The sequence below is a fragment of the Polaromonas aquatica genome, assembly GCF_050626995.1.
Taxonomy (GTDB): Bacteria; Pseudomonadota; Gammaproteobacteria; order Burkholderiales; family Burkholderiaceae_C; genus Polaromonas; species Polaromonas aquatica_A.
Genome location: NZ_CP192467.1, coordinates 4415783 through 4471722, shown reverse-complemented (window position 1 = coordinate 4471722; position 55940 = coordinate 4415783). Strand labels below are relative to the sequence as shown.

At 61.7% G+C, this 55940-nt stretch carries 55 protein-coding genes (2 of these 55 running past the window's edge); 29 read left to right on the top strand and 26 right to left on the bottom strand.

Features of this window, described 5'->3' with window-relative positions:
- From ACQ4MS_RS21330 to ACQ4MS_RS21285, 10 genes are all read right to left on the bottom strand, one after another.
- On the bottom strand, positions 1 to 278 hold the beginning of the coding sequence (locus tag ACQ4MS_RS21330) for an efflux RND transporter permease subunit (protein ID WP_431096760.1). It extends 3022 nt beyond the left edge of the window; only the first 278 of its 3300 coding nucleotides appear in the window; the start codon lies at positions 276 to 278; its stop codon lies off the left edge, out of view.
- Between the two features lie 679 nt (positions 279 to 957).
- Positions 958 to 4089, bottom strand: a complete 3132-nt coding sequence (locus tag ACQ4MS_RS21325) for an efflux RND transporter permease subunit (RefSeq protein ID WP_431096759.1) — start codon at positions 4087 to 4089, stop codon at positions 958 to 960.
- An 84-nt stretch (positions 4090 to 4173) separates the two neighbouring features.
- The gene (locus ACQ4MS_RS21320) at positions 4174 to 5745 is read right to left on the bottom strand and encodes an efflux RND transporter periplasmic adaptor subunit (protein ID WP_431096758.1); all 1572 of its coding nucleotides are present in this window, start codon (positions 5743 to 5745) and stop codon (positions 4174 to 4176) included.
- Positions 5746 to 6036: 291 nt separating this feature from the next.
- Positions 6037 to 6972, bottom strand: coding sequence for a ribokinase (locus ACQ4MS_RS21315; RefSeq protein ID WP_431096757.1), 936 nt, complete (start codon positions 6970 to 6972; stop codon positions 6037 to 6039).
- A 7-nt stretch (positions 6973 to 6979) separates the two neighbouring features.
- Positions 6980 to 8272 (bottom strand): TRAP transporter large permease, encoded by a 1293-nt coding sequence (locus ACQ4MS_RS21310; RefSeq protein WP_431096755.1) that lies wholly within the window; start codon positions 8270 to 8272, stop codon positions 6980 to 6982.
- A complete protein-coding gene (locus tag ACQ4MS_RS21305) occupies positions 8269 to 8748 on the bottom strand; it encodes a TRAP transporter small permease (protein ID WP_431096754.1) in 480 nt (159 codons plus the stop codon). The genes ACQ4MS_RS21310 and ACQ4MS_RS21305 overlap by 4 nt, the downstream gene beginning before the upstream one ends.
- A gap of 26 nt (positions 8749 to 8774) precedes the next feature.
- Complete coding sequence (locus ACQ4MS_RS21300) at positions 8775 to 9791, bottom strand: sialic acid TRAP transporter substrate-binding protein SiaP (RefSeq protein ID WP_431096753.1); 1017 nt, start codon at positions 9789 to 9791, stop codon at positions 8775 to 8777.
- A 79-nt stretch (positions 9792 to 9870) separates the two neighbouring features.
- A complete protein-coding gene (locus ACQ4MS_RS21295; protein WP_431096752.1) occupies positions 9871 to 10803 on the bottom strand; it encodes a dihydrodipicolinate synthase family protein in 933 nt (310 codons plus the stop codon).
- Positions 10800 to 11516: a GntR family transcriptional regulator gene (locus ACQ4MS_RS21290; RefSeq protein ID WP_431096751.1), complete on the bottom strand. Its 717-nt coding sequence runs from the start codon at positions 11514 to 11516 to the stop codon at positions 10800 to 10802. The genes ACQ4MS_RS21295 and ACQ4MS_RS21290 overlap by 4 nt, the downstream gene beginning before the upstream one ends.
- Positions 11517 to 11519: 3 nt before the next feature.
- Positions 11520 to 11966, bottom strand: a complete 447-nt coding sequence (locus tag ACQ4MS_RS21285) for an RbsD/FucU family protein (protein WP_431096750.1) — start codon at positions 11964 to 11966, stop codon at positions 11520 to 11522.
- Positions 11967 to 12135: 169 nt separating this feature from the next.
- On the opposite strand from ACQ4MS_RS21285, the gene ACQ4MS_RS21280 reads away from it, so the two are divergent.
- The 3 genes from ACQ4MS_RS21280 (at position 12136) to ACQ4MS_RS21270 (ending at position 14567) form a co-directional block, all read left to right on the top strand.
- Positions 12136 to 13140 carry an aldo/keto reductase gene (locus tag ACQ4MS_RS21280; protein WP_431096749.1) on the top strand — a complete coding sequence of 335 codons (1005 nt, stop codon included), beginning with the start codon at positions 12136 to 12138 and terminating at the stop codon, positions 13138 to 13140.
- Positions 13137 to 13973 (top strand): amidohydrolase family protein, encoded by an 837-nt coding sequence (locus tag ACQ4MS_RS21275; RefSeq protein WP_431096748.1) that lies wholly within the window; start codon positions 13137 to 13139, stop codon positions 13971 to 13973. Before ACQ4MS_RS21280 ends, ACQ4MS_RS21275 begins: the two co-directional genes overlap by 4 nt.
- Positions 13974 to 14057: 84 nt before the next feature.
- The gene (locus ACQ4MS_RS21270; protein WP_431096747.1) at positions 14058 to 14567 is read left to right on the top strand and encodes a GNAT family N-acetyltransferase; all 510 of its coding nucleotides are present in this window, start codon (positions 14058 to 14060) and stop codon (positions 14565 to 14567) included.
- Positions 14568 to 15027: 460 nt separating this feature from the next.
- Here the strand turns inward: ACQ4MS_RS21270 and ACQ4MS_RS21265 are convergent, their stop codons facing one another.
- The 6 genes from ACQ4MS_RS21265 to ACQ4MS_RS21240 form a co-directional block, all read right to left on the bottom strand.
- On the bottom strand, positions 15028 to 15462 hold the full coding sequence (locus ACQ4MS_RS21265; RefSeq protein WP_431096746.1) for a hypothetical protein: 435 nt from the start codon (positions 15460 to 15462) through the stop codon (positions 15028 to 15030).
- Positions 15463 to 15520: 58 nt separating this feature from the next.
- Entirely contained in the window at positions 15521 to 16762 is a 1242-nt protein-coding gene (locus ACQ4MS_RS21260; RefSeq protein ID WP_431096745.1) for an MFS transporter, read from the bottom strand.
- A 71-nt stretch (positions 16763 to 16833) separates the two neighbouring features.
- The gene (locus ACQ4MS_RS21255; RefSeq protein WP_431096744.1) at positions 16834 to 17544 is read right to left on the bottom strand and encodes an aquaporin; all 711 of its coding nucleotides are present in this window, start codon (positions 17542 to 17544) and stop codon (positions 16834 to 16836) included.
- Positions 17541 to 18041 carry an arsenate reductase ArsC gene (locus ACQ4MS_RS21250; RefSeq protein WP_431096743.1) on the bottom strand — a complete coding sequence of 167 codons (501 nt, stop codon included), beginning with the start codon at positions 18039 to 18041 and terminating at the stop codon, positions 17541 to 17543. The genes ACQ4MS_RS21255 and ACQ4MS_RS21250 overlap by 4 nt, the downstream gene beginning before the upstream one ends.
- 27 nt (positions 18042 to 18068) lie before the next feature.
- Complete coding sequence (locus ACQ4MS_RS21245; protein WP_431096742.1) at positions 18069 to 18569, bottom strand: ArsI/CadI family heavy metal resistance metalloenzyme; 501 nt, start codon at positions 18567 to 18569, stop codon at positions 18069 to 18071.
- Positions 18570 to 18645: 76 nt separating this feature from the next.
- A complete protein-coding gene (locus ACQ4MS_RS21240; RefSeq protein ID WP_431096741.1) occupies positions 18646 to 19008 on the bottom strand; it encodes an ArsR/SmtB family transcription factor in 363 nt (120 codons plus the stop codon).
- Between the two features lie 60 nt (positions 19009 to 19068).
- On the opposite strand from ACQ4MS_RS21240, the gene arsC reads away from it, so the two are divergent.
- From arsC to ACQ4MS_RS21200, 8 genes are all read left to right on the top strand, one after another.
- Positions 19069 to 19503 (top strand): arsenate reductase (glutaredoxin), encoded by a 435-nt coding sequence (gene arsC, locus ACQ4MS_RS21235; RefSeq protein ID WP_431096740.1) that lies wholly within the window; start codon positions 19069 to 19071, stop codon positions 19501 to 19503.
- A gap of 334 nt (positions 19504 to 19837) precedes the next feature.
- The gene (locus ACQ4MS_RS21230; RefSeq protein WP_431096739.1) at positions 19838 to 20200 is read left to right on the top strand and encodes an RNA recognition motif domain-containing protein; all 363 of its coding nucleotides are present in this window, start codon (positions 19838 to 19840) and stop codon (positions 20198 to 20200) included.
- Positions 20201 to 20649: 449 nt separating this feature from the next.
- Entirely contained in the window at positions 20650 to 21102 is a 453-nt protein-coding gene (locus ACQ4MS_RS21225; RefSeq protein WP_431096737.1) for a DUF4124 domain-containing protein, read from the top strand.
- Between the two features lie 81 nt (positions 21103 to 21183).
- Positions 21184 to 22404: a helix-turn-helix domain-containing protein gene (locus ACQ4MS_RS21220; RefSeq protein WP_431096736.1), complete on the top strand. Its 1221-nt coding sequence runs from the start codon at positions 21184 to 21186 to the stop codon at positions 22402 to 22404.
- Between the two features lie 44 nt (positions 22405 to 22448).
- Entirely contained in the window at positions 22449 to 23126 is a 678-nt protein-coding gene (locus tag ACQ4MS_RS21215; protein ID WP_431096735.1) for a hypothetical protein, read from the top strand.
- A gap of 144 nt (positions 23127 to 23270) precedes the next feature.
- Entirely contained in the window at positions 23271 to 23882 is a 612-nt protein-coding gene (gene gstA / locus ACQ4MS_RS21210) for a glutathione transferase GstA (RefSeq protein WP_431096734.1), read from the top strand.
- A gap of 50 nt (positions 23883 to 23932) precedes the next feature.
- A complete protein-coding gene (locus tag ACQ4MS_RS21205) occupies positions 23933 to 24751 on the top strand; it encodes a DUF899 domain-containing protein (protein WP_431096733.1) in 819 nt (272 codons plus the stop codon).
- Between the two features lie 24 nt (positions 24752 to 24775).
- A complete protein-coding gene (locus ACQ4MS_RS21200; protein WP_431096732.1) occupies positions 24776 to 25363 on the top strand; it encodes a hypothetical protein in 588 nt (195 codons plus the stop codon).
- A gap of 344 nt (positions 25364 to 25707) precedes the next feature.
- Here ACQ4MS_RS21200 and ACQ4MS_RS21195 read toward each other — a convergent pair whose 3' ends face one another.
- Positions 25708 to 26016, bottom strand: a complete 309-nt coding sequence (locus tag ACQ4MS_RS21195) for a plasmid stabilization protein (protein ID WP_431096731.1) — start codon at positions 26014 to 26016, stop codon at positions 25708 to 25710.
- A 219-nt stretch (positions 26017 to 26235) separates the two neighbouring features.
- Between ACQ4MS_RS21195 and ACQ4MS_RS21190 the strand changes: the two genes are divergently transcribed.
- The 9 genes from ACQ4MS_RS21190 to ACQ4MS_RS21150 all read left to right on the top strand — a co-directional run bounded on the left by ACQ4MS_RS21190 (position 26236) and on the right by ACQ4MS_RS21150 (position 34937).
- Entirely contained in the window at positions 26236 to 26490 is a 255-nt protein-coding gene (locus tag ACQ4MS_RS21190) for a hypothetical protein (RefSeq protein WP_431096729.1), read from the top strand.
- 125 nt (positions 26491 to 26615) lie between these two features.
- Positions 26616 to 27482 carry a GNAT family N-acetyltransferase gene (locus ACQ4MS_RS21185; protein ID WP_431096728.1) on the top strand — a complete coding sequence of 289 codons (867 nt, stop codon included), beginning with the start codon at positions 26616 to 26618 and terminating at the stop codon, positions 27480 to 27482.
- Positions 27482 to 28354: a UDP-2,3-diacylglucosamine diphosphatase gene (locus ACQ4MS_RS21180; protein WP_431096727.1), complete on the top strand. Its 873-nt coding sequence runs from the start codon at positions 27482 to 27484 to the stop codon at positions 28352 to 28354. The genes ACQ4MS_RS21185 and ACQ4MS_RS21180 overlap by 1 nt, the downstream gene beginning before the upstream one ends.
- Positions 28351 to 29475: a glycosyltransferase family 4 protein gene (locus ACQ4MS_RS21175; RefSeq protein ID WP_431096726.1), complete on the top strand. Its 1125-nt coding sequence runs from the start codon at positions 28351 to 28353 to the stop codon at positions 29473 to 29475. Before ACQ4MS_RS21180 ends, ACQ4MS_RS21175 begins: the two co-directional genes overlap by 4 nt.
- A 75-nt stretch (positions 29476 to 29550) precedes the next feature.
- A complete protein-coding gene (gene ppk1, locus ACQ4MS_RS21170; protein ID WP_431099640.1) occupies positions 29551 to 31644 on the top strand; it encodes a polyphosphate kinase 1 in 2094 nt (697 codons plus the stop codon).
- A 1-nt stretch (position 31645) separates the two neighbouring features.
- The gene (locus tag ACQ4MS_RS21165; protein WP_431096724.1) at positions 31646 to 32119 is read left to right on the top strand and encodes a SixA phosphatase family protein; all 474 of its coding nucleotides are present in this window, start codon (positions 31646 to 31648) and stop codon (positions 32117 to 32119) included.
- A 374-nt stretch (positions 32120 to 32493) separates the two neighbouring features.
- The gene (locus ACQ4MS_RS21160; protein WP_431096723.1) at positions 32494 to 32712 is read left to right on the top strand and encodes a hypothetical protein; all 219 of its coding nucleotides are present in this window, start codon (positions 32494 to 32496) and stop codon (positions 32710 to 32712) included.
- A gap of 507 nt (positions 32713 to 33219) precedes the next feature.
- Complete coding sequence (locus tag ACQ4MS_RS21155; protein WP_431096721.1) at positions 33220 to 34317, top strand: hypothetical protein; 1098 nt, start codon at positions 33220 to 33222, stop codon at positions 34315 to 34317.
- 41 nt (positions 34318 to 34358) lie between these two features.
- The gene (locus ACQ4MS_RS21150; RefSeq protein WP_431096720.1) at positions 34359 to 34937 is read left to right on the top strand and encodes a hypothetical protein; all 579 of its coding nucleotides are present in this window, start codon (positions 34359 to 34361) and stop codon (positions 34935 to 34937) included.
- Positions 34938 to 35024: 87 nt separating this feature from the next.
- On the opposite strand, the gene ACQ4MS_RS21145 is transcribed toward ACQ4MS_RS21150, so the two are convergent.
- The 4 genes from ACQ4MS_RS21145 to ACQ4MS_RS21130 all read right to left on the bottom strand — a co-directional run bounded on the left by ACQ4MS_RS21145 (position 35025) and on the right by ACQ4MS_RS21130 (position 38989).
- Positions 35025 to 35483, bottom strand: coding sequence for a hypothetical protein (locus tag ACQ4MS_RS21145; RefSeq protein WP_431096719.1), 459 nt, complete (start codon positions 35481 to 35483; stop codon positions 35025 to 35027).
- Between the two features lie 126 nt (positions 35484 to 35609).
- On the bottom strand, positions 35610 to 37109 hold the full coding sequence (gene ppx, locus ACQ4MS_RS21140; RefSeq protein WP_431096718.1) for an exopolyphosphatase: 1500 nt from the start codon (positions 37107 to 37109) through the stop codon (positions 35610 to 35612).
- An 87-nt stretch (positions 37110 to 37196) separates the two neighbouring features.
- On the bottom strand, positions 37197 to 38336 hold the full coding sequence (locus ACQ4MS_RS21135; RefSeq protein WP_431096717.1) for an ABC transporter substrate-binding protein: 1140 nt from the start codon (positions 38334 to 38336) through the stop codon (positions 37197 to 37199).
- A 173-nt stretch (positions 38337 to 38509) separates the two neighbouring features.
- Positions 38510 to 38989: a fasciclin domain-containing protein gene (locus ACQ4MS_RS21130; RefSeq protein ID WP_431096715.1), complete on the bottom strand. Its 480-nt coding sequence runs from the start codon at positions 38987 to 38989 to the stop codon at positions 38510 to 38512.
- Positions 38990 to 39215: 226 nt separating this feature from the next.
- Between ACQ4MS_RS21130 and pstS the strand changes: the two genes are divergently transcribed.
- The 7 genes from pstS (at position 39216) to phoR (ending at position 46401) form a co-directional block, all read left to right on the top strand.
- Positions 39216 to 40259 (top strand): phosphate ABC transporter substrate-binding protein PstS, encoded by a 1044-nt coding sequence (gene pstS, locus ACQ4MS_RS21125; RefSeq protein WP_431096714.1) that lies wholly within the window; start codon positions 39216 to 39218, stop codon positions 40257 to 40259.
- A 132-nt stretch (positions 40260 to 40391) separates the two neighbouring features.
- Positions 40392 to 41357 (top strand): phosphate ABC transporter permease subunit PstC, encoded by a 966-nt coding sequence (gene pstC, locus ACQ4MS_RS21120; RefSeq protein WP_431096713.1) that lies wholly within the window; start codon positions 40392 to 40394, stop codon positions 41355 to 41357.
- The gene (gene pstA, locus ACQ4MS_RS21115; protein ID WP_431096711.1) at positions 41354 to 42214 is read left to right on the top strand and encodes a phosphate ABC transporter permease PstA; all 861 of its coding nucleotides are present in this window, start codon (positions 41354 to 41356) and stop codon (positions 42212 to 42214) included. The genes pstC and pstA overlap by 4 nt, the downstream gene beginning before the upstream one ends.
- A gap of 53 nt (positions 42215 to 42267) precedes the next feature.
- Positions 42268 to 43047, top strand: a complete 780-nt coding sequence (pstB, locus tag ACQ4MS_RS21110; RefSeq protein ID WP_431096710.1) for a phosphate ABC transporter ATP-binding protein PstB — start codon at positions 42268 to 42270, stop codon at positions 43045 to 43047.
- 167 nt (positions 43048 to 43214) lie between these two features.
- Entirely contained in the window at positions 43215 to 43916 is a 702-nt protein-coding gene (phoU, locus tag ACQ4MS_RS21105) for a phosphate signaling complex protein PhoU (protein WP_431096708.1), read from the top strand.
- Between the two features lie 169 nt (positions 43917 to 44085).
- Positions 44086 to 44811 carry a phosphate regulon transcriptional regulator PhoB gene (gene phoB / locus ACQ4MS_RS21100; RefSeq protein WP_431096707.1) on the top strand — a complete coding sequence of 242 codons (726 nt, stop codon included), beginning with the start codon at positions 44086 to 44088 and terminating at the stop codon, positions 44809 to 44811.
- Positions 44812 to 45045: 234 nt separating this feature from the next.
- A complete protein-coding gene (gene phoR, locus ACQ4MS_RS21095; protein WP_431096706.1) occupies positions 45046 to 46401 on the top strand; it encodes a phosphate regulon sensor histidine kinase PhoR in 1356 nt (451 codons plus the stop codon).
- Here phoR and ACQ4MS_RS21090 read toward each other — a convergent pair.
- The 5 genes from ACQ4MS_RS21090 to trxA form a co-directional block, all read right to left on the bottom strand.
- Complete coding sequence (locus ACQ4MS_RS21090) at positions 46389 to 47744, bottom strand: MATE family efflux transporter (RefSeq protein WP_431096705.1); 1356 nt, start codon at positions 47742 to 47744, stop codon at positions 46389 to 46391. The genes phoR and ACQ4MS_RS21090 overlap by 13 nt on opposite strands.
- A complete protein-coding gene (locus ACQ4MS_RS21085) occupies positions 47741 to 49492 on the bottom strand; it encodes a hypothetical protein (protein ID WP_431096703.1) in 1752 nt (583 codons plus the stop codon). Before ACQ4MS_RS21085 ends, ACQ4MS_RS21090 begins: the two co-directional genes overlap by 4 nt.
- A gap of 202 nt (positions 49493 to 49694) precedes the next feature.
- Positions 49695 to 49964 carry a type B 50S ribosomal protein L31 gene (locus ACQ4MS_RS21080; RefSeq protein ID WP_431096702.1) on the bottom strand — a complete coding sequence of 90 codons (270 nt, stop codon included), beginning with the start codon at positions 49962 to 49964 and terminating at the stop codon, positions 49695 to 49697.
- Between the two features lie 357 nt (positions 49965 to 50321).
- Entirely contained in the window at positions 50322 to 51584 is a 1263-nt protein-coding gene (gene rho, locus ACQ4MS_RS21075; protein WP_007875125.1) for a transcription termination factor Rho, read from the bottom strand.
- A gap of 245 nt (positions 51585 to 51829) precedes the next feature.
- The gene (gene trxA, locus ACQ4MS_RS21070) at positions 51830 to 52162 is read right to left on the bottom strand and encodes a thioredoxin TrxA (RefSeq protein WP_077594529.1); all 333 of its coding nucleotides are present in this window, start codon (positions 52160 to 52162) and stop codon (positions 51830 to 51832) included.
- 181 nt (positions 52163 to 52343) lie between these two features.
- Between trxA and ACQ4MS_RS21065 the strand changes: the two genes are divergently transcribed.
- The gene (locus tag ACQ4MS_RS21065) at positions 52344 to 54926 is read left to right on the top strand and encodes a PD-(D/E)XK nuclease family protein (RefSeq protein ID WP_431096701.1); all 2583 of its coding nucleotides are present in this window, start codon (positions 52344 to 52346) and stop codon (positions 54924 to 54926) included.
- Between the two features lie 129 nt (positions 54927 to 55055).
- Positions 55056 to 55940: the 5' end (the start) of a UvrD-helicase domain-containing protein gene (locus tag ACQ4MS_RS21060; protein ID WP_431096700.1), read on the top strand. Its footprint extends 2400 nt past the window's final position; the window shows 885 of its 3285 coding nt (coding positions 1–885); its start codon is at positions 55056 to 55058; its stop codon lies off the right edge, out of view.

The following is a 55940-nucleotide window of genomic DNA, read 5'->3' as shown; positions in this document are numbered from 1 at the left end:
AGGCTGACGCGGGTAGAACCGTTGCTGCTGTTCGACGTCATCTCGTTGACGCCCGCGATCACACCGAGGCGGCGCTCCAGCGGCGTAGCGACGCTGCTGGCCATGGTGGAGGGGCTGGCCCCCGGCAGAGACGCGCTGACCGAGATTACCGGGAAGTCGACCTGTGGTAGCGGCGATACCGGCAGCACGAAGAATGCGCCTATGCCGGCGAGGGCCAGGCCTATGGTGAGGAGGACTGTGGCTACCGGGCGGCGGACGAAGGGTTCGGAGAGGTTCATGGCGTGGCTCTCCTGAGTCCGTTCGGGCTGAACGTTCTCCTCCCCGTTCGGGCTGAGCTTGTCGAAGTCTCCTGGCTGTTTTGGAAGCTGAGGTGTTTTGAGTTCCGGGGCCGGGATTGCCGGCGGCAAGTAACTTTCTTTTGCTTCGCCAAAAGAAAGTCACCAAAGAAAAGGCGACCCGCAGTCTGGGTCCCTACGCTTCGCTTCGGGCAACCTGCGCTGCTCGACTCCGGCTGCAGTCCGCAGAACTCGCTACGTTGCACTTCGCTCAAACAACTGCGGCCCGACCTTCCGCCTCCGTCTGCGCTGCTCGGCCCAGCCAGGACGGGGCAGTCCGAATGCGGGAACCAAATCCAATACCGACAAGGACACGCCATGGCGTGTCCTTGTTTCTTCAGGTATTCGGTATTCCTCCCCCACCCCCTTCTGTATGCGCCGAGGAGCGGAGGTCCAGACGGATCAGGGCAAAAACTTGTCTGAGCCGCAGGCGAGTTGTTTTTGACCCCGGCTGGACCGAGCACCGCAGGTTGCCCGTAGCGAAGCGAAGGGACGCAGACAGCAGGGTCGCCTTTCTTTTGCTTACTTTTCTTTGGCGAAGCAAAGAAAAGTGAGTTGCATGCCGGGCAACCCCCGGCCCCGGAATGCAGATCAATCCGAAATGACGAAAAGGAAACAGGCTTCACGCAGAAACCTCCTTCCCCTTCTTCCCAAACCTCCGCCCCAACCGGTCAAACGCCAGATAAATCACCGGCGTCGTAAACAGCGTCAGCACCTGACTCACAATCAACCCACCAAAAATCGCCAGCCCCAGGGGCCGCCGCAACTCGGCCCCTTCACCCCAACCCAGCATTAGCGGCACAGCGGCAAACAATGCCGCCAGCGTCGTCATCAGGATGGGCCGGAAGCGCAACAGCGCGGCCTGGTGAATGGCTTCCTGCGGCGACTTGCCCTGGTTGCGCTCGGCGTCGATCGCGAAGTCGATCATCATGATGGCGTTCTTCTTCACGATGCCGATCAGCAAAATGATGCCGATGATGCCGATCACCCCTAGGCCCGATCCGCTGATCATCAGTGCCAGCAGCGCGCCCACGCCGGCGGAGGGCAGGGTGGAGAGAATCGTCAGCGGGTGGATGTAGCTTTCATACAGCACACCCAGCACGATGTAGACGCAGATCACGGCCGCCAGAATCAGCCAGAGCTGGTTGGATAGCGAGGCCTGGTAGGCGCCTGCCGCGCCGAGGAAGGTCATGGTCACGCTGGCCGGCATGGCGATGTCTTTTGCGGCTTGCCGGATGTCGTCAACGGCCCTTCCCAGCGAAACCCCGGGTGCCGTGTCAAAACCGAGCGTCGTGGCCGGGTACTGGGCCACGCGGGTGACCTGCAGCGGCGCTGCCTGCTCCGTGATGGTGGCGATGGCCGACAGCGGTGTCGGTGTGCCCGAGCCGGTTTTAAGCTGCAGGCTGCCCAGCGATGCCGGTGTGCGCAGGGGGTCGGGCATGGCTTCGAGGATCACACGGTACTGGTTGGTCTCGGTGAAGATGGTTGAGACAATGCGCTGGCCGAACGCGCTGTAAAGCGCATCGTCAATGGATGACGTCGTGATGGCCAGGCGTGAAGCGGTGTCGCGGTCGACCGTGATGTAAGCCCCTGAGCCGCTGGAACCTGCATCGGACGAGATATTGCGCAGGCTTTCGAGCTGGCGCATGCGCTGCGTGAGTTTGTTGGCCCATTCCACTACCGTCGCATTGCTTGAGCCTTCAAGGGACACGCGGAACTGCGTGGGCCCGGTCTCGGCGTCAATGGTCAGGTCTTGCGTGGGCTGCAGGTACAGCGTTACGCCGGCCACTGATGCAGCCCGGCGCTGCAGTCTGTCCATGGTTTCCTGCTGGCTGCCGGTGCGGTCTTTTTTCAGGTTGATCAGCATGCGGCCTGTGTGCAGCATGGTGTTGTTGGCCGCGTCCACGCCGATGAAGGAGCTCAGTGTTTCGACGTCCGGGTCTTCGAGGATGGCTTTGGCCGTGGCCTGCTGCAGCGCGGCCATGCGGTCGTAGGATACTGACTGTGCGGTTTCCACGCGGGCCTGCAACTGGCCGGTGTCCTGTGTCGGAAACAAGCCCTTGGGGATCAGCACATACAGCAACACGGTGAGGAGCAAGGTAGCCAGTGCCACCAGCAGGGTCAACCCCTGGCGCTTGAGCACCCAGCCCAGCCACACGTCATAACGTGCAATCACGTCGTCAAAGAAATCGCCCCCACGTTCGCCCGCTGCGTGTGGCTCTCTGCCCCCCGAGGGGGTTGCCCCGCCTTGGGGCGGACCGGCGGCGTGGCGTTGCTGCGGACGCAACCATCGTGCGGACATCATGGGCACGAGGGTGAGGGACACCACGGCCGAGATCAGGATGGTGATGGCCAGCGTGACGGCGAACTCCCGGAAGAGCCGGCCAACCACGTCACCCATGAAGAGCAGGGGAATCAGCACCGCGATCAGCGACACGGTCAGCGAAATGATGGTGAACCCGATTTGCGTCGCGCCTTTCAGGGCAGCGGCCATCGGCTCTTCACCTTCCTCGATGTAGCGCGAGATGTTTTCGATCATCACGATCGCGTCGTCCACCACAAAACCGGTGGCAATCGTCAGCGCCATCAGGCTCAGGTTGTTGAGGCTGTAGCCCAGCATGTACATCAGGCCGCATGTGCCGATCAGTGAAATCGGCACGGCCAGGCTGGCGATCACGGTGGCGCGCAGGCTGTGCAGGAAGGCAAAGATCACCAGCACGACCAGCAGTACCGCCAGCAGCAATTCAATTTCGACGTGCATCACGGAGGCACGTATGCCCGTGGTGCGATCGCTCAGTATGTCCACCTTCAGGGCTGTTGGAAGGCCTGCTTGCAGCTCGGGAAGGCGTGCCTTGATGGCGTCGACCGTGGCGATGACGTTGGCGCCGGGTTGGCGCTGCACGTTGAGAATAATCGCTGGCTTCAGTCCGCTCCAGGCGCCCAGTTTGATGTTCTCGGCACTGTCGACCACCTGCGCAACATCGGAAACGCGTACCGCCGCACCGTTTCGAAAGGCAATGATGAGGTTTTTGTAGTCGGCGGCTGCAACCAGCTGGTCGTTGGAGTTGATCGAATAAGACCGCGTAGGCCCGTCGATGTTGCCCTTGGCGCCATTGGCATTGGCCGCCGAGATGGCGGTGCGCAGTGAATCCAGCCCCAGGCCGTAAGAGGCCAGCGCCCGCGTATCGGCCTGGATGCGCACCGCAGGACGTTGCCCGCCGCTGAGCGACACCAGGCCCACGCCATTGACCTGGCTGATCTTCAGGGCCAGTCGGGTATTGACGATGTTCTGCACTTCCGTCAGCGGCATGGTGTCGGAGGTGATGGCCAAGGTCAACACCGGTGCATCGGCCGGGTTGACCTTGGCATAGACGGGCGGGGCGGGCAGGTCGGCCGGCAGCAGCGAGCCGCCGGCATTGATGGCGGCCTGCACCTGCTGTTCGGCGACGTCCAGTGCCAGCCCGAGGCCGAATTGCAGCGTGACGATTGAGACGCCGGCGGCGCTGGTGGAACTCATGCGCGAGAGCCCGGCCATCTGGCCGAACTGGCGCTCCAGCGGCGCCGTCACGGTTTGCGCCATGACTTCGGGGCTGGCTCCCGGATACAAGGTCTGCACCTGGATGGTCGGGTAGTCGACTTGCGGCAGCGCCGACAACGGCAAAAACCTGAACCCCACCAGGCCGGCCAGCACGATGGCCACCATGAGCAGCGAAGTCGCCACCGGGCGCAGGATAAAGGGGCGCGAGGGGCTCATTCGGTAACCTTCGTGCTGCGCACTGCGGTGCTATTCGTCTTGGGAACGGCCTGGTGGCTCATGCGAAGCAATCCTGCCGTGCCGTCATTGCGCCGGCCGTTGGCTTTGGGCGCGGTTGTCCTTCATGCCCTGCCAGCGCGCCAGGGCGGCGGGGTCACCTTTGTCAATTTGTTCCAGGAAGCGCTTGCGGCGCTCCAGCGCGGCCGGATCGTCTTTGACCTGGTCGAGCATGCGCTGGCGTTGCTCGGTCGTGGGGCCGGCAATGGAAGGCGGCGCGGCGTCGGGCTGCAATGCCGCCGCTGCGGGCGCGGAAGCTGGCGATGTCGACATGGATGCAGGCGGGCCCCCGGCCGCATCGGATGCAGGACGCTGGCGCCCGGCTGCAGAAGGGCCACCGCCCGGAGCGCTGGCGCCCCGGCGCCTGCCACTCATGCCAGCGCCTGGCGCATCGCCGGGCAATACCACACTGGCGCCGTCCTTCAAACGGTCGGCGCCTTCGGTGATGACACGCTCGCCGGCCTTTAGCCCGGATGTGATCGCGATTTTTTCCACTGTGGCCTGGCCGCGCTGCACCGGACGCAGGGAAACGGTACGGTCGGCGTTCAGCACATAGACATAGTCTCCGGTGCTACCCAGGCGTACGGCGGTGACGGGCACCACCACGGCATCTTCCAGTGTTTTGACCTGCAGTTGCACATTCACAAACTGGCTGGGAAACAGCGTGAGCTTGCTGTTGGCAAAGCGCGCCTTGGCCCTGACGGTGCCGGTGGTGGTGTCGACCTGGTTGTCGAGTGAGGCAAAGACGCCTGTGTCGAGCGTGGCGGTGCGCGTGCGGTCCAGTGCGACGACCTTCATGGCGGTGTTGCCGCCGGCGTTCTGCTGCAGCTCGCCCGCCCGGTCCTGCGGGATGGAAAAGACCACATCAATCGGGCTGACCTGGGTGATCAGGGCAATGCCATTGGCGTCGCTGCTGTTCACCACATTGCCGACGTCCACGGTGCGCAGGCCTACACGCCCGCTGACAGGCGCCACGACCCGGGTATAGCCCAGGTTGAGCCGTGCTGTGCCTTCGTTGGCCTTGTCGATGACGACCGTGCCTTCCAGCTGTTTGACCAGCGCGGCCTGCGTGTCGACTTCCTGCCGCGCAATCGAATCCTGCTCGAGCAGGGTCTTGAAGCGTTGCAAGGTGACGCGGGCGCTGTCGAGTTGGGCTTCGTCACGCTGGCGCTGGCCGACTGCCTGCATGAGCGCCATTTCAAATTGGCGCGGGTCGATGGTGGCCAGAAGTTCTCCGGCCTTGACCATCTGGCCCTCCTTGAACAGAACTTTTTCCATCACGCCGGAAACCTGCGGGCGCACGCGGACGGTGGCTTGGGGAGTGACGGTGCCGAGGGCCTCCAGAACGATCGGAATGCTGGTTTTTTCGGCGGTGGCCACACCGACTGTGGTGGCTGGCGCCCCGCGCCTGAAGGCGCCGCCTGGCCCGCCAGCCGTTTTTGTGTCCGCGGCGGGATGCGTAAGGTGCCAGGCCAGCCAGCCGGTGCCGGCCAGTGCCAGCACGGCGATCACGCTGCCGATGATGGACGCGCGACGGCTCAATCGTCTCCGGGATGAGGTAGGGGCGCCGTTTTCCGGCGTCTCGGCTTTCGGGTCCATCAGCTGTCCTTGGTGCCCGCTGCACCAGACCGGCCGGGGCAGCTTTTTTTGTGTTTGATGGTGGTTCATGCGCCGGCAGCAAAGGCCCTGGGGTCCACCTGACGGCGCTCAATAATTATCACTGCAAGCCTTGTGGGCGCAGATAAACCGCCGGAAAGAGGCGCGTAAATATCCGGTAAAGCGGCAATCAACCTGCACGGCCGCAGGCGATGGCAGGAAGGTTGCCTGACTTTTAGAGTGCTATTGTTTTAATAGCTGCTTGCGCCCGTTATTATTGGGCTGGTGCCGTTTTTAGCTGAACTTGCTGCCCAGCAGCGCTGCAGTTTCAGCGGAGGATGGCATGCCGTCGATGGCGCCATCCCGTGTGACCGACAAAGCGGCTGCCGCGTTAGCCCACTGCATGGCGACGGCCAGCAACTCTCCGCGCGCCAGCGCGGCGGCCAGCGCGCCGGTGAAGGTGTCGCCCGCACCAATGGTGTCGCGCACGGCCATGGACCGGCCCGGCAGCGAAACCGGCGGCTTGCCCGCCTGGAAGAGCCGGCAGCCGGCGGCGCCCAGTGTGACCAGCACGGCGCGCGTGCCACGGCTGAGCAACTGCAGGGCAGCGTCATCCACCGAGCCGGTATGTGCCGCGCCAGCCAGCAGGTAAAGCTCGCTTTCATTGGGCGTCAGCACATCGACCAGCGTCAGCAGCTCGTTGGGCAGCGGCCGCGCGGGTGCTGGATTCAAAATGGTGATGGCGCCCGCATCGCGCGCCAGGCGAAAGGCTTCCAGGGTGGCTTCTGCAGGCACCTCGCACGAGGCCATCACGACGCGGCAACTTCCCAGCACCTGCTGCGCCGCCTGCGCGTGACGTGCGGCGAGGCCTGTTCCGGCGCCGGGATACACCGCAATGCTGTTGTCGCCGTCCTTATAAACAAGGATCTGCGCAACGCCGCTGCGCTCGCCGGCCACCTGCTCGACGTGCGTGGTGTCTATGCCTTCATCGTGCCAGAGCTTCATGCCCATGCGCCCGAAGTCGTCGTCACCTATGCGGGCAATGAGCGCCACGCGAGCGCCCTGGCGGGCCGCGGCCACCGCCGCATTGCTGCCTTTGCCGCCCGGGCTGATGCTGAAATCGCTGGCCATCAGTGTTTCCCCGCGCGCGATGGGCCGCTCCACGCGGGAAATCAAATCGGCGTTCCAGCTGGCAACGCAAACGACATCGGCATTCACGGCGTCATTCATACGGGAGTCACTTGTATCCCATCGTCTGTGGAAGCCACAGCACAATCTGAGGGAAACACGTCATGGCCAGCAACAACAGCAGGAGCATGACGAGGAAAGGCCAGCCCTCCTTCATCATCTCGCCAATGGGGATGCCTGTGAGGGCCTTGGTCACGAACAGCAGCATGCCGAAGGGCGGATGGATCAGCCCGATCATCATGTTGAGGACGACCAGCACGCCGAAGTGCACCAAGTCAACGCCCAACAGCTTGGCTGCGGGCAGCAGCATGGGCACAAACACCAGCAACAGCACCGATACGTCAAGGAAGCAGCCCAGCACCAGGAACATCACGTTCACCATCAGCAAAAAGCCGATCTGCGAGAAGTGCATGCTGTCGACCCATGTGGCCATGGCCTGCGGCACGCCCTCGGCCGTGAAGGCGTAGTTGAGCATGAAGGAGCCGGCCAGGATCATGGTGATCACTGCACTGGCGCGCGTGGATTCCATCACCACGCCCCAGAAGCTACGCCACGTCAATGCGCGAAACACCAGCGCAGCCAGGATCAGCGCATGCAGCGCTGCCACCGCCGCGGCCTCCGTCGGCGTAAAGACGCCGGAGTAAATGCCGCCCAGCAGTACGATGGGCATGGACAGCGGCAGCGCGCCGCGGAAGATCAGGCCCGGCCATTCCGAGCGGGGTACGGGCTCGTCGCGCGGCATGTTGCGTTTCTTTGCGATGATCGCGACAACGCCCATCATCAGCCCGGCCATCAGGAAGCCCGGCACCACACCGCCCAGGAAGAGCGCGCCGACCGAAGCGCCTGACACCAGCGCATAAATCACCATCGGGATTGACGGCGGAATGATGGGGCCCAGCGTAGCGCTGGCTACCACCACGGCGCCGGCAAAGCCGCGTGTGTATTCCGGTTTTTTCAGCATCTGGCGGATCGTGACCAGGCCGGGGCCGGCCGCGTCGGCAATCGCGCTGCCGCTCATGCCCGAGAAAATCACGCTCACCAGGATGTCCACCTGCGCCAGGCCACCGCGAAAGCGCCCCACCAGGATACGGCAGAAGTCAAAAATCCGTTCACTGACCGTACCTGCATTCATGATGTTGGCGGCGAACACAAAAAGTGGCACGGCCAGCAGCACATAGCTGTTGTAGAGGCCATTGCCGATCTGCTCGGCCACCAGGCCAACGTCCTGGCCTTTCACCACGAGGTATCCGATGCCGGCCGCGACCATCGAAAAGCCGATCGGCATGCGCAGCAGCATGCCGCCCGCCAGCACCAGAACCAGAATCCAAAGACCGCTCGTCATATCCGCAGCTCCGCTTCCAGACCCACCCCGCGGATCGCGTTCCAGATCGCCCAGGCCGAGCGCACCGCCAGGGCGGCGAGCAACAGTACAAATGGCATGAAGACCCATTCGAAGGACACGCCCAGCACCGGCGTTCCTTCACGGGCCATGAAGTGCACGTAATCCCAGCAGCCCGGAATGCCCCAGGCAGCAAGGCCGCCCACCAGCAGGTTGCCGATGATGGCCATGGCCTGCCGGCCGCGGTAGGGCATGTTGTTCCACACCAGGTCGAACACCACATGCTCGCGCTCGGGGACCACCACCGCAGCCGCCCACAGGATGACCCAGACATAAAGGATCACGGCTGCTTCATCCGTCCAGGCCAGGGGCTTGTGGAAGAGAAAACGCGCTGTGATCTGGATCACGAACACGATGAACAGGGTCAGGAAGAGTCCACCGCCAACCAGATTGGCGGTTTTCTGGAGCCAGCTTTTCATGGGCGTTGTGCTGCTTGGCGTACTACTTATTTGGTCGCGTTGATGCGCTCAAGCAGGCCCTTGGGCCAGGCCTTGGCGTATTCCGAGTTCTGGTAAGTCGTCTGCACTGTCTTGCGGAAAGCATCCACATCCGGCGTGGTGACGGTCAGGCCTTCCTTCTTGAAGAACTCGACCAGCTGGCCTTCTTCCTTCAGGCGGTTTTCGTTGTTGTAGGCGGAAGCGGCCTGCGCGGCGGCTTTGACTTTGGTCTTTTGCGCCGCATTCATGGCGTTGTAGGCCTTGTTGGAAATTGCGATGAAGATGCCGTCCACCAGGTGGCTGGTCAACACGATCTGCTTGGTCACTTCATAGAACTTCGCAGCGCGCACGGAGGGCAGGGGATTGTCCTGGCCGTCGATGGTGCCGGTCTTCAGGCCCAGGTAGACCTCGCCAAAAGCCAGTGGCGTGGGGGTGGCGCCCAGCGCCTCGCCCAGGAACAGCCATTCCTTGGAGCCGGGCATGCGCAGTTTCACACCTTTGAGGTCAGCCGGCACCTTGACGTTGCGGGCCTCACGCAGGTTGACCTGGCGCGTGCCGAGGTAAATGGTGGACAGCGGTGTCACCTCCATTTTGTCGGAGACCAGCTTGAACATTTCTGTGCCGATGGGACCGTTGAACACCTTTTGCTGGTGGTCCGGGTCACGCATGATGTAGCCGGCTGTGAAGATCGAAAATTCGGGCACCAGCTTGGCGATGTCAAAAGCGGAAATCGACGACAGCTCAAGGTTACCGCGCGCCATTGCGGCGGGCTCGGTGCCCTGCTTGAAGAGCGACGCGTTCAGGTTGATCTGGACATCGAACTCGCCCGGTGCGCTTTTTTCCAGGTTCTCCTTGAAGACAGTCCACATCTTGGCGTGCCAGTCGTCCGGCACAGCCGGTGTGGAGACGCGCAGCACGACCTTGTTCTGTGCCTGTGCGGCGGGCAGCAGAGCGCCCATCAGCAAAACGGCGGAAGCGGTGGCCAGCAGGCTGCGGCGGAAAATACCATTGAGGGAAGCTGTCATGTTGTCTCCTTTGTCGTTACTTTGTCGTGAAGTCGCTTGAAATCATTGAATCCGTCCCGGAACAAGGCCCGGTGCGGCGTCATTCGGATTTTGTATCAATCCCGAAGGTACTGATGGTTTTTTCCAGTGCCTTGTATTCGTCGGGCGTCAAAGCCACCAGCGGTGCGCGTACGCGCAGCCAGGTTTTGTCGCCACTCAGCATGGCCATGATCCCCTTGAGTGCGGGCATCAGTGAATAGGGGCCCAGCATGCCGATGAGCTGCACGACACGTTCGCGTTCGGCGGGCGTTGCCGGAGCGTCGGGTTCTGTGACCAGCCGTTTGACCAGTCGCGGCATGAAGTTGGCGAGGCCGCTGATGGCGCCGGTGCTGCCGCGACGGCCCATTTCCGGCAGGTCGGGCTCGAACCCGACATACACCGTCATTTCCTTCATGAATGCGCCGGCTAGGCCGACTGAATGCGCAGTGGTGCAGGCGCTGTCCTTGATGCCCACGATGGTCTCGGGGTACAGGTCCTTGAGCGTCCGGATCACATGATGCGACAGTGGCACGCCGGTGACCTGGGGGATGTGGTACAGGTACAGCTTGAAGGGCGTGCCGGCCATGGCGTCGATCACGTAGCGGTAGCTGTCGATGATGCCCTGGTCGGACACGCCCTTGAGGAAAAACGGCGGCAGCATCAGGCAGCCGTGCACGCCGGCCTTGACCGCATGGCGCGTGAGCTCCAGTGTTTCGGGCAGTGCGGCGCAACTGGTGGAGACCATGATCTGCGCAGCCGGAATGCCGTTCTTGATGAGCTGGTCAATGGCTTCCCTGCGTTCGGCCAGGGAGAACGACGGCCCTTCGCCGGTGGTGCCGAAGGCAGTCACGCCGGGGCAGCCGCTGGCGATCAGCGCCTTGCAGTGGGCTGCGAATTTTGCGTGGTCAATGTCCAGGCTGGCCGTGAGCGGCGTCAGCAGGGCGGGCCAGATACCGCGAAAAGATTTTTCAGCGGCGGGAAAAGCACTCGTCATTCAGGGGTCTCCAAAGACCACGGCATATCGGGCCGCGGCAGTCCTAGCACACGTCGGTGCGCGCTTTCAATGTGGTGGCTCAGGCGTTCGATCACGGCTGGCGCGTCGCGCCGCTTGAGGGCTTCAATAAACCAGAGGTGTTCTTCCATGGCGGGAACCAGCACATCGGGCGAAAGGGTCGAGCCTTCGAGCTTGATCAGGCGCACACGCAGGCTGTTGATGCGGTACACCTCGGAGATCAGCTCGTTGCCCAGTGCATCGATCATCAGGTCGTGCAGGCCCCAGTCGACCACGGTCGCGTCCTTGAGCAGGTCGTGGTCGATGGCCTTCTTACGGGCGCGCTTGACGATATTCAGGTGGGCCTGCTCGATGGCTGCAAGGTCGGCGTCGGACACCGTGGTCACAAAGCGGCTGGCGGCCTCACGCTCCAGCAGGCGGCGCAGCTGAAAAGCGTTGTTGATCAGCTTCAGGTCGACATGGGCCACTTGCAGGCCGCGCTGCGGCACGGTCTTGAGCAAACCCTCGGCTTCCAGCCGGGGAATCAGCTCGCGTACGGCACCCAGCGGCATGCCCAGCAACTGCATCAATTCCCGCTGAGAGATGAACTGCCCGGGCCGGATGTTGGCGTCAACGATCTGCTGCTGAAAGCTCTCGTAGGCCTGCGCGCGCAAGCTGATCGGCGGGCTGTGTGGCATTGGCGTGGCGCTGCTCATGCGTCAGCTCGCGTCGCTGGAAATGACGCCTTTGCGCAGCAGGATGTTGCCGTACTTGCGCTGTTCGCCAGTCTGCAGGATCAGGAAAGCAGCCTGGGTGCGGGCATAGAACTCAAAACGTTCCAGCGTGGCGGCAGGCCGCTCACCGGCCTCGGCCAGCAGCGCAGAAAATTCGGCAACAGGAGCGGGCACGGCACCGGCATCACCGACCACCTGCATGGTCCAGGCCGCGTCCGGCACATAGCTGTCCATGGGAAAAAGCTGCAGCACAGCCTGCAGTGCCTGCGGCGACGTGATGCCTGCCAGCTGCACCAGCCGGGCGCCGCTCCGGTGTGCCACAGCGGTGGCCGGAAAGTTGGCATCCACGATGGCGACGTCATCCCCATGACCCATGCTGGCAAGCCCATATAGCGCTTCGGGAGTCAGCAGTGAAGGGATATTCTTGAGCATGAAGAAGGTGAACGGGCGGTGGGAACAGGTTCAGTTTTCGTTCGAACTTCGGGATTTCCCTTGTCGATGACTGACATGTTAGTCGTAACATGGCTAAACGTTTATCAGGATTAACCCTGAATGGCGTTTTTTTAAACTCGATGACTACCGGGATTGTGGAGACCTTGATATGGAGCCTGTTTTTGTGAACCGCGAAGAAGTGCGCCTGCGGCTGGGCCTGGGCGGCGCACCGCTCGGTAATTTGTTCTCACCCGTCAGCGACGAGGAGGCGCGGGCGCTGGTGGATGCCTCTTGGGCCGGCGGCTGCCGCAGTTTCGACACCGCACCGCATTACGGCCATGGCCTGTCGGAGCGGCGACTGGGCGATGCGCTGCGCGGACGGCCGCGCGACAGCTTCACGCTTTCCAGCAAGGTGGGCCGCATCCTCACGCCCGATGGGCGTGCCGCGACGGCCCAGCACGGCTATGTCGACATCCTGCCCTTTAACCAGCATTGGGACTTCAGCGTCGCGGGCACCCGCCGCAGCGTGGAAGACAGCCTTCAGCGGCTGGGGCTGTCCCGGCTCGACAGCGTGTACATCCATGACCCGGACGCAGAGACCCAGGGTGCCAACGCGGGGGCTGTGTTGCGCCAGCTGATCGACGAAACACTGCCTGCACTGCAACAATTAAAGCGTGAGGGCCTGGTGCGCGCCATCGGGCTGGGTACCAACGACGTCGGCATCGTCCTGGACGTGCTGCGCGAAGCCGAGCTGGACGTACTGATGCTGGCCGGCCGCTACAGCCTGATTGACCACAGCGCGCTGCCTGCGCTGTTGCCGCAGTGCCTGGCACGCGGTGTGAGCATCGCATTGGGCGGTGTTTTTAACTCGGGCATTCTGGCCACTGGTGCAAAGGGTGGAGCCGCAACCTTCAATTACGCGCCGGCCGCGCGCGAGTGGCTGGAGCGGACTGCGAAGATAGAAGTGGTGTGTGAAGCGCACGGCGTTCCGCTGCGCGCCGCTGCACTGCAGTTTCCGCTGGCCCATCCGGCCGTGCACAGCGTGATGCTGGGTGCGCGCAAAGTCAGCGAATGGACGGACGCCGTGGCCATGATGAGCCATCCCATCCCGCCGGAGTTCTGGAATGCATTGCGCTCTCAGGGCCTGTTGCCGGCGGAGGCGCTGACGCCATGACATCGTTTCCCCCGGTCGACGCGCACTTTCATTGCTGGCAGCTGGCGCGCGATGACTACGGCTGGCTGACACCGGCGCTGGCGCCTATCTACCGCGACGTGGCGGTGAAGGACTGGCAGGTGCAGTCCGCGCCGCATGGCGTGCAGGGTGGTGTGCTGGTGCAGGCTGCGGCCACCGAAGCGGAAACACATTTTTTGCTGGCCCAGGCGGATGCGAATCCGCGCGTGCTAGGCGTGGTCGGCTGGGTGGACATGCTGGCGCCCGATGCGCCTGCGCGCATAGAGGCGCTGGCCCGCCATCCGCGCCTTAAAGGCCTGCGCCCGATGTTGCAGGACATTGCCGACGCGCAGTGGATATTGCAGCCTGCACTGGCGCCGGCCCTGCACGCGATGGTGGAATGCGGCCTGGTGTTCGATGCGCTGGTGAAGCCCGTGCACCTGCCGCATATCGTGACGCTGGCGCAGCGGCACGCGGATTTACGCATGGTGATAGACCATGCCGCCAAACCCGACATCGCCGCAGGCCAGTGGCAGCCTTGGGCCGACGACATGCTGCGCGTTGCCGGTGAAACACAGGCCTACTGCAAGCTGTCGGGCCTGATGACAGAAGCCGGGCCCAAGCCGGAAGCCGGCGCCGTCACGCGATGGGGCAAGCGTGTGCTCAAAAGCTTTGGTGCACGGCGTGTGGTCTGGGGCAGCGACTGGCCGGTGCTGGAGCTGGCCGGCAGCTACGCGCAGTGGTGGAGCGAAACGCAAGAAATCCTTGCCACACTCGATGTGGTGGATAGGGCGGCGGTCATGGGCGGCAACGCCAGGGATTTGTACTGGCTTTAAACGATCTGAAGGATCCGCTTTTTACGCACCGTTTTGCCTGCCGTCTTTAGAATCACCCGATTGTTTGCACCGAAAGCACATCGCGTGACTGAACCTTCCAACCCTCAAAGTCCTCTGCAGGTCTGCCGGGCCGACTATGGCAATCCCGTGCATGCAGCCGCCATCGTGCAGTTGCTCGATGCCTATGCGCAAGACCCGGCCGGCGGCGGCAAGCCGCTCAGTGATTTTGCAAAGACTCATCTCGTCAGGGAACTTGCCGCACGCCCGCATGCCTTCAGTGTGCTGGCTTTTAGCGGTGACAAGGCTGTCGGCCTCGTCAATTGCATCGAAGGTTTTTCCACCTTCGCCTGCCGCCCGCTCGTCAATATCCACGACGTAGCCGTGCTGCCGGGGCACCGCGGCCAGCGGGTCGGCGAAAAGATGCTCGCGCTGGTGGACGAGATCTCACGCGAACGCGGCGCCTGCAAGCTGACGCTGGAAGTGCTGCAGGGCAACCGCAGCGCCATCAAGCTTTATGAACGCATCGGCTTTGCCGGCTACCAGCTGGACCCGGCCATGGGTCAGGCGCAGTTTTTCCAGAAGTGGCTGGATTGAGCGCGCCTCAAACCCGATCACGATCTCTTGGGCCAATTAAGTGTCCTCTATCGGCTACAAGCGGGCATAAGCATGAATCTTCTAATTGCGTTTTTGGCCTTCTTCTAGTTCCAGTTCTTATTTATACGCTGCGGGCGCACAAAGCTTGTGTCGAAGCGAACTACTAATGTGCTCGTCGGTTGGTGCTTGATTGCAGCCGGATTGCTCTTTCTCGTTGTCGGAATGGTTGTGCTCATGGAGTCCAGGCATCTGCTGAATCCGTCCAGGCGTGGATCGGTCACTGTGGCAGTCGATGACACCGACTGGCTCGGGCTGTTGGTGGCGCTCGTGATGTCTGTGTTCTGCGCCGGGGCAGCCTTTTTGGAGCGGCTTGTCACTAGTTCGCGAAAGACAACGTCTTGATCAATTGACCGGCGGCGATGCATGTTTTCGGCCCAGAGCGGACATTCGCGAATAAGCGTTAATGCCGGTCTCGCTTAAGAATACCTCGCCTTAAGATCAGCCCGGAATCGCCTTCGGGTTCACCAGGCTTCACTTGTTCCGTGACTTTCCATCGCAGAAAGCTTCCAACGCGAGTCGCCCTACCGCGCACGACCTCTCCGTTTCTGCCACTCGTCACGGTGAGTTCGGCACTGTTACCGCGTGCGATGCCTTCAACAGTATCCTCGCCGCCCTCATTCACCCTGCCGCAACCGGCGGTAGCCATCTGATGGTCGCCAGTCACTCGTTTTCCGTCTTGCTTCAGCACAAACGCCGCAATACCGCATTCGGCCTTCGAGCTCTTCTCTGCTGGGGAACGCAGATCAATCGTCCATGTACCGTCGAACGGTGCGGCATGAACCATGCCAAACGTCGAAGCCATGATGCCAAAGGCGATGAAATTGAGGAGCTTCATTGAGAACTGATATGACTTGCTTCGATGTCTGCTTCTGGCCGATAACGGACATCCTAGCTCAATCCCTGTGCAGGGCTGCCGCAGAGGGAGGATCACGCAGCAGCATCAACGCCGCAAAAGCCACCAGCCCCAGCGCCGCCGAGAACCACAGCGCGCCACTTCCAAACCGGTCAATCGCCAAACCAAACAGCCACGGCGCTGTGGCTTGCGCAAAACGCGCCGGCACCATCAACAATCCCTGGCGCGCACCGTAATCCCGAACGCCGAACAGCACCAGCGGAAGCGTGCCCTTGGCAATTGTCAGTACGCCGTTGCCCGCGCCGTGCAGCACGGTGAACACCGCGCCTGCCGGGACGCCAAAAAAAAGGAACACCATTGCACCCAGCGTGTGCAGGCTGCCGGCCACCCGCGCCGACACCAGCGGATGGATGTTGCGCAACAGGCCGTACTCCAGCAACCGGCCTGCAACTTGCGCAGGGCCGACCAGCCCGGCAAAGACCAGTGCCGTGGCCAGCGGCACGCCGTGGGCTTGCAACAGCCGCGGCAGGTGCGCGGCCATCGCGGTGCTGATGAACCATGTGACGGCAAACAGGAGCGCCAGCAGGAAGGCAGTGCGGGTAGTGCTTGAGCTGGCCAGGGCGGAAGAGGTGGAGGCTGACGGAGTGGATGCAGCAGGCGGCGCAGGTACTTCAGACTGGCTTGCGTCGGCGTAAACCTTGGCGGCAATGCCAGTTGTGGACGATCTCGGAAGCCACCAGTTCAGCGGCAGCCCGACCCCCAAATGCAATGCGGCCCAGGCCAGGCATGCCCCGCGCCAGCCCCATTCAAGCTCCAGCCAGGTCGACAGGGGCCAGCCCACCGTACTCGCAAAACCCGCAAACAAGGTGATGCCGGTGATAGCGCCGCGTGCGTCCTTGCCATACAGGTATACCAGCGCGGCAAAGGCTGCTTCATACAGGCCTGCGGCCATGGCTACGCCCAGAATCACCCAGCCGGCAAATAGGCCTACCGGCCCCTGTGCCAAGGCCAGCACCACGAGCCCTGCGGCAAAAACCAGGCTGTTCGCGGCCAGCACCGGCCTTCCGCCGTGCTGGTCGATGGCTTTGCCCGCGGCCGGTCCCAGCAGTGCGGAAACCACCAGCGCAGCGGAAAAAGCGGCAAAGACCGTTGGGGTGCTGACACCAAGATCGCGCGCCATGGGCACCGCCAGAATCGCCGGCAGGTAGTAGCCGGAGGCCCAGGCCAGTGTCTGGGCGATCCCCAGTTTGACGACGGTACCGGTGCTGGTTTTCTGGGTCACGTTGCCAAGGTTACCAAGTAAAAGCCGAACGGCCCGAAAGCACGGACGGCCTCGAGTGCTCTGCCCGGACTTCAGGCCTGAGCTGTTGCCTGCGGCGCTCCCAGCCACCGGTGCAGGCATGCACCCGCCAGCGCGCCGGCCGCTTGGCCCGCTAGAAAGCCCGCCGCGCTGGCGGGCGCAATGCCGGCAAAGGTGTCCGTGAGCATGCGGCCCAGCACGGCAGCCGGGTTGGCAAACGAAGTGCTCGCGGTGAACCAGTAAGCCGCGCCTATGTAGCAGGCCACCAGCGCCGGCGCTTTGGCCGCAGGGGCACGCAAAACGACAAGAATCAGTCCACCCGTGGCCACAGCTTCGGCTAGCCATTGGCCCCAACCGCTGCGCAGCTTGGTGCTGAACTGCAGCACGTTCATGTCAAACATGGCATGGGCCAGCCAGGCGCCGGCCACTGCGCCCAGCAACTGGGATGCTATGAAAAGAATAGCTTTATGCGCCCGTATTTCCTGGGCTGAACGGCTTTTTGACCATAAAACAAGCGTCACCAGGGGGTTGAAGTGGGCGCCGCTCACGGGGCCCAGCACCTCAATCAATACGTAAAGCGCGAACACAGTGGCCAGGGTGTTGGCCAGCAGGGCGACGCCCATGTTGCCGGCCGAGAGGCGCTCGGCCATGACGCCCGAGCCGATGACGGCGCAGAGCAGGGCGGCAGTGCCGGCGAATTCCGCGAGGAGCTGGGGCGGTAAAGGCTTGGGTGCTTCTGCAAGCGCAAGGTCCGGACCGCTCATGACCGGCCCAGACCGCGCGCGCTGGTCTGCAGCATCAGCTTGTCGACGCTGGCCGGTGGCAGGTTGACCAGCAAATCAAGGCGGCGGCGGATCGCGTGCAGGGTCTGGCGGAAGGCTTCGAGCTTTTGCGCCTCCGTGCCGTCGCCTTCAGACGGATCTGCATAACCCCAATGCGCGGTGGCGGGCTGGCCTGGCCAGAAGGGACAGACCTCGCCGGCGGCGTTGTCGCATACCGTGATGACAAGGTCCATGTGGGGTGCATCCGGCAGGGCAAACTTGTCCCAGCTTTTGCTGCGCAGGCCCTCAGTCGGAATGCCGGCGGTGCGCAGAACCTGCAGTCCTAACGGATTCGGCTGCTGGTTTTCGCGGGGGCTGCTCCCGGCTGAATAGGCTTTGAACCTGTCCTTGCCAATGTGGTTCAACACGGCTTCGGCCAGGATGCTGCGGGCCGAATTGTGGGTACACAGAAAAAGAACATTGATGGGTTTCGGGTTCATGGTGAAGGATCTTCTCTTGGCCGCTGTTCAGCAGCAGGCCTTGGCGCCCTGGGCCGGTCTGGGTACTTTGGAAAATTGCACCATTGCTACAGTATTTGTAGCGGGTTGCGCACAGCAGGCTTGGGGTTCAACCTCATTTGATGTGGATGCTGCCTCGCTGAAAACAGGAATGCTGTCCAGCGTGTGAAACTGCTCCCAGGCGATGCCCTGCGGGTCGGTCACCCAGTATTTGTCACTGCGGGCGTAGCAGCAGGTCGTGGTGCCTTCATCGAGCAAGGCCATGTCGGCGCGTGTTGCGCTGGCTTTGAGGGCAGCCAGTTCTTCGGCCTGGTCGACCTGAATTCCCAGATGGTCCACACCGGGTGCGTTCCCCCGCGTCGAAATGGCAAAGTTGACCGGTGGGTCGCTCAGCATCCACTTGGCGTAGTCGGCTTCAGTGCGCGCCGGCTGCTGCTCAAACATGGCCGAGTAGAAGGCGATGTTTTTTTCGAGATCTTTCACATGGACGTGGACATGGAAGCGTTTCATGGCGTTTTCCTGGTGAGTAGGGGTGGATGGACAGAAGGAAGGAAGAAAGAAGATGTAGCGGTAGCAAGGTGGCGTGTCAGCAGGCGGCGCATCCACCGGGCGCACTTGCTTCGCAACTCGCGCCTTGGCAGCAGTGCTCTGTCAGGTAGCCCAGCAGCGCATTCATTTGCCCGAAGTTGGCGCGGTAAATCAGGTTGCGCCCGCGTGCTTCACTGCTGACAAGGCCCGCATGCGAGAGTTCTTTGAGGTGAAAAGACAGCGCACTGGGCGCCACGCCCAGTTGCTCGGCCATCGTCCCGGGCGTCAGCCCGTCAGGCCCGGCGACGACGAGGGCACGGAAGGCGCGCAGCCGTTGGGCTTGCGCCAAGGCTGCCAGTGCTTTCACCGCAGAGCCTTCCTCCAGCGGCGGAAAATCGAGGTTTGGAGTTAATGTTTCCATGATTCAAATATAATTGAATTATTGAATCGATGCAACCAACCTCATTTCAGGAGTGAAAACATGCCTTCCGCTGTCACGATTTACCACAACCCCCAATGCGGCACGTCGCGCAATGTGTTGGCGCTGATCCGCAATGCCGGCATGGAGCCCGAGGTCATCGAATACCTGAAAACGCCGCCCAGCCGGGAGACGTTGCGGGAACTGGTCGCGCAGATGGCGATTCCGGTGCGTGAAGTGATCCGGCAAAAGGAAGCTGTTTATTCAGAGCTGGGCCTGGGCGGCACAGCATTGACCGACGAAGCACTGATTGACGCCATGCTCGCGCATCCGGTCCTGATCAACCGGCCTATCGTGGTCACGCCCCTGGGCACTCGCCTGTGCCGGCCTTCGGAGGCCGTGCTGGATATCCTGCCCGCGCCGCAGCAAGGCGCTTTCAGCAAGGAAGACGGCGAGCGTGTGGTCGATGAGAAAGGGAATCGTGTTGCAGGCCGTTGAGCTTTCCGGCCTCGGCGCAACGCCTTTGGACTGTCCAACCGCTCTGCTGGTGCATCGTATCTTCTTGGTCATGCATCCGGTGGCGATGTCGTCTTTTCGGCTATTTCCGCTGTTTAACCGCTGGAATCGGCGCAAGATTTGACAAATGCTTCGCTCCCGGCGCAAGAATGCTGGTGCCCTTGCACTTCCTCGCGCATAATCGTGAGGTTCGGGTGCCAAGGCATTCGTACAGGTTAGTGATCGGTCAGTTTCGCGCGCTACGGCGGTACTTTTTTGGTTTGTTGTGCTTTCGGGACCCCATCGCTTTTGTTTTATGTATTTTTGAGGAGTCCCCATGGGCAATAAACTTTACGTCGGCAACCTGCCTTACACGGTGCGTGATGACGACCTGCAACAATCTTTCGGCCAGTACGGCTCCGTCACCAGCGCCAAAGTCATGATGGAACGTGACACCGGCCGCTCCAAAGGTTTCGGTTTTGTCGAAATGGGCAACGACGCAGAAGCGCAAGCAGCTATTTCCGGCATGAACGGCCAGTCGCTCGGCGGCCGCAGCATTACCGTGAATGAAGCCCGTCCGATGGAAGCACGTCCTCCACGTAGCGGCGGTTTCGGCGGCGGTGGTGGCGGCTACGGTGGCGGCGATCGTTCCGGCGGTGGCGGCTACGGCGGCGGCGGTGGTGGTCGCGGCGGCTACTAAGCCCTGCAACCCCGTCAACGGCAGCAATGCCGTTGCAAACCCGCTATCCCGGCTTCACGCTGTGAAAAGCTTAAAAGGCTTCGAAACTTCGGTTTTGAGGCCTTTTTTCTTTCCGAATGCTCAGATACGGGCAACTGCAGTTTTGATGAAGGACGACTTGTTTGACCGGCGTACCCTGCCTTCCACATTCAGGCTGACCTGATGAACGTGAGACACCGCGCATCGCTGTTCCCCCACGCGATATGTGTTGTTTACACTCGCCTTCACCTTGGGCGGCTAACCATGAGCGCACCTACCCTGGGTGGTTAGCGATTTCAGCAGATCGTCATCCTCCGCTAGCTTCGGCCACCAGTACCCGCATCCTTACCCGCATCCTTACCCGCATCCTTACCCATATCCTTGCCGCACCCAGATCAGCAAAATTGATGACACCCTCACCGATCCAAAACATGCAAACCCTCATTGCCACACTGCGGATATTCGGTGCCTTCCTGCTGTCTTTGTTGCTCCTGCCGGCCAGTCATGCGCAAGTCTATAAATGGGTAGATGCCAAGGGTCAGACGCACTATTCCACGCGCAAGGAGGATGCTGGAGGAGCCAGGACAAACGAAGTGAAGTTGCCGCCCCAGCCCGCACAGCCGCCGGCCGCCAAAAATCCAGCGGAATACTCCCGCGGACAAAACAACATTCCGCCGCCTCTGGCTGAAAAAGAGGCCGAAAGCCCACCGAAACCGAAGCCGCCAAGATCGCTCTCCGGAGGACGGGAAGACGGCACCGATGCATCACGATGCGCCCTGGCCCGCGACGTTCTAAGCGGCGCGGTAAGACACTCCAACGGAAAGCCGACGGACAAATACGATATTGATGTTGCCCAAAGCGATATTCGTGCGTTCTGCCGATAGTGCTCCGCTGATTGCTTAACGGTCGTGCGGACCCGACGCTCCAGCCGCGAATACTGATCAGCGCACTGCCACACTGTTCCCATGGACTCTCTGATTACCGCCTCCGCGCGCGCACTCGCTGCCGGTGACGCGCTTGGTGCCCTGAAGCGGGTGGCTTTGCGCGATGACCCGCCGGCACTGGCCCTGCGCGGCATCGCAATGGCGCAGTTGGGTGAGCATTCGCGCGCCCGAGAACTCCTCAAGCGTGCTGCCCGAGGCTTCGGCGCCCATGAAGAGCTGGCGCGCGCACGTTGCGTGGTGGCAGAAGCCGAGGTGGCGATGGCCATGCGCGACTTCGCCGGCTCGCCGCGTGCGCTGGCGGCAGCGGCGGCCACATTGGAGGCGCATGCCGACACCGCCAATGCATTACAGGCATGGCTCATCACTGCGCGGCGGTTGCTGTTGCTGGGCCGCTTGAGCGAAGCGGCGGCAGCGCTGGCGCAACTGGATGCGCGCGGCCTGCCGCCGTCGCTGAGGGCCGTGGCCGAACTGACTGCTGCAGAACTGGCCTTGCGCTCCTTGCATGTGGGCGAGGCGCGGATGGCGCTGGCGCGTGCGCATGCGGCGGCCGAGCGCGCACAGGTTCCCGCGCTCATGGCCGAAGTCGCGGAGGCGCGCGCTGGACTCGACAGGCCCGCGGCCCGGCGCCTGGCTGACAACGGCGAGCAGGCGCTGCGCCTTGATGAGGTTTCAGCGCTGCTGGCCTCGGAAGCGCTGGTGGTCGACGCCTGCCGCCGTGGGTTGGGTGCAGGCCACGAGTGGCGGCCATTGGCACGCCGGCCTGTGTTGTTCTCGCTGGCATGTTCACTCGCCGAAGCATGGCCGGGTGATGTGAGCCGCGAAGCCTTGATCGAGTCCGCCTTTCGCACCAGGCGCCCAGACGAAACGCACCGGGCGCGCCTGAGGGTGGAAATCGGGCGCCTGCGTGCACTGGTCAAAACGCTCGCCACTATCGAAGCCACCGAGCGCGGCTTTATCCTGAAGCCTCTGGCCGGCCGAGATGTCGCTGTGCTGGCGCCACCCATTGACGGTGACCAGGCTTCGCTGGTGGCCTTGCTGTCGGACGGCGCGGCGTGGTCGACCTCCGCCCTGGCGCTGGCTGTGGGCGCAAGCCAGCGCACCGTGCAGCGTGCATTGGCTGACCTGGAGACCGATGGACGCGTGCGTTCCATCGGGCGGGCACGGGCACAGCGCTGGCTGGCGCCGCCGCTGGTGGGATTCACGACGATCTTGTTACTCCCCGCTTCGCTTCCGATTGGATAGAGTTGACTCCATGGTGCCGATGAACGGTGCATGAAGGAGCAACGATGAGCAGCAAGACCCTCAATAGCAAAGCCGAACCCAAGGCGCGTCCCGCCGAAATCGTGCGCGAATACAGCTTCCCCGGCGTCAATGACGTTGCCGGCGTCACCCATGACGGCCGGCACGTCTGGGCCGCCACCGGCGCCAGCATCATCGCCTTTGACCCCGCCAGCGGCGAGAAGACACGCACGCTGGAGTGCGCGGGCGATGCCGGCACCGCCTTCGACGGCAAACACATTTACCAGATCGCCGAGACGCGCATCGACAAGATAGACCCCGCCACCGGGAAGGTGGTGGCCACCATCCCCGCGCCGGGCAGCGGAAGCGACTCAGGCCTCACCTGGGCCGAAGGCAGCCTGTGGGTAGGCCAGTACCGCGACCGCAGGATTCACCAGGTCGACCCGAAGACGGGCGCCATCCAGCGCACGATTGAGTCGAACCGCTTCGTCACCGGTGTGACCTGGGTGGACGGTGAGCTGTGGCACGGCACCTGGGAGGGCGACGACAGCGAGATCCGCCGCATCGACCCGAAGAGCGGCGCCGTGATCGAGCGCTTGCAAATGCCGCACGGCACCGGCGTTAGCGGTCTGGAGTCCGACGGCGCGGACCTCTTTTATGCGGGCGGCGGCAAGAGCGGAACAGTCCGCGCCGTCCGGCGGCCAAAGGCCGCAAAGGCTGCATAGCCCTCACGCATAACCCCCCAATTCGGTCATTGGACCGATCACGAGCGCACCCGTTACCAGCACGGGTCGGGCCGTGCATTGCCCGCGAAACGCAAGCCCAAACCTAAACCCAACAAACGGCTCTTCGAGCCAAGGAGAAACACCATGAAGCTTTACTACAGTCCATCCGCCTGTTCGCTGTCGCCACACATTGTGGCCATTGAGCTGGGCCTGTCCCTTGAACTCGTGAAGGTCGACCTGGTCGCCAAACGCACCGAGCACGGCGAGGACTTTCTCGCCGTCAACCCCAAAGGCCTGGTGCCTGTCCTCCAGCTGGACGATGGCACCGTCCTCACGGAAGGACCTGCCGTCGTGCAATACCTTTCCGACCTGAAGCCCGACGCGCAGCTGGCGCCGGCCAACGGAAGCATGGCGCGCTATCGCCTCCAGGAGATGCTGGGGTACATCAATTCAGAGTTGCACCAGGCTTACCTGCCCCTGTTCAATCCAGCCTGCAGTGACGAGGTCCGCAGCACACGCACGGCACATCTGCACAAACACTACCGGCTGATAGACGCCGCGCTGGGCCGCAAGCCATTCCTGCTGGACGACCGCTTCACGGTGACCGACGCTTACCTGTTTGTGATCACTCGCTGGGCAGACATCGTCAAGCTGGACCTGTCGGCCTTCGGCAACCTGCTGGCATTCCAGGCGCGCGTCGCATCGCGGCCCGCTGTGCAGGCCGCGATGCGCCAGGAACAACTGGCAAGCGCCTGACCCCTACACCTGCTGTTTACCCGCCGCTTTCGCTTACCCAGGAGAACACCATGAACACCACCACAAGCATCCCTGTGTCCGAAACTCCCACCACGAGCCACCCGGTCGTGCCCAGAGACAAATGGCTGACCGAGCGCAAGACGCTGCTGGCGCAGGAAAAAGAACTGACGCGCCTGCGCGACCGCATTGCCCGCGAGCGCCGGGCGCTGCCCTGGGTCCACGTCGATAAAAACTATGTCTTCGACACCCCTGAAGGCCAACGCTCGCTCGCCGACCTGTTTGAAGGGCGCCGCCAGCTGATGGTGCAGCACTTCATGTTCGGCCCAGGTTGGGAGCAGGGTTGCCCGAGCTGCTCTTTCATGGCCGACCATACGGACGGCATGAAGATTCACCTGGAGCACCGCGACATCACCTTCGTAGCCGTTTCGCGCGCCACGCTTCCCGAGATCGAACGCTTTCGCCAGCGCATGGGCTGGCAGTTCAAGTGGGTGTCAGCTAACAGCAGCGACTTCAACTACGACTTCCACGTGAGCTTCACACCGGAAGAACGCGCCAAAGGCGATGTGCCGTACAACTACACCCTGCAGCATTTCCCGGCCGACGAAGCGCCTGGCATCAGCCTGTTCTACAAGGACAGCGAAGGCCAGGTCTTTCACACCTATTCAACCTACGGGCGCGGTGTGGAGGTGATGATCGGGACATACCACATGCTCGACCTCGCCCCCAAGGGCCGCGATGAGCGGGACGTGTTTTACAAGATGGAGTGGATGCGCCACCACGACCGCTACGAGTCACAGGCTGCATTTACGCCAGCGCCTGTATCCGCCGCCGCGGCTGTAGCCAGCACGTGCTGCAGCGGGAAAGCCTGACCGGCCGGACGGGGCGCGTCCATCATGTCGAGTTTGTGGCCATGGCTGGCGGTGGCGGGAATGGGAGCCCTTCATGGCTTGAGCCCCGCCAGCGGATGGATCTGGGCCGCCGCCTGGGGCGTGCGCTCGGGTGGCCGAGGGCAGGCGCTACGGGCCCTGGCGCCGATTGCCGTGGGGCACCTTGCGTCAGTTGCGCTGGTGGCCGGCGCAGCGGTGTGGGGCGGGGGGCTGGACCGCTCTTGGATGCAGGTGTTGTCGGGCGGACTGTTCGTCGCTGCCGCGCTTGTCTACCTGTCGGGCCGCCTGCCCAAGGCCACTTGCGCACCGGCAGGGCATGCCGGGCTGGCGCTTTGGTCTTTCATGATGTCGACCGCGCACGGTGCCGGCTTGATGCTGGTGCCGGCTTTTGTTCCCCTATGTGCCGGGGAGGCTTCGGCTGCGGATTTCACCGGATCGGGACCTCTGGCGCTGGCACTGGCGGCGGTGGCAATCCACACTGCGGCCATGCTCGTCACTACCGGTGTGGTGGCGGCCGGAGTTTGCTGGGGGTTTGGCGCAGGCATCCATTGGGTCGGGGGCCGAAAGCGTACGCAGCCTTCAGTGCTGCGCTGACGGGGTCACACTTCGCTGTTTGCTACGTTTTTGATAGCTGTCAGAGCTCGTATCTATTGGGGCCGAAGGCCATTTGTGCCTGAAGGTGAGCTAAAAGGCGGGTTTTGGGGCGCGACGGCGGCTTCTCCGGAGTCTGCTTTCAGTTGCCGGAGGGGCCGTTTTGGTGGTTTTTGATGGTCATTTGAGTCGATAGCCCAAGAAGGATGGGCGCAAGATGCTATCAAAAATATAGCAAATGGCTGCCCGCCCGCATCCTGCAGGCACCGTTGCGGCGGGCCGCTGCAATATTGCTGGACCCCGACGTACTGCACCGGTGTGCGGTCGCTTCGCCAGCGTTGCCGGCGCTATTTTCTGGCGGCGTTCCGCTTGCGGGTGGCGGCGGCTTTTTTGGCGGAGGCTGAGCGCTCTTCCGCGGTGCGGGAGGCTGCAGCTGCGCCGCCCAGCCGTCCGCCCTTGCGGGAGGGGGCGTGGTTTTCAGCCTTGCCCCGGCCCGAGCCGGACTTCTTTCCGCCACCGGTTTCCTTGTTGACGGTGGCCCAGGCCCGGCGCTCGGCTTCTTCCTTTCCGACGCCGCGGTCTTCGTAGCCTTCTTCAATGTGTTCAGCCTTGCGCTTTTGCTTGTCGCTGTAGGAGGATTTGTCGCCTCTTGGCATGTCGTTCTCCTTGTCTGGATTTACGGGATGACGATGGTTTGAAAATACTGCGGCGGGGCAGGGCGCTTCGCGCGCAACATTCCCGAAAAAAGGTCGGCGATCTCCTACGCCGCCAGCTGTTGCCGCTACCCCGGCGCCACGCGTTGCACGTCTCTCGGTGTCACACAACTGCCACTGAATTGACATGAACGCGTCACCCCCGCCTTCCAGAATTACGCCATGACCAGCACGACGGAGCACCCGATGGGAGCGAATTCATACCACGCCAACCTGGCCCATGGAGGGCAGGGGCAGGGCGCAGGCCATACGCTGAGCGCCGGCATCCAGGATTTCAACAAGCAGTGCCTGCGCATCCTGCGCTGCACCGCGCAGGCCCTGGCCAACAGTCCGGGCGGTTTGCGTTTCAAGGCGGGCACGCGGCCCTGGCTGGAAGGCCTTTCAAATGCGCGCCCCCCGATGCTGGCCCGCCGGTGATTGAGAGTCAAAGCCCCTTTTTTGGGGCTTTTTTACAGCGCGACTGAAGTCGCCTGGTTGTTGTGTTGAGAGCTGAGTTGATGAGTTGCCGAGTTGTCGAGACACAAGGAAACAAGGAGTTAGCCATGAAAGAACTGCCCAATCCCACCTTTGCATTGTCGCCAGTCGCAATGCCACGGGGGTCACTTCATCAAAGCGGTCATGCTGTCATTCCCGCCGCTGTTCAAAGGCCTGCCGTGGGGAAAATCACGGTCAGCTGGGCCCGGCACCAGGACGAGGTCCGGCAGGCGCAGCGCCTGAGGTACCAGGTTTTCGCGCTGGAAATGGGCGCGAACCTGGCCAAAACCTTGCCCGGCCACGACGTGGACCTGTTCGACGATTACTGCGAGCACCTGCTGGTTCGCGATGCCGACAGCCTGGACGTTATCGGCACCTACCGTGTGCTGACGCCGACCCAGGCTAAACGCGTGGGCAGCACCTACAGCGACACCGAATTTGACCTGACCCGCCTGCGTTCCCTGCGCGAGCGCATGGTGGAGCTGGGCCGCAGCTGCGTGCATGCCGACCATCGCCACGGCGGCGTGATTCTGGCGTTGTGGGGCGCGCTGGCTGAATTCATGTCACGCAACCAGCTCGACACCATGATTGGCTGCGCCAGCATCCCGATGCAGCACAACGGCGTCTCAAGCGGGCATGCGGCCGCCAGCATCTGGCGCCAGGTGCGCGAGACCCATCTCGCCCCGATCGAATACCGCGTGACACCGCGACTGCCGCTGCCAGTGGAGCAACTGGACGGCACGCTGGATGTGGAGCCGCCCGCGTTGATCAAGGGCTATCTGCGCCTGGGCGCCAAGGTGCTCGGTGCACCGGCATGGGATCCGGACTTCAACTCGGCCGACCTGCCCATGATGATGCGCATCGCCGACCTGCCGCCGCGCTACCTCAAGCATTTTTCCGGCAAGCCCGTATCGGGCAGCCCTTCGGAGGCCTGATGCGCAGCATGTTCGACGCCATGGGCGCGCTGGCTTCGTCTGGGACTGGCTTCAGCGGGAACAGCGACGACCACGACGATGACGACTCGCTGCGCAAGCGCTACCGCACCATCTTCATTTCCGACATCCATCTGGGTACGCCAGGCTGCCAGGCAGCGGCGCTGCTGGATTTCCTGAAAGCCCACCCGAGCGACAACCTGTACCTGGTGGGCGACATTGTCGACGGCTGGCAGCTGCGCCGGCGATGGTATTGGCCGCAGTCGCACAACGATGTGGTGCAAAAGCTGCTGCGGCGCGCCCGCAAAGGCTGCCGGGTGGTCTATGTGCCGGGCAACCATGATGAGTTTGCGCGTGAATTTATTGGCAACCAGTTCGGCGGCATCGAGGTGATCGATGAAGCCGTGCACACCACCGCAGACGGCCGCCAGTTGTGGATCATCCACGGCGACTACTTTGACGCGGTGGTGCAATGCGCCAAATGGCTCGCCTACGTGGGCGACAACCTCTATGAATTCACACTCAAACTCAACCGCCACCTCAACAGCCTGCGCGCCCGCATGGGCCTGCCGTACTGGTCGCTCTCTAGCTACCTGAAGCAAAAGGTCAAGAGCGCGCTCAATTACGTCACCGACTTTGAAGAGGCCGTGGCCAATGAAGCGCGCCGCCGCGGCCATCAGGGTGTGGTCTGCGGGCATATACACCGCGCCGAGATGCGCACCATCAACGGCGTGCTGTACTGCAACGACGGCGACTGGGTGGAAAGCCGGACCGCGCTGGTCGAAAACTTCGACGGGACGCTCGAGCTGGTGCACTGGGCGCCCGCGCACGAGACGCAGGGCCGCGGGCATGTGGCTTCCACGGTGGTTGCATGAGGGTCGCCCTTGTCACGGACGCCTGGCTGCCGCAGGTCAATGGCGTTGTCACCACCATGGTGGAACTGGTGCGGGAACTGCAGGAACTGGGCCACCAGGTGGAAGTGATCCAGCCGGGTCTTTTCAAGACGCGGCCGTGCCCGGGTTATGCCGGTATTGACCTGGCGGTACGCCCCAAGCGCGGCCTGACCGAAAAGCTTGATGCCTTTTCGCCGGAAGCCATTCACATCGCTACCGAAGGCCCGCTGGGCTGGGCGGCGCGCAGCTACTGCCTCAAGCGTGGCCTGAAGTTCACCACCGCGTTTCACACCAAGTTTCCTGAAATCCTTCATGCGGCACTGAAGATTCCGCTGTCGTGGGGCTACGCACTCTTTCGCCATTTCCACAGGCCGTCGTCCGGCGTGATGGTGCCTACGCATGGCGTGTTGCGCATGCTGGAGCAGCGGGGTTTTCAGAACCTGCGCAGCTGGACGCACGGTGTAGACACGGAGCTTTTCGCTTTCGAGCCGCAAGCGCGGCTGTACCCGCCCATGGGAACGGTGGTGCGGCCGGTGTCCCTGTTTGTGGGCCGGGTCTCGTATGAAAAAAACATCGAGGCCTTTCTCAAACTGGACATTCCAGGCACCAAGGTGGTCTGCGGGGTAGGTCCGCTGGAGGCAACGCTCAAGGAGCGCTATCCGCAGGTCCGCTGGATGGGTGTTCTGCCCCGGGATGAGCTGGCCAGGGTTTACGCGGCCGCCGATGTGTTTGCTTTCCCCAGTCGGTCAGAAACCTTTGGCCTGGTGATGCTGGAGTCCATGGCTGTTGGCACGCCCGTGGCCGCATACCCAGTCGATGGTCCGCTGGAAGTGCTTGGAAAACCTGATGGAAGTTGTCACGGCGGTGTCATGAATGAAGATCTGCAACAGGCTTGTTACAGCGCGCTGGCGGTGCCGCGGCATGAAGCCCGCCTGCGTGCACTGCACTTCAGTTGGGGCCACGCCGCGCAGCTTTTCGCGTCTTATCTCGTTAACACCACGCAAAATGCCGGGCAAAGCACCGGGCAGACTAACCCCAACGGCGCCAAGGGCAGCCAGGGCGTGCACTTGCCAGCGGCTACGGGTGGGGGCAATATCAGCTGAAAGTACTGTCACGACTTTGTCATGAAACGCGTCAACACTTGGGATACGTTTGATGACAAAGACCTTACCTTGCTGATGCCCACTTCTCCCGACCTGGTGGCAACCGCTGCGCCACCCATCCAGTTTCTGGATCGCGACCACAGCATTCTTGCCTTCAATGAGCGGGTGCTGGACTGGGCCAAGCGGCCGGATGTGCCGCTGCTGGAGCGTCTGAGGTATTTATGCATTGTTTCGTCCAACCTGGACGAATTCTTCGAGGTTCGCACCGCACCGCATCTAACCGCGGCCCAAGCCAACGATGCGAAGGGCCTTTATTCGGTTCAGTCCTTCCAGGCCCTGTCGGCCGCCGCCCACGACATGGTGGCACGCCAATACTCACTCTATAACGACGACCTTCTGCCGGCTTTCGAACGGCAGGGCATACGCATCGTCTCACACGGCGAACGAAATGCGGCCCAGCGCCGTTGGGTGAAGGAGTATTTTGAAAGGGAAGTGCGGCCGCTGTTGATCCCGGTCGGGCTGGACCCTTCGCATCCCTTCCCGCAGGTGGCGAACAAGTCGCTCAACTTCATCGTGCGCCTGGGCGGACACGACGCCTTCGGCCGCGAGAACGACATTGCCATCGTCAAAGTACCGCGGGTGCTGCCGCGTTTCATTCACATGCCTGCCCATGGCAAGGACAAGAGCCGGCTGTTCGTGTCGCTCTCCAGCGTAATTCGGGCGCACCTCGCAGAGCTGTTTCCAGGCCGTGAGGTGGGGCAGTTTTCGCAGTTTCGGGTGACCCGGCACTCTGACCTGGCCGTGGACGAAGACGACGTGAAAAACCTGCGAACGGCTTTGCGTCAGGGCCTGGAGCAGCGCCACTACGGACAGGCGGTGCGCCTGGAGGTTTCTGCGGGCTGTTCCGAATACCTGGCCAGTTTCCTGCTGACGCAGTTCAATTTGCCGACGCCGTCCCTCTATCGCGTGCACGGCCCCGTCAATCTGGTACGCCTGACGCAGCTGGTCGATCTGGTCAACGACCCGAAACTGCTGTTTCCCGGTTACACCGCCTGCTACCCCACCCAGTTGCAACCCGGCCAGTCATTTTTTGAGCGGCTCAAAGAAGGTGACGTGTCCATTCACCAGCCCTTTGAAAGTTTTGACGGCGTCCTTGCCTTCTTGCGAGAGGCTGTTAATGACCCGCAGGTGTTGGCGATCAAACAGACCATCTACCGCACCGGCACCGACTCAGAGCTGATGGTGCTGTTGCGTGAAGCTGTCCGCCGCGGCAAGGAAGTCACCGTGGTGGTGGAGCTTAAAGCGCGCTTTGACGAAGAAGCCAATATCAACTGGGCGGAAATGCTGGAGTCAATAGGCGCCCAGGTGGTGTACGGCGTGGTGGGCCTGAAGACCCATGCCAAGATGCTGCTGGTAACCCGGCGCGAAGGCCGGCACCTGGTGCGGTATGCGCATCTTTCCACCGGCAACTACAACCCACGGACGGCGCGCCTTTATACCGACCTGAGCTACCTGACGGCTGACCCGTTGATGACGGCCGACATCGACAACGTCTTTGTGCACCTGGCCAGCCAGAGCCGCCTGCCCAAGCTGCACCACCTGCTGCTGGCGCCGTTCCAGCTGCATCACAAGCTGATCGCAAGAATTGACGCACTCGGCGAAGCCGCTTTGCAGGGCAAGGATACGCGCCTGGTCGCCAAGATGAACGCGCTGACCGACGAGGACCTGATGCTGGCGCTGGTGAGGGCAGGGCAGCGCGGCGTGAAGATCGACCTGATTGTGCGCGGCGCCTGCATGCTGCCGGCGCAAGTGCCGGGTGTGACCGACAACATCCGCGTGCGTTCCATCATCGGCCGCTTTCTTGAGCATTCGCGCGTGTTTTATTTCCGCTGCGCTGAAGAGGAAACCCTGTTGCTTTCCAGTGCTGACTGGATGAACCGCAATATGCTGCGCCGGGTGGAGCTGGCCTGGCCGGTGACCGACCCGGTGCTGCGCCGGCGCATCATCGACGAATGCCTGGTGGCCTACCTGCATGACGGGCGCGACGCCTGGGACCTGCAGCCTGACGGCACTTACCTGCGCGTGAACCCGCACGGCGATGCCACGCGCCATGGCGCCCAGGCGGCGCTGATGGACCGTTATTCGGCTCCCCAACACCAGGACAAATAACATGGATCTCATCCTGTGGCGTCATGCAGAGGCAGAAGACTGGCCCGAGGGTGATCCGGAGGGCGGCCGCGACCTGGAGCGGTCGTTGACGGCAAGGGGAGAGAAGCAGGCCGCCCGCATGGCTAACTGGCTGGACCGCCAGCTGCCCGAAGGTGCGCGCATTTTCGTCAGCCCTGCGCGGCGCTGCGAACAGACTGCGCTGGCCCTGGGACGCAAATACAAAATCCGCAGTGAGTTGGCACCTGACGCCACCGTTGATCAACTGCTGGAACTGGTTCAGTGGCCGGCAGCCAAGTCTCCGATTCTGGTAGTGGGCCATCAACCCATACTGGGGCAGACCATTGCACAGTTGCTCGGCTTGCAGGAAAGCGAATGCCCGGTCAAAAAGGGTGCACTCTGGTGGCTTCGCAACCGCGACCGCGAGGGACAAAGCCAGACGGTTGTGGTGACCGTGCAATCGCCTGAAGTACTCTGAGCTGGTATATCGGCCGGTATGTGCCGCGATGATGGATCATCGCCGTACAAACAGAAGCCCGTACAAGCCTGCGTGTGGGCAGTGCTTGAATTCTTGGGTTGCGGACCAGCATCGCGGGGAAGCGTCTACCTTGCCGTGCCCTTGTTGGGCGGATGCGCCATGTACCGTTGCGTTTCGTGCCATTGGATAAAAAACAGACCCGGTTCAGCCAGATTTTCTGGATGCCAAGGCTATAGTGCACGTACCGGATCCGCTCCCCCGGCCTGGTTCAACAAGCGGGGAGACCATAAAGGGATTTGCGGGTTTCACGGAATTTTTATCATCGTGTGAATTGACGGTGCGTTGTTCTGCGGCGCACATCACGTTAGGGTCTCATGGCGCTGCTCTTAAAAATTGTCCTCCTGCTGTTCGGCCTTGCCTTCATCGCCTCGGGTGTGAAGAGTGTCCTGCGCCGGGAAGCCAAATTCACATGGCATGAAGACAGCAGTAAACATCGTATCGTTGAAGGGCTTCCTGCAATCCTCGTTGGCCTTGGGGAGGTCGCATTCGGCTTGTGTTTCCTCTTCGCCATGCGCTTTCCCTCTTCAAGCTGAGGATTCACATCGGATCGTTTTGCTCGCTAATGCCGCAGCACTTTCAGCAACCCACTCAGACGACCGTCAGGCCTGCCTTTCGAATATTAGGTGGACTTGTACTTTGCGTCCTGGCTTTGGTGATGGCTGCCACCACGTATCACCTGCTAAATGCAGAAACGCCCGTGTTCCGTCTCGACAGCTGTTCCGGAAAGGGGCGGTTGCTGTGTGAGTTCGGAAACTGGTTAAGCACTGCAATCCCTGATCCCCTGCAAATCTGGCTGGAGCTTGCTTCAGGAATCTTTCTGACAATGTTGGCGCTGTACGGTGCCGTGCGCCTTATGTGGCCGCGTCGTGCGAATGTTTCATCGGGGAACTCGAAGTAGTGTTGTAGACGGCCTGACATGCCAATCAGTTCGGAGGGCTTGTCGTGGGAATTCTTTCACCTGCCATCCGCTGGCCAATTCCATCGGGATGAGGTTTCCACCTGCTGCCTTTCGTTCCAACGTCAGGTCGTAAACTCGCCACATGATCGCTTCTTACCGAAAACCCCAAGTCTGTGTACTCGGCAGCGCCGATCCCGGTTCTCGCGCTTATGAGCTTGCCGGGGAAGCGGGTGAAGCGCTGGCGAAATTCGGCGTTACCGTTGTGAGCGGGTGCGGCAGCCCCGCCACCAGAGTCGCCGCCGAGCGGGCGATTCAGGCCAACGGTCTGGTGCTCAGCATCGTTCCTCCGGACCATATGCCTGCGCCGGACTGGCCCGCGACGGTGGTGCTGCCCTGTGGTATGGGGGATGCCCGTAATCTCCTGATGGCCCTTGCCGGCGATGCTTGCATCGTCATTGGCGGCCGTGCAGGTACCAAATCCGAGGTTCACCTGGCCTGGCTGCACAAACGGCCGCTGCTTCCACTGGTCGGCTGCGGCGGGTGGTCCGATGAACTGCCGTCCAACCCACCCGACGAGCGGGCGAACTCCCCGATTCTGCCGTGGAGCACCATTGCTGAGTTGCAGGAAAACCTGCGCAGTCTTGGGTTGGTTCAGAGTGCGGCTTGGCTTGTTTCTCAAGGCTCGCAAACTGGACTCGCACCTTGCTTGGGACGGGGAAGTCCCTTTCATTCCTCAGGCCTCCTGATCACTATGACCAGAAAAGTTATTGCAAGCATCAAAAATTCGCGGATGGCGTCAGCCGTCGCTCTTTTGATTTCGTTCACAGTTCCATTCACGCGGGTACTTTCAACAAATCTTGTATGGGAAGCCGGAAAAAATATCCCGGGTAGCGTGTCAGACACATCTATTTCCGCCTCAAACGGACTTCCACTGGTACTGATTATTTTCGCGTCATGGACGGCTTGTTTTTCTATTTCTCGCCGCATCATCAAATCAAAGTTGGTTGTCACGCTGGCTTCGAACCTTGCCGCCGTTCTGGTTTTCTGCGTCTGCGCGACCTTCCAGTTTGGTGTTGCGGTCTGGAATCCAGTTCCAGATGCTGGACTGACGAATCTCTTCCCCATCAGGTTCGCCCTGGCCGTTCTGATGGCGTTCGCCTGTAGTGCGTCTGCCGCCTTCTTTTTGGCGCCACGGCCTGACAAGTCATCGATGGGCTCGTTCTCAAACGCAAGAAGCTGATCGATAGATGGGCTGGAAGAGATGCTGGATTCCCTAAACCCATGAACACCTCATCCTTATTCTCAGCGAAAGAACTTGACCAATTGTTGGCGCAAGAATGCATTTCTTTCGAGCATCCCTGGAGCACCCGCGACGAGTCGCAGATCGATAGCTACCTCAAGACAGTGTGTGAAGAGATCTCTTCGGCAACGGATACCTTGTCGCGTATCGAATGGGGGCATTACGGTTCAGGGTATGCATCGTTCGTCGACGCCTGGTTCTATAGGCCAACTCCAGCATTTGATGTGCCATCTCCCTTGCGCCAAGGCGAAGAGCATGTCGGCCTGGTGGTCCTGCTCTCACGCCTCTCGCCCTATTTCGTATTCATGGAAGGGGAAAAGCGTTGGCACGCCAAAGGAGGCAGTAGTTATCTACCCGCCTTCCAGGGCGTCGATTCGCTGTCCTTTCCAGGAGTGCTTGATCTGGCGGCGCAGGTCCAGAAGGTCCTGGAGAGCTGTGGTTTGCGGCGATTGTCCAAGAGGGAACTGTCCAGTCCCCTGCACCCTGACATACAAGTTCCAACCATCCTCGGCGATCCGCCCTATACGGAGTTCGATGCGCTATTCCATTGGGAAGACTAGGCGGCCAGGCATGGCGCCCAGGTTTTTTTTCGCTCCATGAGCAACCCAGCACTCTTGCGGGTGCTGGAAGCTGCCGTTGTGTAGCGCTTAGGTGCCGAGCGTAGGGCGGCCGGTCTTGATGGCGGGAACCTGCTCCAGCGCCGTCAGGAAGGCAGCGTCGGACAGGCTGGCCAGCAGCTTGATGCCTGCGCGCAGCAGTTCGCTTTTCTTGGCGGGGCGGGTCAGCTTGGCAGCGCGTTGTTTGAGCTCCTCCAGTACCACGTATTCGGCTTTCGGGATGGTGAAACTGTCGCGGACCAGCTTGGGCTTTTTGGTTTTCTCGGGCTTGGCAGCTTTCACGGGCTTGGCGTTCGCCTGGGGTTTGACGGCCGGCTTTTTGACGCCCGCTTTTTTCACGATGGCGTTCTTGACGGTGCCTTTGCCGGCCGGAGCCTTGGCGGGGGACGTTTTTTTTGTGGCCGGTTTGGCGGCAGTCTTCACCTGGGTCTTGGGGGTGGTGGGTGCCTGTGCAGTGGTTTTTGCAGTTGCTTTGTTGCGGGTAGCCATGGATTGATCCTTTTGAGTGAGCGGTCGAATAACCGTATATACAGTTTATACGGTTTATTCGAAAGAGATCAACTCGCCGGATTTGCGCTGACTGCTCGTGCGCTCAGCCGAAAAGAAGGAGCGGGATCAGCCGCCGGGAACGACCAGCGTCCACGGCGTTTTCTGCCACGCCAGAACTTCTTCCTGCAGCAGGTGGGCCGATTGGGGAAAGGCTTGCGCCCAGCCGGCGCGGCAGTTCAGCACAAAAATCTTGCTGGGCTCGGCGCTGCTTTCGAGTTGAAGGCCTTTGAGATCCGGGTCACGCCTGGCATGGCACAGAATGACGGCCAGCCGCAGGCACAGCAGTTGCTGGATGAACACGCGGTCGTCAAAGTTGACCTCGAGCTTGCGAAGCTTGCCGCGATGGCCCAGCACCAGCAGGCTCAGGCGGTGCAACTCGGGCAGGGCAAAGCCGGGCGCGTCGGCGTTGTCCAGGATGTAGGCGCCGTGTTTGTGATAGTCGCTGTGGGAAATCTGAGCGCCAATTTCATGCAGGTGGGCCGCCCATTCCAGCTTGCGCTGGAATCGCTCCGTGTCGGCGCGGGGCATACCGGCACTGGCCATGGCGAACAGGTGTTTGGCGATTTTGCTGACCCGCTGTGCCTGCGCAGCATCGGCGCCGAATTTGCTGGCAAGCCGCTGCACGGTGGTGGACCGCAGGTCGGTCAAGTCCTGCTCCCGGTCGACGAGGTCATAGAGTACGCCATGGCGCAGGGCTCCCTGGGCGGCGTCCATTTGCGTGATGTTCAGCAGGTCGAAGACCGCACGCAGAACACTGACACCGCCACCTATGACGGCACGGCGGTCGTCTTTCATGCCGTCAAGCTTCAGCCGGTCGGCGCTTTGCGCCTTGAGCAGGCGGTCCAGCAGCCAGTCGAGGCCTTCCTGCGTGACCATGCCCGCGGGCCAGCCCGAAGCGGTCAGCACGTCGCTGACAGCGCCAATCGTGCCGGAGGATCCATAGGCCGTGTCCCAGGTGCCGGCGCGGTATGTGTTGACGGCTTCGTCAAGCACCGCCTTGGCGGCGACCTCCGCCGTCTGGAAAGCGCGTGGGGTGAACTGCCCGTCGGGAAAGTACTTCATCGACCACGCCACGCTGCCGACGCGATAGGACTCCATGGTGTGCGCGTCCAGGCCTTTGCCGAGAATCATCTCGGTGGATCGCCCACCGATATCCACCACGAGCCGGCGTTCATCGGACTGGGGCAAGAGGTGGGCCACGCCCTGGTAAATCAGGCGGGCTTCTTCGCGGCCCGGGATGACGTCAATGGCAAAGCCGAGGATTTTGTGGGCACGTTCCAGGAACTCCTCACGGTTGCGCGCCTCGCGCAAGGTCTGGGTAGCGACAGCGCGGACCTGGTACTTCTTGAAGCCGGCCAGGCGTTCGCCAAAGCGCGCCAGGCAGTCCCAGCCGCGCTGCATGGCTTCAGGGGTCAGGTTGCGGTCGGCATCCAGCCCGTTGCCCTGGCGAACGGTCTCCTTGAGATATTCGGTGCGGTGGATCTGGCCGGCGTCAAAGCGGCCGATTTCAAGTCGAAAGCTGTTGGACCCGAGGTCTACAGCGGCGAGTAGCGTTCCGTTTTGCATACCTGAGTTTAAGGGCTTGCCATAGCATTCGCGCGGGACTCGCATCAGCATTTCTGGTCAGTCGACACAGTGTTTACAAGCCCTTGCTTAGCCGACCAGTCGGCCGTCGATCGTCATCATGCTTTGTGTGACGTAGTTGCCGCTCCTTCGCTGGGCATCGAAGCTGATGCTGAATCCGCCGACATCCAGCTTTGCACGGCGCTGAAAAGCGGCGAGAACACTCTGGCGGTTCAGTGGACCGTCAACATCGTTGAGTACCTCGTAGGTGTAGCGTGCAGCGATGTACCCCGCCAGGCTCAGGGGTGTGGGGGGTTCGTCAAAGAGGCGTGAAAGCGTTTCGCGGTAGCTCCTGACCACCGGAAGGCTGGCATTGACCAGCGGCACTGGCTGGGTGGCGATGACCGGTGTGTTTCGTGCCGCACCCATCTGCAGCATGGTTTGCAGGTTCACGTCGGCCAATGCGACGATGTAGCGTTGGCGCGACTGCTTTTCCAGGCCCTGGGTGAACTCGGCCAGTTCAGGCGTGCCACCCACAAACAGCAATACGGCAGGTGTCTGCGGCGTGAGTTTCTGGCTCAAGGCGCGCAGGTCGCCCGCCGCCTTGAAGAGTTGCAGCTTGAGCTGCATGCGCGCCGCGATGCGTTCGACGTCTGCGTGGTAGGCGGTGTAGTCCTGCGCAGTGGCGTAAATGGCGCCCAGCTCTTTCAGACCCATGGTGGTGAGGCTTTTGAGTGCATAGGTGATTTGTTCCTGACGGCCGGCGAAGATGGGGAAAGTCTTGTCGTCAATGTCGAGACTGGAGTTTTGCAGCCACGGTGCGGCGTGGGGGATGCCCAGACCCAGCTGGTGGGAAAGCGCCACGATCTGGCTGGCGACATGGTCGCCGACACTGCCCGAGAGGACTACGCAGGAAGGGTTGTCCTTGACCGAGTCCAGTGCCGTGCGCAAGCTCGCCGGCGTGCCGTCTGATTCCAGCGTCAGGTGCTGGACCTGCCGGCCGCGCACGCCGCCGCGCAGGTTAATGTCCTGCCAGGCGGCGCGTGAGCCGATCAGGAAATCCTTGGAGACGTCCTGTTGCGCCTGGGAGAAGTCGACCGGTTGGGCCACGACAATGCTGCGCGATGAGGCTCCTTTGCCGGGTTGGGCCCAGGCCGGGCTTGCAGTTGCTGCGGCGGCCAGTCCGGCGCGCTGCAGCAACTGGCGGCGATTGACTGAGACTAAGGGCATTTGAGATGGCATGGATGCTCCTTGGTGCACGAGGCAGCTCGCCGTGCGTGGATTGCTATTAAAACGATAGCTGCCTGCGCCCGCCTTGCAACGGGGTAACGCGCGAAATCTCATAAATTCAATAAAAAACGGGCCAAACCCTGAGGCTTGACCCGTTGATGCACTGACAGGCTTTACTTGGCGGGCGGAATCAGCACGCTGTCCACAATATGTACAACGCCATTGGTTGCCGGTATATCGGCGGTCTGGACCAGGGCGTCCTCGATGGTGACGAATTCGCCAGCCTTGGAGAGCGCCACATTGGCGCCATGGACGGTTTTGGTGTTGCCGTTCTTGACGTTTGCTGCCATTACCTTGCCGGGAACCACGTGGTAGGCCAGAACCGCTTTGAGTCTGGCCGGGTCCTTGGCGAGGTCGTCCATGGTTTTGGCGGGCACTTTGGCGAAAGCCGCGTTGGTGGGCGCGAATACGGTGTAAGGGCCAGTGCCCTTGAGCGTGTCGGCTAGGCCGGCTTTGGTGACCAGGCCGTTGAGGGTGCTGAGCTGTGACTGGGTAGCAATCGTGTCCGCCACTGACACAGGGGTGGAGGTGGTAGCGCAACCAGAAAGGGCTGCAACAGTGGCGGCGAGGAACAGAAAGCGGCGGTTCAACATGGGGTTCTCCTGATTAAGACAGGGCCAAGCGTAGGAGAACTCAATGACAAATCCGTGACGGGTATTTGAAGGTTTTGTGACGATTTACAGGGGAGGCAACGGTCTGAAGGACTGTCATATTTGTCACATTCTTGTCACACAAGATTTCTACAGTCGACGCATGTCACCGCATGGCTCCCGCCAATCCCGACTCATTTCCCCTATTTCCAACCCAAGAGGTGTTCTGATGAATCTGACTTTCAAAGCTACCCTGACTACCGTAATGGGCGTTGCCCTCGCGTCATTCGCCACGCTGGCCGCTGCCCAGGACGTGACCGGCGCCGGTGCGAGCTTCCCGGCTCCCCTGTATTCCAAGTGGGCGGCTGATTACAACAAGGCCACCAACGTCAAGATCAACTACCAGTCGGTCGGTTCCGGCGCCGGTTTGCGTCAGATTGAAGCGAAAACCGTCGATTTCGGCGCTTCCGATGCCCCGCTGAAGGACGAAGAGCTGGCCAAGAAAGGCCTGATGCAGTTCCCCACCGTGATCGGCGGCGTGATTCCTGTGGTCAACATCAAGGGCATCGCCCCAGGCCAGCTCAAGCTGAGCGGCCAGGTACTGGGTGATATCTACCTGGGCAAGATCACCAACTGGACCGATCCGGCCATCAAGGCACTGAACCCCACACTGGCCCTGCCTGATGCGGCCATCGCCCCGGTTCGCCGCGCTGACGGCTCCGGCACCAGCTTCATTTTCACAAACTACCTGAGCAAAGTGAATCCCGAGTGGAAGTCCAAAGTAGGTGAGGGCACCGCGGTGAACTGGCCAGTAGGCGCCGGCGGCAAGGGAAATGAAGGCGTGGCGGCATTCGTCGGCCGTCTGCCCAATTCGATCGGCTATGTGGAATACGCCTACGTCAAGCAAAACAAAATGACCTTTGCCCAACTGAAGAACGCCGCCGGCAATTTTGTGTCGCCTGAAGATGGCGCATTCAAGGCAGCCGCAGCCGGTGCCGACTGGTCCAAGAGCTTCTACCAGATCCTGACCGAGCAGCCAGGCAAGGATTCGTGGCCCATCACCGGCGCTACTTTCATCCTGATGCAAAAAGTCCAGGACAAGCCAGCCCAGGCCACCGCATCGCTCAAGTTCTTTGAATGGGCTTACAAAAATGGCGACAAGACCGCCGACGACCTGGACTACGTGCCCATGCCTGCCAACGTGAAGACCATCATCGAAAAATCCTGGGCTGACATCAAGGATGCATCCGGCAAAGCCGTTGCTTACAAGTAAGCCTTAAGAAATAAGCCTTGAAACATCGGTTTTCCGTTGTTGTCACAAACCATAGGGGTTTCCCACGTGTCCTCTACACTTCCTGCTAGCCGGGCCGCTTTTGACCACCCGGCCAAAGCGACCGGACGCGATATGACCAATCCTCCCCCTGGCGGCGCTGTGCGCAGAAGCCCCCTGGCCGACCGGCTCTTCGGTTGGGCTGCGCAAGGCGCGGCCTGGCTGACCTTGAGCCTGCTGGCCGGCATCCTTGTTTCGCTGGTGATTGGGGCTTGGCCCGCTATCAGCAAATACGGCCTGGGCTTCCTGGCCAGCAGCGTCTGGGACCCTGTCAAGGGTGAGTACGGCGGCCTGGTCATGATCTACGGCACCATTGCCACGTCATTGATCGCCCTGGTTATTGCCGTGCCAGTCAGTTTTGGCATTGCGCTGTTCCTGACCGAACTTTCGCCAGCCTGGCTCAAGAGGCCACTGGGCACCGCCATTGAATTGCTCGCCGCAGTTCCCTCCATCGTGTATGGCATGTGGGGTTTGCTGGTGTTCGGACCCATCCTGGCAACCTATGTGCAGCAGCCGCTGCAAAGTCTTTTCAGCGGCGTTCCATACCTCGGCGCCTTGGTATCGGGGCCGCCGGTTGGCATTGGCATCCTGTCTGCTGGCATTATTCTGGCCATCATGATCATCCCTTTTATCGCCTCGGTGATGCGGGATGTATTTGAAGTGACGCCGGTGCTGCTCAAGGAGTCGGCTTATGGCCTGGGTTCGACCACCTGGGAAGTCGTTTCCAAAGTGGTGTTGCCTTATACCAAGGCCGGTGTCATTGGCGGCATCATGCTGGGTCTTGGGCGCGCGCTCGGTGAAACCATGGCTGTGACCTTTGTCATCGGCAACTTCAACCAGCTTGACTCGCTGAGCCTGTTCCAGGCTGCCAACAGCATTACGTCGGCGCTGGCCAACGAGTTTGCCGAAGCAGGGGAGGGTCTGCATCAGGCTGCCTTGATTTATCTGGGTTTGGTGCTGTTCTTCATCACGTTCGTCGTGCTGTCCCTGTCGAAGCTGCTGCTGGCTCAATTGCGGAAAAGTGAAGGAGCCAAAACATGAGCGCCGTGATGCCTGATGCTCGTCTGGAAAAGTTTGCCCGCCGCAAACTGGTGAACAAGGTTGCGCTTGTTCTTTCTCTTGCCGCCATGTCGTTTGGCCTTTTCTGGCTTGCGTGGATTCTTTGGGAAACCATACGCCTGGGAATCGGTGGCCTCTCGATGGCTACTCTTACGCAGATGACGCCGGCGCCCAATGAAGAGGGCGGTATTGCCAATGCGCTCTACGGATCCTTCCTGATGGTGTTGCTTGCCACGTTTGTCGGTACCCCCATCGGAATCATGGCCGGAATTTACCTGGCCGAGTACAACACCAAGGGCTGGCTTGCGTCGGTCACGCGATTCGTCAACGACATTCTGCTGTCGGCTCCGTCCATCGTGATTGGCCTGTTTGTGTACACCGTTGTTGTGTCGCAGTTCAAGTCGTATTCGGGCTGGGCGGGTGTGCTGGCGTTGGCGCTGATCGTGATTCCGGTGGTCATACGTACGACCGAGAACATGCTTCAGCTGGTCCCGCCAGGCCTGCGTGAGGCAGCCTATGCGCTCGGCGCACCGAAGTGGAAAGTCATCACCAGCATTACGCTGAGAGCTGCACGTGCGGGCGTCACGACTGGAATATTGCTGGCTGTTGCGCGCATCGCCGGTGAGACTGCACCTCTGCTCTTCACGGCGCTGAACAACCAGTTCTGGACCTCCGACCTGAGCCAGCCGATGGCCAGCCTGCCTGTAACGATTTTCAAGTTTGCGCTGAGTCCCTATGAAAACTGGCAGCAACTGGCGTGGGCAGGCGTGTTTCTGATCACGATCGCTGTGCTTGGTTTGAATATCCTGGCTCGCGTGTTGACGCGCAATAAAAACTGACCGGTTGAACCACGTTATTTGCTTCAGCCTACCTAACCCTACAAGGTCAAAAGATGGACACTCTCACCGCACAACGCGAGCAGTCGAAGATTTCGGTCAAGAATCTCGACTTTTACTATGGCAAGTTTCACGCCCTCAAGGGCATCAACCTGGAAATCCCTGAGAAGAAGGTCACGGCCTTCATCGGCCCTTCAGGCTGTGGGAAATCCACCTTGCTGCGTATTTTCAATCGCATGTACGAGCTGTATCCCGAGCAGCGCGCAGAAGGCGAGATCATGTTTGATGGCGAGAACCTGCTCACGTCCAAAAAGGATGTGGCTCTGATTCGTGCCAAGGTCGGCATGGTGTTCCAGAAACCTACGCCGTTCCCCATGTCGATCTATGACAACATCGCCTTCGGCGTGAAGCTGTTTGAAAGCCTGAACGCCTCGGACATGGACGAGCGCGTGGAATGGGCGCTGCGCAAGGCCGCTTTGTGGACGGAAGTCAAGGACAAGCTCAACCAGAGCGGCGCCAGCCTCTCGGGTGGCCAGCAGCAACGCCTGTGCATTGCCCGCGGCATCGCCATCAAGCCCGAAGTGCTGCTGCTGGACGAGCCCTGCTCGGCGCTGGACCCGATCTCCACCGCCAAGGTGGAAGAACTGATCGCCGAACTGAAGAACGAATACACGGTGGTCATCGTGACGCACAACATGCAGCAGGCCGCCCGCTGCAGCGACTACACGGCTTATATGTACCTGGGTGACCTCGTTGAATTCGGCGCAACCGAAGACCTGTTCTTCAAGCCCAAGCGCAAAGAGACCGAAGACTACATCACCGGCCGTTTCGGATGAACAAGATTGCCCCCTGCCTCGGCTCACTGCGTGTAGCCGGAATCCCCCTCAGGGGGACGGCGCCTGCGGCCCGGCAAAGCCGGTTCCGCGGCACCCGCTGGGTGGGCAGTGACTGTCTCATGCGTTGTGACCTCGGTTGCAACGGCGAATAACCTCAAGGGAATAACATGCCTGATAAACACCTTTCGACCCAGTTTGACAGCGAACTCAACGGCGTCTCTTCGCGCGTCATGGAGCTGGGCGGGCTGGTCGAGTCGCAGATTCGCCTGGCCATTTACGCGCTGTCGCAGTTCAATGCCGAGAGCGCCAACCAGGTGATCGAAACCGAAGCGCGCGTCAACGCGATGGAGGTCGACATCGACCGCGAGCTGTCATCCATCATCGCGCGGCGCCAGCCCACGGCCCGGGACCTGCGCCTGCTGATTGCGATTTCCAAGACCACGGCCAACCTGGAGCGTGCCGGCGACGAAGCCGAAAAGATCGCACGTATGGTCAAGTCCATCATCGAAAGCGGCTCGGCCCGGGCCCTGCCTTCGTCCGACCTGCGCGTGGCGGCGGAGCTGGCCTCCGGCCTGCTGCGCAAGGCGCTGGACGCCTTTGCCCGGCTGGACACCTCTGTGGCGGTCTCCATCCTCAAGGAAGACGACCAGATCGACCAGGAGTTCGACGGTTTTGTGCGCAAGCTCATCACCTACATGATGGAAGACCCCCGCACCATCTCGCCGAGCCTGGACCTGCTGTTCGTGGCCAAGGCCATTGAGCGCGTGGGCGACCATGCCAAGAACATCGCGGAGTTCATCATCTACATCGTCAAGGGAGCCGATGTGCGGCACACGCCGATGGAGCAAATTGAGTCTGCAGTGAAATGAGCCCCCACGGTCGCTCACTTCATGTAGCTTCCTCCCCCCCGAGGGGGCCGCTGCGTCTGCGGTCTGGCAAAGCCAGTCCCGCGGCCCCTGCTGGTATAAGAAGTAGCCCGCCGCCGGAGGACCTTTTGCTGCATGAGCTTTTGGGCCTCTGCGAGAACGAATTTTCAACATGAAACACCTGCCCCGCATACTGATCGTTGAAGACGAGCCGGCCATCGCCGAGTTGATTGCCGTCAACCTGCGGCATGGCGGCTTTGACCCCGTAGTGGCGGAAGACAGCGTATCGGCCCAGCGCGAACTCGACGCCGTGCTGCCCGACGCCATCCTGCTCGACTGGATGCTGCCGGGGCAGAGCGGCCTGGCATTGGCCCGCCACTGGCGCAAGCAGGCGCGCACGAAGAGCATTCCCATCCTGATGTTGACGGCGCGCGGCGACGAACCCGACAAGGTGGCCGGGCTGGACGCCGGCGCCGACGACTACATCACCAAGCCGTTTTCCACCCAGGAGCTGCTGGCGCGCATACGTGCCGTGCTGCGCCGCCGCGCACCCGAGTCGGTGAACGACAGCGTGACGGTGGGCGGGCTGGTCCTGGACGCTGCCACGCACCGTATTTCTTACCTGGGCCAGGAGCTCAAGCTGGGCCCGACCGAGTTCAAGCTGCTGCACTATCTGATGAAACACGCCGAACGCGTGCACAGCCGCAGTTCCCTGCTCGACAAGGTCTGGGGTGACCACGTTTTCATCGAAGAGCGCACCGTCGACGTCCACGTCAAGCGCCTGCGCGAAGCCCTGGGCGCGGCGGGCACCATGGTGGAAACCGTTCGCGGCGCTGGCTATCGGCTGACAGCCATGGCCGCCAACAACCCGGTAGCTGCCGCACAATCCAGCGCATGATCCTGAAAACAGTAGCTGGATATGCCCGGGTGTGCTGTGCACGGGGTGTCAGGCAAGGCGCGACAATGCAGTGGGCTGCTGCCCACACGACGGAGCAACATCGCATGGCGCATCGTGCGTGGCGCAATCGGGTGCATAGCGCCGTCACCCATAAGCTAAATTCGAACGCAGAGGAAACGTCGATGTTCACGAGGCTTTCCGAAGATCCACAAGCGGTCAATTGCTGTTTTCAGGATGATTAATCGCTGGATTATTTTTACCATCTGCATGTTGGCAGGTGGCGGTTTGGGTTTTTGGGCAAGAACGGCAAACGGACTGACATTCGGACTGGGTGTCGGGCTGGCGTTGGGGGCGCTTGCCTGGCTGGTGATTGACAGTTTTTACGTCAGCCGCCTTTTGCGCTGGCTGCGTACCGAGCAGAACAATGACACACCGGCCGTGATGACGGGCGCTGCGCCGAATCTGCCCGGCGTGTGGCGCGAGATTGTGGATCGAACCCGCAGGCTTTTGAAACACCGCGACCAGCAGCTACGGGAAAGCCAAGCCCGTCTTGATGAGTTTCTGGCGGCGATGCAAGCCTCCCCGAGCGGCGTTGTGTTGCTGGACGCCCAGGGCCGGATCGAGTGGTGCAACCACATGGCGACGCAGCATTTCGGTTTCGACGCCCAGCGCGACGTGTTGCAGCACATTGCGAATCTGGTGCGGGAGCCGGCCTTCAGCGCCTACATGGCAGCAGGCAACTTTTCCCACGACGTGCTTATTCCCGGCAACTTCAGCACCCCGGCTCGCCCTGTGAAGCTGTCGGTGCATGTGCATTCGTATGGCAAAGACCGCAAGTTGCTGCTTTCGCGCGATATCACCGCTGTTGAACTTGCCGAAGCCATGCGCCGGGATTTTGTGGCGAACGTGTCCCATGAAATTCGCACACCCCTGACCGTACTCTCCGGCTTCATAGAAACCCTCCAGACCTTGCCGCTCAAGGAGCCGGAACGTGCGCGTTACCTGTCCCTCATGGCGCAACAGTCCCAGCGGATGCAGACGCTGGTCAATGATCTGCTGACGCTGTCGCGGCTGGAAGGCAGCCCATTTCCTGGCGCCAGTGACTGGATGACCATTAGCGCTCTGATGGCCCAGTGCGAGCAGGAGGCCAAGGCTTTGTCACTTGTGATTGCGCCGCGAGGGCACCAGCTGGAGTTTGACCAAGGTCCAAACTCCGAGGTAGCAGGTGTGCAGACCGAGCTTTACAGCGCGATGTCCAACCTGGTGACCAATGCGGTGCGCTATACGCCTGAGGGCGGCCTGGTCAGCGTCAGCTGGACGCTACTGGAGGATGGGCGTGGTGAGTTCAAAGTCAGGGACACAGGGCCCGGCATTGCGCGCGAACATCTGCCACGGCTGACTGAACGTTTTTACCGGATCGACCGCAGTCGTTCCCGGGAGACGGGCGGTACTGGCCTGGGCTTGGCCATCGTCAAACATGTTGCCCAGCGCCATGGCGCTGAGCTGCATATTCAAAGCGAGCTGGGGCAGGGTTCCTGCTTTTCCATTATCTTTCCCGCCGTGCGGGTTCGCCGCATTCAGGCTGCTTGAGGTACCCGCAGGCTGCGCCTGACCGCATGCCACAGCAGGACCAAAAAACATGCGGCAACCAGCCCGATCGCCAGGGTGCTGGCGATCCAAAAGCTGGCGGCCGACTGGGTGGCAGCCTGGCCTGCCATACCACCGTAGGTCAAGCGATAGCCACCCAACAGCCCGAGGCCCCACAGCAGCACGCCATAAAGAGCCAGCGGTGCAAGGGTGATGCGGTAGCAGCGCAGCAAGAAGGCTGTCAAGGCTTGGATTGCGTCGGCAACGTGGTAAAACGCCACCCACACCAGCAACGCGGAGGCCAGCGCGACTATTTCCGGATTGCCGGAGTACCAGCTTGCCAGCAACGGACCAGCCATTGAAATCACGGTCCCGAGCGCTAGCGCCGCGAGCCCTGTGAGTTTTAATCCCAGCAGCACCACGCGTTTTGCGTAATCCGGCCGGCCCGCGCCTATCCAGAAAGACACGCGCGCGCTGCAGGCAATTGCCATCGACAGCGGCATCATGTAGAGCACTGCCGCCACACTGGACGCAATCTGGTGACTGGCAGACGCGACGGTGCCAAGGCGGGCGATGAAAAGTGCCATCAAAGTGAACGATGTCACTTCCACGAGATAAGCCAGGCCGCCCGGAATACCGAGCCTGGCGAAATGCCCTATTTGCGACCAATCCGGGCGTTCCATGCGCCTCCAGATGCGATAGGGTTGGTACAGGGCCTGTGTGCGCAACATCAGCATGACCAGGGCCAGCAGCAGGTAGTTCACAATCAGCGTGGCCCACGCACAACCCACAGCACCCATAGGGTCCACGCCGGCGCCGCCGGCCACCAGCCAGATTGACAGCGGGATCTTGACCAGCAACGCGCCTACCTGGAGCCAGGTCACGAGAAGCGGCTTACCCAGCGCCTGGTTAAAAGTGCTGTAGATACGAAAGAGCAGCGAGGGTGCAAATGCAAAAGCCAGCACCGTCAGGTACTGCTGCACTTCTTCACGCATCAGTTCGGGCACCTGCGCCCAGCGAAGCAGGGGGCCGGGAAACAGCAACGCGGCCATGCCCGCCACGACAACAAAGCCGCACAGGTACATGCTTTGGCGCAATGAGCGCCCAACCGCCTCATGCCGGCGTGCGCCCAGCATCTCGGCCCAGATGGGCAGGAGCGCCTGAACAATGCCGATCAGGCCTACATAAACGCTGATATAAAGCGCCGAACCTACCGACAGCGCGGCCAGCGCCTCATCGCTGTAGCGGCCTGCAATCACCGTGTCGGCCACGCCGAAAGCCATCACGGCCAGCTGTCCGACAAGCACCGTGCCCGCGTGCTGGCTGATGACTTTGAGTTCGCTCAAGGGCTGGTGCTTGGATTCGGGCGGTGAAAGGTCACGCGCTTGTACAAAAGGACATTTTCAGTCTTGTCCGTAGGGCGGCGCACTGTCGCCTGAAAGGCCCAGTCAGGCAAATTGACGACGCGGCTGAGGGTTGGCTGGGCTTCAACATCCACGACCAGGTAAGGGCAGTTTGCCTGTGTACCAGCCTGCTTGAGCTCGAGACCGCCGTGATATTGCAGCGCGGCGGCCTGTGCGCTACCTACGCCGTAAATTTCAACACAGGCGTTTTTGTCGACCAGACTGGCAATTTGGCGCGAAATGGGGGCAAAGCTGCGCGCATAGTCCAGTAGCGGCATCCACAGAGTCATCAGCAGCAGCCAGCAAAGGGTGGCGCCGCCGGCTGGCAGCACCAGTGACTTCCACACGGCCGCGCGCTGCGCGGCGGCCCGCCATTTGACGAGCCAGGCCCAGGCCAGCGTAGCAATGAGAGCCACCATGAAGGCAAACCATGAAAAGCTGGGTTCGAAACCGGGCGCCAGTTTGGCCACATTGGCCGCCGGTTGCCGCGGTACCCCAGTTTGCATGGCGATCCACACCACCCAGATGATGATGCCGCAACCCGTAAAAAACAGCAGTGTGAACCAGTCGATCAGCGAGGCTACGCTGCGCTTGAGTGTGGGCAGTGCGAAAGCAGCCAGCGCAGCCAACGGCGGCAGGCTCAGCAGCAGGCTGCGGTCGGAGGCGGTGGTGGTCAATGTGGCCGCTACTGCCATGGCGGCAAACCACAGCGGCAGTGCGACATGGCGGCTGGCCAGTTGTCGGCGCCAGCGGTAGAGCGTCCACATCGCCAGCGGCCAGGCAGGCCAGGTGAACCACAGCAACAGGCGGCCCAGACTGCGAAAATCTTTCCAGGCAGATTGTTCGTCGGTGCCAGGCAAGCGAATGCGCCACCGCCACAAGTCCAGTCCATACGCGAGCAACGACACGAGGAGCGTGATGGCGGTGATCAGCAGTACCCAGTGCCAGGACTGTTGCCTGGCAGCAGGATCGGCCTGGCCGGTGCCCCAGCGCATATGGGTCCACTCCACTAGGGCACCCCCCGCGCCGAGCAGAAGGGCCAGGGTGGGGGCGCCGCTCAAGGCCAGCCCGCCAAGACCGACCAGCAAACCTAAGGCAGGCCCCAATATCTTGGTAGCACGGCGATAAGGGCTGGCCGCCATGGCGTAGAACGCCAGTGCAGTGAAGCCCAGCTGCGCCAACGCTGGCGTGGTTTCATGAGAAAGTTGCGCGAGACCCAGACTGGCGATCAGCGCCAGCAGGCCCGCATCGGCGATCGCCCGGGCATAGTCCACTGGACTGGCTTCGCCACCGAATGCAAAGGCAACCGGCTGGGCCTGCGGGCTGCGGGCCAGGTAGTAAACGGCGTACCACGTGGCCAGTAGCGTCAACACCAGCAGCCCGACAAACGGAATCCGCACCGCCAGGGCTGAATCCAGGAAGGGCAACCATTTGATCGCGATTGCGCCTAGCCAATAGGGCACAAGTGCATCGAACTCGGTGGCCCGGCCCAGTAACTGGGGCTGCAGCCAGTTGGCTACCGTGGAGGCCAGTTCGCGCATCACGCCGAAGGCAGCGATATCCTCGTTTTTCCAAGGCCCGCGACCCAGGAAGCCCGGTAGCACATAGGCCGCGCAGAACAGCAGCAGCGCAAGTCGCGGCAGGCGGCGCACGGCCGACTGGGCAATGATGGCAGGAGAGGGTTTGTTCAAAACGATAGGGGTCCGGGAAAAGCGGAAATGGCAAGTCGGGTTGCAAGATGCTCAGGTCACATACTGCAACCCATCGGTGATTTTGCGTCAAACCTGGAAGCGGAGCTTTGCGGCATGCGGCAAATTTTGCCGAAAAAAAAGCAGCCTGAAATTCAGGCTGCTTCTTGCAGGCTTGCGAGAGTTTCGCAGCTTATCCGGCAGCTTACTTCGCGGCCTCTTTGGCAGCGGTCTTGCCGAAACGGTTGCGGAATTTCTCGACGCGGCCGCCCATGTTGTCGACGGATTTTTGCGTGCCGGTGTAGAAGGGGTGCGATTCGCTGGACGTATCGAGCTTGTACAGGGGCAATTCGCGGCCATCATCCATGGTCACCATTTCTTTGGTGTTGACGCATGAGCGGGTCACGAACTTGAAGTTGTTGGACAGGTCCAGGAAACAAACTTCGCGGTAATTGGGGTGAATGCCTTCTTTCATGATCTTCCTTATTCGTTGCGGGAGCCACACAAGCCAGTCCTGGGCACTTTCCGCTAAGCCGCACATTATGGCATGAAATCAACCACTTAGCGCACTTTTGGCCTTGTGAAAGCCGATTTTGTATCTAAAACAGCGCTGAGAGGGAGTGAAGAACTGGGCTTAACCCAGCCGGGGCCGCGGAACCGGCTTTGCCGGGCCGCAGGCGCAGCGCCCCCTCGGGGGGCAGCGAGTACACGAAGTGACGAGCGTGGGGGCTCTATCTTTTCCAGCCGGGGCCGCGGAACCGGCTTTGCCGGGCCGCAGGCGCAGCGCCCCCTCGGGGGGGCAGCGCATTACACGAAGTGAAAAGCGTGGGGGCTAACCACCCCTTCGCATCATGTCGAAGAACTCATGATTGTTCTTCGTGGCTTTCATGTTCTTGAGCATGAGCTCCATGGACTCGATTTCATCCATGTTGTACATGAATTGACGCAAAATCCGCGATTTTTGGAGGATTTCGGGTGCGAGTAGCAGCTCTTCCTTGCGGGTGCCGCTGCGGTTGAGGTGAATCGCCGGGAACACGCGCTTTTCGTACAGGCGGCGGTCCAGGTGGATTTCGCAGTTGCCGGTGCCTTTGAACTCTTCAAAGATCACTTCGTCCATACGGCTGCCGGTGTCGACCAGGGCGGTGCCGATGATGGTCAGGCTGCCGCCTTCTTCAATATTGCGGGCAGCGCCGAAAAAGCGCTTGGGGCGCTGCAGCGCATTGGCGTCCACACCGCCGGTCAGCACCTTGCCTGATGAAGGCAGCACGTTGTTGTAGGCGCGTGCCAGGCGGGTGATGGAGTCCAGCAGGATGACGACGTCCTTGCCGAGTTCGACCAGGCGTTTGGCGCGCTCGATCACCATTTCGGCCACGTGCACGTGGCGCGCGGCGGGTTCGTCGAAGGTGGAAGAAATCACTTCGCCGCGAACGCTGCGCTGCATTTCGGTCACTTCTTCAGGGCGCTCGTCGACCAGCAGCACCATCATGACCACTTCAGGGTAGTTGGCGGTGATGGCGTGGGCGATGTTCTGCATCATCACGGTCTTGCCGGACTTGGGCGGCGCGACCAGAAGGGCGCGCTGGCCCTTGCCGATGGGCGAGACGATGTCGATGATGCGGCTGGTCAGATTTTCTTCGCCCTTGATGTCGCGTTCAAGCTTGAACTGCTCGCGCGGAAACAGCGGGGTCAAGTTCTCGAACATGACCTTGTGCTTGTTGTCTTCGGGCAGGCCGTCGTTGACCTTGTCTAGCTTGTTCAGTGCAAAGTAGCGTTCGCCATCCTTGGGGGTACGCACTTCGCCTTCAATCATGTCGCCGGTATGCAGGTTGAAGCGGCGGATCTGGCTGGGGCTGATATAGATGTCGTCGGTCGAGGCGGTGTAGCTCGAGTCCGGGGCGCGGAGAAAGCCGAAACCATCAGGAAGCACTTCCAGCACACCGTCGGCCACGATGGTTTCACCGGTTTTTGCCCGTTTTTTGATGATGGCGAACATCAGCTCCTGCTTGCGCATGCGGCCGACGTTTTCGATCTCAAGGGCTTCGGCCTGCTTGAGGACTTCAGACACGTGCAGTGCCTTGAGTTCGTTTAAGTGCATGGGGTTACTCCTTGCGGAGTTCATTGATGGAAACGGGGGAGGTTTGAAAAGAAGCCGCAGAAGATGGCTTACAAACCGTGAACTCGAACCAGACAGTGAGTGCCGCCTGGTGAATAAAACACATTATGACAGGAAATCCATGCAGGAAATCAAGGCTGTTTTCCTGCGTCCGGCCAGCAGCCGGGGGCTGGCGCCGGGCGGCAGGTGGCGATGCGCCGGTGCCTCCCTTCCGGCGCGAAAAAGGCTCAGGCCAGCTGCTGGTCGATAAATGCGGTCAGCTGGGCCTTGCTCATGGCGCCGACCTTGGTGGCGGCCAGTTGGCCGTCCTTGAACAGCATCAGGGTGGGGATGCCGCGGATGCCGAACTTGGCGGGGATGTCGCGGTTCTCGTCCACATTCATCTTGGCAATCTGCAGGCGGCCGTCGTAACCGGTGGCCACTTCGTCCAGAATCGGCGCGATCATCTTGCACGGGCCGCACCACTCAGCCCAGTAGTCCACCAGAACGGGTTTGGAGGCTTGCAGCACATCGGCTTCGAAGGTGGCATCGGTGGTATGTTTGATCAGTTCGCTCGCCATGGCGGCTCCTTTTGTCTGGTTAGGATGGTTACGATACGGTACAGCTAAAGTTACAGTCATTGTGGCAGAAAGCAAGTGGCCGGGTCGGCGGCGCGGGGGCTATGGCCCCGATAGCAATTATTCAATTTGCGGCTTCCGGGCCATATCTTTTCCTGGCGAGCTCCCTTCCCAAACCCTTTGTATGTCACTTGTACCGACCTCTGATGCCGCATTGTTCGCACCCGATGCGCTGTGCTGGCATCAGGCCATGGGCCGGCTCAAGGAAGTCTTGCAAATGCGCGGCGCCCATCCGGCAGAGGTGGTGGTGCTGCTGCCCTATGCCCAGCTGATCCAGCAGGCGCGCCGTGCCTGGGCTGCGCAGGCGGGTGAGACATTTTTCGTTCCGCGTTTTGAAACCACCATGAACTGGGCCAGCGGCCTGGGCGGCACGCTGGGCCTTTATGTACCTTCGGGCGACGATCTGCGCATGGATGTGGCGGTCGACATGCTGACCGCTGCCTCACTGCTGGGCCGGGCCGGCCTGGGCGCCCAGCAGGATGCGCTGGCTGGCCGGCTGGTCGAGGCGGCCTGGAGCCTGGGCGGTGTGGCTGCTGCCGTGGTGCCGTCCGGGCGCCGCGCCTGGAGCGAGCGCCTGGCGGTGACGCTGGGCGCGGGTCTTGATTCACCGGTGCTGGCGCTTGAGGCTGCCGTGGGGCGCATTGCGCTGGCCTGGGCAGCGGCGTCCGCCTATCCGACGGACCGGCTTTTCCAGGCGAAACCGCAGCTGTTCGCCGTGCTCGAAGGCTTCCAGGCCGACTCGCTCACCGAAGCCCTCAAGACACATTTCGGCGACCGGTCGGTTTCCATCCCGTTGTGCCTCTCACTGGAAGGGCCGGCGGAGCCACCCGCGCTTCACATTGCCCAAGACGCTGAAGATGAAGCCGGCCGCGCTGCCGCCTGCGTGCTGGCACACCTGGCGCAAGGCCGCAGCCCGGTTGCGCTGATTGCACAAGACCGGCAGTTGACACGCCGTGTCGGCGCCATGCTGGCCGAGCGCGGCATCGCCATGCGCGATGAAACTGGCTGGAAGCTTTCGACGACCCGCGCTGCCGCCAGCCTGATGAGCCTGCTGCGCGCCATGCCCTGGGACGCATCGACCGATGCCGTGCTGGACTGGCTGAAAAACGCACCCGCATTTGACACCGCTTTGGTTACCGCTGCCGAAACGGAATTGCGCAAAACAGGTGTGCGCGCCTGGCGCGACCTGCCGGATTTTCCCGAAGAAGACGTCCTGCCGCCCGTGTTTGCCGCAACAGGCCCACTGGCGCGCGAAGTGAACGCACTGCGCAGCCCTTTCAGTAGGGCTCGCCCCCTTGCGATGTGGTTGCGAGACCTGCGCGCCCTCTTGCAATCCGCCGGGCAGTGGGATGCGCTGGCGCAGGACGAAGCCGGGCAGACGGTGCTGGACGTGCTGCGCCTGCACGAAGGCGCCGAAGCCGAGTTTGAAACCTCGCCAGTGATGCGGCTGCATGACTTCACGCAGTGGGCCAACCAGGCACTGGAAGGCGGCAAATTTTCCCCCGTGCACCCGCCTGCAGAACAAGTCGTCATCTTGCCGCTGCCGCAACTGCTGGGCCGGCCCATGCAAGCCGTGGTGTTGCCGGGTTGCGATGAAATCCGCCTGCCGGTATCGCCGGAACCTGCCGGCCCCTGGACGCCAGGCCAGCGCGAGCTGCTGGGCCTGCCATCGCGGGAGATACTTGCCGCCGCCCAGCGCCAGGCTTGGCACTATGCCCTGCACATGCCGCATCTCGATGTGCTCTGGCGCACCAGTGAGTCCGGCGAGCACCTGATCCCCAGCGGCTTTGTGCAGGAGCTGCTGCTGGACCAGCGCGACAACCAGGGCGGGGACGTTGCGCAGGACATGGCCACCGACCCCCGCAGCCTGCGTGCCGTGGCGATCCAGCCCACCCCGCATCCGTTTCCGACCGGCGAAGCCTTGCCCGTCAGCCGGCTCTCCGCCAGCGCCTATGAAGACCTGCGCCGTTGCCCTTATCGCTTTTTTGCGCTGCGCCAGCTCCGGCTGCAGGAGCCCGAAGAGCTTGAGAGCGAACTGGGCAAGCGAGACTTCGGCAACTGGCTGCACAGCCTGTTGCGGCATTTTCATGAGGCACTCAAAGCGGCGCCAACCCCTGATGTATCAGCGCGGGTAGCTATGATAAATATAGCGGCGGAGCGTGCCACGCAGGAGCTGGCGCTCAGCGACAGCGAGTTTTTGCCTTTTGCCGCGGCCTGGCCCGGCGTGCGCGAGGGCTACCTGAAATGGCTGGCCGAGCATGAAGCCGCCGGTGCGGTATTTGAAGAGGCCGAGGTCTGGCGCGAAGTACCCGTCGGCACGCTCACGCTGCTCGGCCAGTTGGACCGCGTTGACCGCCAGCCCGACGGGCACGCCCTGGTGATCGACTACAAGACCGAGCCGCGCACGACCACGAGCGAGCGCATCAAGAACGGCCAGGAAGACACGCAACTGGCGTTTTATGCGGCCCTGATGAGCGACGACACTTTGGCCGCAGCCTACGTCAACCTCGGCGAAAAAGAACCCACCAAGACCTATGAGCAGCCCGACATCGTTGGCCTGCGCGACGAACTGATCGACAGCATCCTGACCGATATGGCGCGTATTTCGCGCGGCGCGGCGCTGCCGGCGCTGGGTGAGGGCAAGGCCTGCGATTACTGCGCCGCTCGAGGACTCTGCCGCAAGGATTTCTGGAGCCTGGATGAATAAAGCCCCCACGCTTTTCACTCCGTGTAATACGCTGCCCCCCGAGGGGGCCGCCCGCCCTGCGGCCCGGCAAAGCCGGTTCCGCGGCTCATGCTGGTGTGGGAGATCTGGGCCCATCGCGAGGAGCGGACTATGAAGATCGCCCACGCCGCCGCCTACGAATGCAACGGTGAGCCGCTTTCCGCCGACGCCTTCTACGCCATCGCCTGCGACCCGCGTCGCAGTGTCGCTGTCGAGGCCTGCGCCGGCGCCGGCAAGACCTGGATGCTGGTGTCGCGCATTGTGCGTGCCTTGCTTGACGGGGCCACAGCCGCACCGGGGCAACAAGTCTTGCCGCATGAGATCCTGGCGATCACCTTCACCAAAAAAGCCGCCGGCGAAATGCGTGAGCGCCTGGACGACTGGCTCAAGGCGTTTGCCCACGCCGATGACGAAACCCTGCAGCGCGAGCTGGAAATGCGCGGCGTCAGGGTCGATTTTTCAAGCCAAAAAGGCCTGAAGTCCGCACAGGCCGTGCGCGAGCAGCTATCAAATTTGTACCGCTCCATCCTGGCCAGCGGCCGATCCGTTCAGATCCGCACCTTCCACAGCTGGTTTGCAGCCCTGCTGCGCAGCGCACCGGTGGCGGTGCTGCAGCGCCTGGAGCTGCCGGTGAATTACGAGCTGCTGGAAGACGATGCGCCGGCGCGCGCGCTGGTGTGGCGGCGGTTTTATGCGGCGGTCGCGGCTGATGCATCGCTCAAAGCCGACTTCGAAGCCGTGGTGCTGGCGTACGGCCGCTTCCAGGCCGACAAGGCCTTGCAGGCCGCGCTCGACAAACGCACCGAATTCACGCTGGCTGATGAAAAGGGCGTGATCGACACCTCGGTGCAAGCCTTCAGTGCGCAGTTCACCGAATTTGGCGGCTTGGACGAGCCGGAGGAACTGCTCAGCACCAACCGCTTTCACCGGCAAACGCTGAGAGACGCCGCCATCGCGCTGGGCCGCGCGAGCGCACCGACGTTTTCAGCCAAAGGG

Coding starts and splice junctions, on each gene's coding strand:
- phoU (WP_431096708.1), top strand. CDS start 43,215: ATGCCTGATAAACACCTTTCGACCCAGTTTGACAGCGAACTCAACGGC.
- ACQ4MS_RS21230 (WP_431096739.1), top strand. CDS start 19,838: ATGGGCAATAAACTTTACGTCGGCAACCTGCCTTACACGGTGCGTGAT.
- ACQ4MS_RS21150 (WP_431096720.1), top strand. CDS start 34,359: ATGAACACCTCATCCTTATTCTCAGCGAAAGAACTTGACCAATTGTTG.
- ACQ4MS_RS21220 (WP_431096736.1), top strand. CDS start 21,184: ATGGACTCTCTGATTACCGCCTCCGCGCGCGCACTCGCTGCCGGTGAC.
- ACQ4MS_RS21275 (WP_431096748.1), top strand. CDS start 13,137: ATGACATCGTTTCCCCCGGTCGACGCGCACTTTCATTGCTGGCAGCTG.
- phoR (WP_431096706.1), top strand. CDS start 45,046: ATGATTAATCGCTGGATTATTTTTACCATCTGCATGTTGGCAGGTGGC.
- ACQ4MS_RS21130 (WP_431096715.1), bottom strand. CDS start 38,989: ATGTTGAACCGCCGCTTTCTGTTCCTCGCCGCCACTGTTGCAGCCCTT.
- ACQ4MS_RS21325 (WP_431096759.1), bottom strand. CDS start 4,089: ATGAGCCCCTCGCGCCCCTTTATCCTGCGCCCGGTGGCGACTTCGCTG.
- ACQ4MS_RS21200 (WP_431096732.1), top strand. CDS start 24,776: ATGTCGAGTTTGTGGCCATGGCTGGCGGTGGCGGGAATGGGAGCCCTT.
- ACQ4MS_RS21175 (WP_431096726.1), top strand. CDS start 28,351: ATGAGGGTCGCCCTTGTCACGGACGCCTGGCTGCCGCAGGTCAATGGC.
- rho (WP_007875125.1), bottom strand. CDS start 51,584: ATGCACTTAAACGAACTCAAGGCACTGCACGTGTCTGAAGTCCTCAAG.
- ACQ4MS_RS21265 (WP_431096746.1), bottom strand. CDS start 15,462: ATGAAGCTCCTCAATTTCATCGCCTTTGGCATCATGGCTTCGACGTTT.
- ACQ4MS_RS21185 (WP_431096728.1), top strand. CDS start 26,616: ATGAAAGAACTGCCCAATCCCACCTTTGCATTGTCGCCAGTCGCAATG.
- pstC (WP_431096713.1), top strand. CDS start 40,392: ATGACCAATCCTCCCCCTGGCGGCGCTGTGCGCAGAAGCCCCCTGGCC.
- ACQ4MS_RS21320 (WP_431096758.1), bottom strand. CDS start 5,745: ATGGACCCGAAAGCCGAGACGCCGGAAAACGGCGCCCCTACCTCATCC.
- ACQ4MS_RS21215 (WP_431096735.1), top strand. CDS start 22,449: ATGAGCAGCAAGACCCTCAATAGCAAAGCCGAACCCAAGGCGCGTCCC.
- ppk1 (WP_431099640.1), top strand. CDS start 29,551: ATGCCCACTTCTCCCGACCTGGTGGCAACCGCTGCGCCACCCATCCAG.
- arsC (WP_431096740.1), top strand. CDS start 19,069: ATGCCTTCCGCTGTCACGATTTACCACAACCCCCAATGCGGCACGTCG.
- pstS (WP_431096714.1), top strand. CDS start 39,216: ATGAATCTGACTTTCAAAGCTACCCTGACTACCGTAATGGGCGTTGCC.
- ACQ4MS_RS21160 (WP_431096723.1), top strand. CDS start 32,494: ATGGCGCTGCTCTTAAAAATTGTCCTCCTGCTGTTCGGCCTTGCCTTC.
- ACQ4MS_RS21205 (WP_431096733.1), top strand. CDS start 23,933: ATGAACACCACCACAAGCATCCCTGTGTCCGAAACTCCCACCACGAGC.
- trxA (WP_077594529.1), bottom strand. CDS start 52,162: ATGGCGAGCGAACTGATCAAACATACCACCGATGCCACCTTCGAAGCC.
- ACQ4MS_RS21155 (WP_431096721.1), top strand. CDS start 33,220: ATGATCGCTTCTTACCGAAAACCCCAAGTCTGTGTACTCGGCAGCGCC.
- ACQ4MS_RS21135 (WP_431096717.1), bottom strand. CDS start 38,336: ATGCCCTTAGTCTCAGTCAATCGCCGCCAGTTGCTGCAGCGCGCCGGA.
- ACQ4MS_RS21300 (WP_431096753.1), bottom strand. CDS start 9,791: ATGACAGCTTCCCTCAATGGTATTTTCCGCCGCAGCCTGCTGGCCACC.
- ACQ4MS_RS21190 (WP_431096729.1), top strand. CDS start 26,236: ATGACCAGCACGACGGAGCACCCGATGGGAGCGAATTCATACCACGCC.
- ACQ4MS_RS21145 (WP_431096719.1), bottom strand. CDS start 35,483: ATGGCTACCCGCAACAAAGCAACTGCAAAAACCACTGCACAGGCACCC.
- gstA (WP_431096734.1), top strand. CDS start 23,271: ATGAAGCTTTACTACAGTCCATCCGCCTGTTCGCTGTCGCCACACATT.
- ACQ4MS_RS21315 (WP_431096757.1), bottom strand. CDS start 6,972: ATGAATGACGCCGTGAATGCCGATGTCGTTTGCGTTGCCAGCTGGAAC.
- ACQ4MS_RS21295 (WP_431096752.1), bottom strand. CDS start 10,803: ATGACGAGTGCTTTTCCCGCCGCTGAAAAATCTTTTCGCGGTATCTGG.
- ACQ4MS_RS21305 (WP_431096754.1), bottom strand. CDS start 8,748: ATGAAAAGCTGGCTCCAGAAAACCGCCAATCTGGTTGGCGGTGGACTC.
- ACQ4MS_RS21065 (WP_431096701.1), top strand. CDS start 52,344: ATGTCACTTGTACCGACCTCTGATGCCGCATTGTTCGCACCCGATGCG.
- ACQ4MS_RS21290 (WP_431096751.1), bottom strand. CDS start 11,516: ATGAGCAGCGCCACGCCAATGCCACACAGCCCGCCGATCAGCTTGCGC.
- pstB (WP_431096710.1), top strand. CDS start 42,268: ATGGACACTCTCACCGCACAACGCGAGCAGTCGAAGATTTCGGTCAAG.
- pstA (WP_431096711.1), top strand. CDS start 41,354: ATGAGCGCCGTGATGCCTGATGCTCGTCTGGAAAAGTTTGCCCGCCGC.
- ACQ4MS_RS21285 (WP_431096750.1), bottom strand. CDS start 11,966: ATGCTCAAGAATATCCCTTCACTGCTGACTCCCGAAGCGCTATATGGG.
- ACQ4MS_RS21310 (WP_431096755.1), bottom strand. CDS start 8,272: ATGACGAGCGGTCTTTGGATTCTGGTTCTGGTGCTGGCGGGCGGCATG.
- ACQ4MS_RS21180 (WP_431096727.1), top strand. CDS start 27,482: ATGCGCAGCATGTTCGACGCCATGGGCGCGCTGGCTTCGTCTGGGACT.
- ACQ4MS_RS21245 (WP_431096742.1), bottom strand. CDS start 18,569: ATGAAACGCTTCCATGTCCACGTCCATGTGAAAGATCTCGAAAAAAAC.
- ACQ4MS_RS21225 (WP_431096737.1), top strand. CDS start 20,650: ATGCAAACCCTCATTGCCACACTGCGGATATTCGGTGCCTTCCTGCTG.
- ACQ4MS_RS21280 (WP_431096749.1), top strand. CDS start 12,136: ATGGAGCCTGTTTTTGTGAACCGCGAAGAAGTGCGCCTGCGGCTGGGC.
- ACQ4MS_RS21195 (WP_431096731.1), bottom strand. CDS start 26,016: ATGCCAAGAGGCGACAAATCCTCCTACAGCGACAAGCAAAAGCGCAAG.
- ppx (WP_431096718.1), bottom strand. CDS start 37,109: ATGCAAAACGGAACGCTACTCGCCGCTGTAGACCTCGGGTCCAACAGC.
- ACQ4MS_RS21165 (WP_431096724.1), top strand. CDS start 31,646: ATGGATCTCATCCTGTGGCGTCATGCAGAGGCAGAAGACTGGCCCGAG.
- ACQ4MS_RS21255 (WP_431096744.1), bottom strand. CDS start 17,544: ATGAGCGGTCCGGACCTTGCGCTTGCAGAAGCACCCAAGCCTTTACCG.
- ACQ4MS_RS21250 (WP_431096743.1), bottom strand. CDS start 18,041: ATGAACCCGAAACCCATCAATGTTCTTTTTCTGTGTACCCACAATTCG.
- ACQ4MS_RS21080 (WP_431096702.1), bottom strand. CDS start 49,964: ATGAAAGAAGGCATTCACCCCAATTACCGCGAAGTTTGTTTCCTGGAC.
- phoB (WP_431096707.1), top strand. CDS start 44,086: ATGAAACACCTGCCCCGCATACTGATCGTTGAAGACGAGCCGGCCATC.
- ACQ4MS_RS21240 (WP_431096741.1), bottom strand. CDS start 19,008: ATGGAAACATTAACTCCAAACCTCGATTTTCCGCCGCTGGAGGAAGGC.